Source organism: Streptomyces sp. NPDC001663 (assembly GCF_042893105.1).
Lineage (GTDB): Bacteria > Actinomycetota > Actinomycetes > Streptomycetales > Streptomycetaceae > Streptomyces.
Genome location: NZ_JBIAUR010000010.1, coordinates 283,227 through 340,897 on the forward strand (window position 1 = coordinate 283,227; position 57,671 = coordinate 340,897).

Sequence of the window (57,671 nt, forward strand, 5' to 3'; positions counted from 1 at the left end):
GAGTCAGCGGGATCCCACCGACTCGCGCAGGACACGGGCCAGTTCGCGCGGCTGCGAGAACATCGGCCAGTGGCCGGTGTTCAGCTCCACCAGCTGCCACAACCCGCCCTTGAGCAGCTCGGCCACGGCGGGCGGCGGCGCGTCCCCGTCCAGCAGGCACTTGACGTACGTCGCGGGCAGGTCAGCGGGCGAGCCCTTCAGCAGGGCCGGTTCGGTCAGCGTGGCCCCGGGGTGCGGGGTGCCGTCGGACACGATGCGGGCGATCTGCTCGTCGGTCAGGCCCTGCCCCGCGTAGTCGTCCGCCTCCAGCGGCGGCCAGAACCCGTCGTGGTCGTCGATCGATCTGCGCACGTGATCGCTGGGCCAGCCGGACAGGAAGGACTCCCCGTCGAAGGGCACGTTCGCGTCGACGTACACGACCCTTCCGAGCCGGTCGCCGAGCCGCTCCGCCGCCTGTCCGACCGGGATGCCGGAGTAGCTGTGCCCGACCAGCACGACCTCCCGCAGGCCGAGGCGCTCCACCTCGTCGACGATGTCCTGGACGTGCGTCTGCTGCACCGCGGGCAGTGCTCTCTTCTCGGCCAGTCCGGACAGCGTCAGGGCATGGGCGTCGTCCCCGGCGGTGCGCAGTTCCGCGGCCACCTCGTCCCACGCCCACGCACCCAGCCACGCACCGGCGACCAACACGAAATGAGTCATGCCCGCAACGTAGCGGACGGGTCCGACAACGCCCCCTCGTCAACTCCCGCGCCCGGTCCCGTGATCGGCGGCACCGGCACCTCGACGGTACGGGCAAGGCGCGCACCCTCGGGCCCGTAGACCGCCCGCGGCTCCGGGAACAGCCGCAGCAGCGTCAGGAACAGCACCGCTGCCACGACCAGCGACAGCGGCAGGCTGATGTCGACGCCGTTCGCGAGATCGCCCAGCGGGCCGACGAACTGGCCGGGGATGTTGGTGAACAGCACGCCGACGACCGCGGACACCCACCACGCCGTCATGCCCCGCCAGTTCCAGCCGTGCGCGAACCAGTAACGGCCGCCGCGCTGACGGCGGTTGAAGACCTGCAGCGCGTCCGGGTCGTACCAGCCGCGCCGGGTGAAGAAGCCCAGCATCATCACGACCATCCACGGCGTGGTGCACGTGATGATCATGGTGGCGAAGGTCGAGATCGACTGCACGAGGTCCAGGCCGAACCGGCCGATGAAGATGAACGCGATCGACAGCACACCGACCAGCACGGTCGCCTGCACCCGCGACAGCCGGGGGAACACGGACGAGAAGTCGAGCCCGGTGCCGTACAGCGAGGTCGTCCCCGTCGACATGCCGCCGATCAGCGCGAGCAGACACACCGGCAGGAAGTACCAGGTCGGCGAGATCGCGAGCAGCCCGCCCACGAAGTCGGGGGCCGCCGGGTCGACGTACTTGGGCGCCTTCGCGGCGATGATGCTCGCGGTCGCCAGGCCGAAGACGAACGGCAGCAGCGTCGCGAGCTGCGACAGGAAGGCCGCACCGACCACCCGGCGGCGCGGGGTGCTCGCCGGGATGTAGCGCGACCAGTCGCCCAGGAACGCCCCGAACGACACCGGGTTCGACAGCACGATCAGCGCCGCGCCGATGAACGACGGCCAGAACAGCGACTGCGTCGCCGCGTCCGCCGACTCCGTGAAGACACCGGCGTACGACGGGTCGAAGTCGCCGCCGAAGGCGATCGCACCGAGCAGGAACAGCACCGTCGCCGAGGTCACCGCGACCTTGTTGACGAACAGCATGAACCGGAAGCCGTACACGCACACCGCGAGGACCAGTCCGGCGAACAGCGCGTACGCGACGACGTAGGAGAGGTTCGAGCGTTCCAGGCCGAACAGGCGGTGCGCGCCACCGACCAGGGCGTCGCCGGAGCTCCACACCGAGATGGAGAAGAAGGCGATCGCGGTCAGCAGCGACAGGAACGAGCCGACCACACGGCCGTGCACGCCCAGGTGCGCGGACGAGGACACCGCGTTGTTGGTGCCGTTGACCGGGCCGAACACCGCCATCGGGCACAGGATCAGCGCACCCGCCACGACCCCGAGCAAAGTGGCCGCGAGGCCCTGCCAGAAGGAGAGCCCGAACAGGATCGGGAAGGCTCCCAGGACACAGGTGGAGAAGGTGTTCGCGCCGCCGAAGGCGAGCCGGAACAGGTCGAGCGGGGTCGCGGTGCGGTCGGCGTCGGGAATCCGCTCGACGCCGTGCGCCTCGACCTCGGTCAGGGCCGGGGGCGGCGTGGCGGGGGAGGGGGCAGGACGCTCGGACGGCGAGGACTGCGGGGACTGCGAGGACACGGGGGCTCCAGCGGGGACAGGGCGGTGGAGCGCGGGGTGGCGCGGTGGCGGTGTCGACGGCCGGTCGTCGTCGCGGGGGTGTGCGGGCGGACCGGATGCCGTCCTCTTGCGGGTTTGCCGACGGTACGGCGCGGTGCAAGACCCGCACCAGAGGACGGTTCATCCATCTTTCGTGACTTGGGTGTACGAATCCTCCATCACTCCTCGTCCGTCGGGGCGTCCTCCGGCTCGGTGTCCGGGCCCTGCGCCCGCACCCGCTGGACGTGTTCGAGCGACTCCCGCAGCTCGGTGAGCCAGTCGTCGGTGTGGCGCTGGACGAGGCGCACGCACCAGGCGAGGGCGTCGCTGCGGCTGCGGGCCACACCGCCGGCGATGAGGGTGTCGAGGACCTGGCGCTCGGGCTGGCGCAGCCGGGTCATCACGGGCGCGGCGACATGCGTGAACAGGGCGCGCTCGCCGCCGCACACCACGCCCCAGGAGACCTTCCGGCGGAACCGGTGCTCGGCCTCGCGGGCCACCTCGATCCGCGCCTCCCGGGTGCGCTCCCGGAACTCCTGGACCCGGCCCTGTATCGCGGCCTCCCGCTCGGCGTCCGAGGCGCCCTCGGCGAGCCGCGGTTCGGGGATGCGGCCGATCACGGTGATCTCCTCGCGGTCCACCGTGAGTTCGACCAGCTCCTCGAAGAGGTCGTCGGGCAGTCGGCCCGCGAACCAGCCGCGCAGCTTCTCTTGTTGCTCTGTCGTAATCATGTAATGACGATTACTCGCACGTCTCATGAACACAAGGGGGTGCGGCGGAGTCAGCCGACAGCTCAACCGGAATGTTTCAGGCCTATTAACGAAGCAGGGAAAACCAGCCACTTGGCTGCTTCGAGCGATCAAGTTCCGCTCAGTTCCGGGGTTCGAGCGTTCGAACTCCGTAACTTCACGCCACTGATTCAACACACAAGGTTACTGAAACGCATGGGGTCGAGGTGTGTTTCCGCGGCGGACTCGGCAGACTCGCGCTCGCCGGTCCGGCACCAACCCGAGACGGTCCGGCAACACCCTCGAATCCTTGCGGAAGGATGCACACAATGCGGAACACCGCGCGCTGGGCAACCACCCTCGCCCTCACGGCCACCGCCGTCTGCGGACCCCTGACCGGAGCCGCCCTCGCAGGCCCGGCCAACGCCCCGGCCTCCCTCTACGCCCCCTCGGCCCTGGTGCTCACCCTCGGTCGCGGCGACAGCGCCGCCGTCGCGACCCCGCAACGCGCGGTCACCCTCAGCTGCGCCCCGACGGCCTCCGGCACGCACCCGGCGGCCGCCCTGGCCTGCGCCGAACTGCGAGGCGCCGGCGGCAACCTGGAGGCGCTGACGGCGAGAGACGACGTCTTGTGCACCAAGGAGTACGACCCCGTCGTCGTCACGGTCGACGGCGTCTGGCAGGGCAAGCGCGTCTCCTACGAGCGGACCTTCGGCAACGAGTGCGTGAAGAACTCCTACGGGATGAACGTCTTCACGTTCTGAGGGACCGGGATCGCGCGGTCCCCCGTGCGCATCTGGGCAGGCCCGCAGATGGGGAGTGCGAGCCCCTGTCGCGGGGTACCCGGCGATCTCGCACCAGGGGTCGGCAGGGCGGAGTGGGGCCGCCCGCCGACCCTTGGCATCACTGCCGCCCCTCCCCGGGAAGCTCGGGGAGGGGCGGAAAGCGGTTCAGCAATCCCGCGCCGGTCAGTAACCGGCGGATGCGCGGCCCGTCGGAGACGATCCGAAGACGACCGCCGCGCTCCCTGGCCCGCGACTCGGCCCGGCACAGGACGCGCAGGCCGGAGCAGTCGAAGAACTCGACCGACCGCAGGTCGACCAGCACGTCCGGCTGTGGCCGCGCGGTCGCCGCGTACAGGTGCTCCACCAGGAACTCCACGGTCGCCAGGTCGATCTCGCCCGCGACCTCGACCACGGTGAACCCGCCGTCGGCCCGTGTTCGCGCGTGAGCGTTCGCCGCGGGTGGTTCCGAAGCGAGGTGCTCCGCATCCGGCGTCATGTCCGCTCCACCTCGGCAAGGGGCGCATTTGATCTCGGTAGCTACCCCGGCGCGCCGGGGAACATCCCTGACGCGCCGCGCGCAAGATCTGATTCACCCGACCTGGTGAATTACGGCAGGAAGTCTTGACTTTCGTTCAGGTGGGACTTCAGGCGCGGTCGCGGTGACTCGTGTCGCACCAGGGAAAGCGGCGGCTGCGCCGGCACGTGCACAGGGCGACGCGGAAGCGGTCGGAGGCGACCGTGGTGCCGTCCTCCAGTTCCACCTCCACCGGGCCCTCCACGATCAGCGGGCCCCGGCGCTGCACCTTGATCCGGCGGGGAGTGTCAGACGGGGACTTCGGCACGGACGATCACCAGCTCTTCCCTTTCGTCGGTGGAGCCCAGCAGGCCCCGCTCGCGCAGCCAGCCCGCCCGCTCCCGCAGCACCGGACCGAACGCGATCCGGCGCCGCCGTGTCACAGCCGCCTTCAGCCCGCCGGCACGCAGGTGGCCGAGCGTCCGGTCGGGACCGCTGAGCGCGGAGTGGACCATCAGCAGGACACCGCCGGGGCGCAGCAGGTCGGGGGCCTCGCGGCAGATCCGGTCGAGGACGAGCCGGCCGTCGCCGCCCGCGTCCCAGGCCCGGGCCGCCCCGGACGGCCGGGCGCCGTCGAGCGGCGTCGGCACATAGGGCGGGTTGGAGAGGATCAGGTCGAAGGACTGGCCCCGCACCGGCGCGAACAGGTTCCCGTGCCGGATCCGCAGCGGCAGTCCGGCCATCCGGGCGTTCATGCGTGCCGCGTACACTGCGCGCCACGACACGTCCACCGCCGTCACACGGCTGCCGCGCCGTGCCGCCTGGAGCGCCAGCGTGCCGGATCCGGTGCCCACGTCGAGGACGTCCGAGCCCGGGGCGAGCGCCTCCTCGCCGAGGGCGCCGGCCAGCAGGTCGGTGTCCTCCTGCGGGGTGTACACGCCAGGCGGAGCCAGAGGATTCACCCGGCTCAGGTACCCGGGCGTTCAGGAAATATGGGAGATTTCAGAAAATTCGGGCGTTCTCAGTGATGACCTGCCCGCTCGCCAGGCGCTCAGCAGAAAGGCGGCGAAGCGGTCCTCGAGGTGGCCGGTGGCGTCGATGCCGAACACGACGTCGGGTGCCAGGTGCGGCTGCTCGGCCAGCAGACCGCCGATGACATCGTGGCGTACGACCTGTTCGTGTACGGCGTCGGCCTCGACGTGCTCGTCGTAGAAGTGCTCGGCGGCCGGCCCCGCGCCTGTGCGGCGCATGGCCTCGGCGAGCCGCCGGGAGCCGGGCGAGGAGGTGATCTCGACCGCGGCGAAGTGGCCCACCAGGGCGCCCCGCAGGGCGCGGTGCAGGCCGAACAGGGACATGAGGTTGACGGTGGCGAGGACCTCGGCGGTCGCCGCGTCCAGGTAGCGGCCGTACGTCGCGTCCAGACCGAGGTCGGTCATCAGGTCCGCGAACAGGCGCGCGTGCAGCCGGTCGGGTCGGCCGCCGCCGTACTCGTCGAACTCCACCGCCGCCATGGCCGCCTTGGCCCGGCCGGCGAGCCGGGGCAGCACCCAGGCGTGCGGGTCGGCCTCCTTGAGGTGGTAGAGGGAGCGTTGGGCGGCGTACTCGCGCAGCTGCCACAACTCGCCCTCGGCGCACAGGAAATGGGTCACGCCGGTGCCGCCGACGGGCTCGACCAGCAGCTCGGCCAGCGCGTCCTCGACGGTGTCGTGGACCGGGGTGTCCGCACGCAGCGCGACCAGGAAGCGGTGCTCCAGCGCCGCCCGGGTGCGCAGCAGGTCCGGGTCCCACTCGTGGTCCGCGGCCACGCCCGCGAAGCCGCGGTAGTGCAGCTCGTAGCAGAGGTACAGGGCGAGCTGGAGATCATCGCCGTAGGCGTCCGCGCCCGCGACGTCCTCGGGGCGCGGCAGCGGGCCGGCGCCGAGGAGGCGATCCTTCACGGCGGCCGAGATCCGGCCTCGCGGGGAGGGGAGCCGCGGGCCCTCGCGGTCGTGCGTCATGGGTGCCGGGTACCCGGGCGGCGGTGGGTCACCCGCCGTGTGACCAGCGAAATCTCGTGTGCGCTCGCCGACACCGGCTGCACGGGCCCATGCCCTGGCCGACAGTTGCGGGCGCCTCCGGACCAGGGCGTGGCCCATTCAGTTCGTCGCGGTCGCGATGTGCAGCGGCACCGGATCCGGGACCGGGTGCGACTCGTTGAGGCGGTTGACCTCCGCCCACCAGGATGCGCCGTCCTCGATGTGGCGCAGCAGGACGCCTTCGCGGATCGCCCATGGGCAGATCGTGACCGTCTTGAGGCCGATCAGCTTCATCGCCGTGTGGGCGACCACCGCGCCGGCCAGGCTCTGCTCGGCGCGCGGCGCGGAGATGCCGGGCAGCCGGGCGCGGTCGGCGGCGGGCAGGACCGACAGGCGGTCGATCGCCGCGCGCACGTCGCAGCGCGCCAACTGGCGCTCCACGAAAGGGCCGTGGCGCCCGGCCGCCGCCCCGCACAACCGCCCCAGCTGCTGGAACGTGCGCGAGGTGACCACCGCCGTGCGCGGTCCCTCCCAGCGGATCCGGGCGGCGACGTCCCGCAGTTGGTGCCGGACCTTCCGCCGCAGCGCCCGCACCTGGTCCGTCGCGGGCGGGTCCACTCCCTGGAGGAACTCATGGGTCAGCCGTGCCGCACCGAGCGGCAGCGAGGCGACGAAGTCCGGCAACCGGCCACGCCCGAAAGCCACTTCGAGGGAGCCGCCGCCGATGTCCAGCAGGGCGAGCGGACCCGACCGCCAGCCCATCCAGCGCCGCGCCCCGAGGAACGTGAGCTCGGCCTCGACCTCACCGGGCAGCGTGCACAGGCTCACCGCGGTTCGCGTCCGCACCGCGCGCAGCACCTCGAGTCGGTTCGGAGCGGCGCGCACCACGGCGGTTGCGAAGGCCAGCGGACCGGCCGCACCCCACCGGGTCGCGGTCCGGCTCGCCTCGGCGACCGCGTCGACGAGCCGCTCGATGTCCTCCTCCGGGATGCAGCTGCCCGGCTTCACGTGTTCGGACAGTCTCAGGCGCCACTTGGCGGTGTGAACCGGCAACGGCACCCCGCCCTCGGCATCCGCCACAACCAGCCGGACCGTGTTCGACCCCACATCCAGCACGCTGATTCGCATGGGCCCGTGAGTACCCAATTACGGGCAGTACAACGCCCGTCAGTCGCCGCGCCACGGGGTCAGCCGCGGCCACCAGCCCGGCACCGCCCGCCGGTAGCGGGTGTAGTCGGCACCGAACCGGCGGGTCAGTGCGGGCTCCTCGTACCCCTTCGCGAAGGCCCACATCGCGGCGCCGGCGCAGGCGCCGTAGCCGAACAGCACCGGCCGGGCGAGCAGCAGGCCCTGACCGGCGATCGCCGCGACCACGGCGATGTACATCGGATTGCGCACGTAGCGGTAGAGCCCGCCCACCACCAGGTGTTCGGGCGGCGCGACCGGCGCCGGCGTGCCCAGTCCCTCGACCACGAACCGCACATAGGCCGACAGCAGGACGACGGCCCCCGCGGCCAGCGGAACCAGACCGAGCGCACGCAACGGTGGCCACCAGTCCCCGGCCCGCCATCCGGTCAGCCACCACGGCAGCAGGACGACCACGCTGCCGGGCGCGACAAGCAGGAAGACCGTGGTCCCGAGTGCCGCCGCCTCTTTGCGCATACGGCCACCATGGCAGCGCAGAGGGGCCGCCGTCTCCCTGCGGACGGCGGCCCCTCGGACCAGTTGCGGCTCAGGCCGGAATGATCACATGCGTACGACTCGCAGCGATCACATGTGGACGACCGGTGCGGCCTCCGGGTCCTGCTCCGGCACCCCGCGGCGGAAGAGCAGGAAGGCGATCACCGCGCCGGCGGCGAACAGGCCCGCCGACCACCAGAAGGCGGTGGTGTAGCTCTCGATCGTCGCCTGCGCCTGGACCAGCTTGTTGGTGGCGTCCTTGCCGGCCAGGTAGTCGGTTGCGGCGCTCGCGGCGAGGGTGTTCAGCAGCGCCGTACCGATCGAACCACCCACCTGCTGCATGGCGTTGACCGTGGCGGAGGCGACGCCCGCGTCCTCGGCCGCCACCCCGCCGGTGGCCAGCTGCATGGCCGCCGGCATCACGAGGCCGAGGCCGACACCGGTCACGATCAGCTGCGGCAGCACCGCGCTCATGTAGCTCGAGCCGACGCCGATCCCGGTCAGCCAGGCCATGCCGGCCGCGGAGATCGCGAACCCCAGCGGGACGACGACCTTCGGCCCGATCTTCGGCACCAGGATCGTGGTGCCGACCTGCGCCGCCACCATCAGCGCGCCGACCATCGGCAGGAACGCCACACCCGTCTTCGTCGGGCTGAAGCCGAGGTTGAGCTGCAGGTAGTAGGTGAGGAACAGGAACACGCCGAACATGCCGCCGCCGGAGATCAGCACGGCCAGGAACGAGGCCGCCCGGTTGCGGTCCAGCAGGATGCGCAGCGGCAGCAGCGGGTGCGAGGCCCTGGTCTGCCACCAGGCGAAGGCCGCCAGGAGCACGCCGCCCACGGTCAGGAAGCCCCAGGTCAGGGCCGAACCCCAGTCGTGCGTCTCGGCGTTGGAGAAGCCGTAGACGAGGGAGAACAGGCCGGCGGCGACGAGCACCGTGCCCGGCACGTCCAGCTTGGAGTTCTCGGCGTCGCGGTGGTTGGTCAGCAGGAACCAGCCGCCCGCGAAGGCGACGAAGGCGATGGCGACGTTGACGTACAGCGTCCAGCGCCAGTCGAACGCGTCGGTCAGCACGCCGCCGAGCAGCAGGCCCACCGCACCACCGGCACCGGCGATGGCGCCGTAGACGCTGAACGCCTTCGCGCGTTCCTTGGCATCGGTGAACGTCGTGTTCAGCAGCGACAGCGCGGCCGGCGCGAGCAGTGCGCCGAAGGCACCCTGCAGGGCACGCGCGGTGACCAGCATGCCGAAGCCGTTCGCGGCGCCGCCGAGTGCGGAGACGGCGGCGAAGCCGACCACGCCGACGAGGAAGGCCGTCTTGCGGCCGAACAGGTCGGCTATCCGGCCGCCGAGCAGCAGCAGGGACGCGAAGGACAGCGCGTAGGCCGTGACGATCCACTGCCGGTTGCCGTCGGAGAAGCCGAGGTCGGCCTGGGCCGAGGGCAGGGCGATGTTCACGATAGTGGCGTCGAGGACCACCATCAGCTGCGCCAGGGCGACGACCGCGAGGATCCACCATCGCTTCGACGAGGCGGCGGGCGCGGCCTCGACGGCACCCGTGGAGGTGCTGTCGGTGAGGGTCTTCTGTGACATGCGAGAACCACTCCAGGGAAGTCGTTCGGGACTGTGGAACGACGAAACCTAAAACGAAACGGTTTCGTACACTAGGCAGCCTAGACCCTCCGCGAGCGAAACGGCAACGTTTCGCTTGGTGTGGTGTCCGTCTCTTATTCCTTGACTGGAATATAACCGGCGAGGCATATTGAACCCATGTCCGACGCCCCGCTCTGGACCGCTCTCGCCGATCCGCACCGGCGGGCCATCGTCGCGCTGCTCCTGGAGCGGCCGCGGCCCGTGGGGGAGATCGTGGAGGCGTGCGGTCTGAGTCAGCCGAGCACCTCCAAGCACCTGAAGGTGCTGCGGGAGGCGGGTCTGGTCCGGGTCCGGCAGGATGCGCAGCGCCGCGTCTACGCCCTCGACCCTGCCCCGATCGCCGAGCTCGACGCTTGGCTCGCCCCGTACCGCAGGCTGTGGAACCGCAGCCTGGACGCACTGGGCCGCCGCCTCGACGAGACGGCGCCGGACGATCCCGAGGAACCCACCCCGAAGGACTGATCCACCATGGCCGCTGATCTCACCGGCACATATCTGACCCTGGACGACGGCCGCCCCGCCGTCCGCTTCAGCCGCACCTACGACCATCCCGTCGAGCGCGTCTGGCAGTTCGTGACCGACGCCGACGAACTCGCCCAGTGGTTCCCGTCCCGCGCCGAGATCGACCTGCGCCCCGGCGGTGCGATCGCCTTCAGCGGCGATCCGAACATGCCGGAGTCGGCGGGCCGGGTGATCGCCGTCGACGAGCCGCGACATCTGTCCTTCAGCTGGGGCGGCGACGAGCTGCACTTCGATCTCGAGGCGCTCGACGAGAAGCGGACCCGCTTCACTCTCACCAATGTCCTCGAGGAGCAGAACACCGCCGCGCGCAACGGCGCCGGCTGGGAGGTCTGTCTGGCCGCCCTCGACGCGAAGGCCCGAGGGGAGCGCTTCGAGGGGCCGCACGCCGGTGCCGAGGCGCCCTGGAAGGAGATCTACCAGGCGTACATCGACGCCGGGATCCCCTCCGGGGCACCGGTACCGGGCATGGACTGAGTCACGCCATCTGCCGCCGCACCAGCTCGTGCAGCCGCCCGTTCGTGTCCGCGAGCAGCTGCGCGGGCGGGCCCTGCTGGGCGACCTTGCCGTCCTCCATGACGATCACGCGGTCCGCGTCCAGGACCGTCGAGAGGCGGTGGGCGATGACGATACGGGTGGCGTTGAGGGCCTTGGTGGACTCGATCACCGTGCGCTGTGTCTCGTTGTCGAGGGCGCTGGTCGCCTCGTCGAAGAAGAGGATGCGCGGCCGGCGGATCAACGCCTGGGCGATCATGAGGCGTTGACGCTGGCCGCCGGAGACGGCGCCGCTGCCCTGGACGATCGTGTGCAGGCCCATCGGCATCCGCTTGATGTCCTCGGCGAGCCCCGCCATCTCCGCGGCCGCCATCGCCTCCTCCGGCGTGTACGGCTCGGTGCCGCAGATGACGTCCAGGATGGAGCCGGTGAACGGCTGCGCGTGCTGCAGCACGACACCGCACTGGCGACGTACGGCCGACTGGTCCAGGGCGGCCAGGTCCTGGCCGTCGTACAGGACGCTGCCTGACACCGCTTTGTCGAAGCCGATCAGTAGCCTCAGCAGCGTCGACTTGCCGCAACCGCTCGGGCCGACGATCGCCACGAACTCACCCGGGCGGATGTCGAACGACACGTCGTCGAGGACCAGGGGACCGTCGTCCGAGTAGCGGAAGGACAGCCGCCGGGCCTCGATCGAGCCGGACAGCGGGCCCGGCCGGGTGCTCGCCATGCGGACCTCCGGAGTCGCCTCCAGCACCGGCTTGATCTCCTCGAACAGCGGCAGCGCGGCCACCGCCGACACGAACGCGCCGGTGAGCGAGGTGACCGAGGTCAGCAGCATCGTCACCGAGGTGTTGAAGGTGAGGAACGCGGCCGCCGACATCACCCCGCGCGCCGGGCCCGCAAGGAGCATGAACATCAGCAGGGTGCACAGCGGCAGGTAGACAGCGCCCATCACCGTGGTGAGGTTCTTGATGCGCCCCACCTTCTGCTGCAGTTCCCGGCTGCGCGCGAACTTCGAGGCCCAGGCCGCGTACGCGTAGTTCTCGGCGGCCGCCACCCGGAGCTTCGGCAGGCCGCGCAGGGTTTGGAACGCCTGGTTGTTCAGCTTGTTGCTGAGCACGACCAGTTTGCGCTGCCAGCGCACCTGCCACAGACCGAGCCCGAGGAAGGCGCCCGCGATGACGACGAGCATGCCGATCGCCGCCAGTGCCATCGAGGGGCTGTACCAGAACAGCAGCCCCAGGTTCATCGCGCCGACCGTCACCGACTGGGCGACGACGGGACCGAGTCCGGCCATCAGACGGCGAATCGAGCTGATGCCCATGGCCGCGCTGGCCAGCTCGCCGGTCGAGCGCTCGGTGAAGAACTTCGTCGGAAGCCTCAGCAGCCGGTCCCAGACGGCCGGTTGGAGCGTGGCCTCGATCCTGCCCTCCAGGCGCAGGATGGTGAGATTCTCCAGCAGCATGAAAGCCGCCGCCACGATGCTGGTCAGCATCACGGCCAGACAGACCTGAGCTATCAGCCCCGTCTGCGCCTTCGGGACGAACTCGCCCAGCACCTTGCCTGTCGCGATGGGCACGAGTGCGCCGATCGCCACCGTCACCAGGCCGCTGATCAGGAGGTTGCCGAGATCACCACCGGTTCCCTGCATGCTGAACCGCAGCAGCCGCAGCGGGCTCAACGTCCGTTCGGGCAGCGGTCGGTAGAACATCACCGCGCGGGGCTCGAACTCCTCCGCGTTCGCCTTCTCGATCGGCGTCTCGCGGCCGGTTGCCGGATGCACGGCCACGTATCCGCCGCGTCGCCACAGCAGAGCGACCGGAGCACCCGACAGGGCCCGGTGGCCGACCAGCGGGCCGATGTTGTCCCGCCACCAGCGGCCGTCCAGGCGTACGGCCCGGGTGCGGACGCGGGAGGCGATGGCCACGAGCTCCACCGGGTCGAGACGTTCGCTCTCCGTCCCGCTCTGCGCGGGCTCGGCCAGCGTGATTCCGGCCGCCTCGGCGACCAGCTTGCACGCGGCGTACGAGGCGTCCGCGTCGGCGGCCGTGGTGCTCTTCGACGAGGACTTGCCGATGGAGGCCAGCAGCGTGCGGTCGGCCTGGGCACGAACCGCCTCACCCGCCTTGATACCAGCGGCCGTTCGCGTCTCGTGGGTGCGCTCCAGCTGCTCGATCCAGCGGTCCAGCGTGGTCAGCAGCCGGTACTGCTGGTCGACCATGCTCTGCCAGACCGCCGGGTCCATCAGCAGGTCGGCGGCTGCCTCCGCGCCGTACAGGGAGCCGTACTGCACGCTGCCCGGCGGCACCTGCATCCAGAAGACGTCGTCGTCGTTCACCTCGGCGGCACGGTCGTTCGCCATCGGTGCCTGGAAGAGGACGGTCAGACTGCGGCCGACCCCGAGCGCGAGGGCGTACTCCAGCGGGCTCGTCGTCGGCGGTACGTACTGGGGGTTGCCGTACTCGTCGTAGGACCAGGTCTGGGTGTCGGCCGTCTGATACAGCTCGCGCAGGCCGATGCGGTGCACGACGCAGTCCCGCAACGGGCGGGCGACCAGGGTGTGTTGGGGACCAGGGACCGGGCCGAGGATCAGCGAGCCCGCCTCCAGCCGGCCGAGGTGGTGCCAGTGGCCCTGCTGTACGGCGTCCACCGCGAAGAGGTCGAGGCTGCCGGCCGCGACCAGCCACAGCACCTGAGGGCCCTCCAGGTCGAGCCGGGTCAGGCCCGAGCAGTCGACGTAGGTGCCCATGGAGCCGAGGGCGCCGAGAACGAGGTCGCCTTCGTGTGAGGTCGTCATCTCATCGCTCCCTGACCAGCGCCGCGTACGCGCCGCCGCGCGTCACCAGGTCCTCGTGCCGCCCGCGTTCCACGATCGTGCCGTGTTGCAGTACGACGATCTCGTCGCTGTCGCGCACGGTGCTGAGCCGGTGCGCGATCACCACGCAGGCACAGCCGCGCTTGCGCAGGTTGTCCATCACGACCTGCTCGGTCTCCGCGTCCAGCGCACTGGTCACCTCGTCCAGGACCAGGATGCTGGGCTGGCGCACCAACGCCCTTGCGATCTCCAGGCGTTGGCGCTGCCCGCCGGAGAAGTTCCGGCCGTCCTGCTCGACCTTGCTCTGGATGCCACCGGGGCGGCGCATCACGACGTCGTAGAGCGCCGCGTCCCGCAGGGCGTCGACCACCGCGTCGTCCGGGATCGACGGGTCCCACAGCGCCACGTTGTCGCGGACCGAGCCCTCGAAGAGGAAGACCTCCTGGTCCACGAAGGAGACCGAGGCGGCGAGGGCGCCGCGCGGGATGTCGTCCAGGCGCTGGCCGTCTATGCGGATCACGCCCTCCCAGGGGGAGTACAGACCCGAGATCAGGCGGCTCACGGTCGACTTGCCGCTGCCGGAGCCGCCGACCAACGCCACCTGCTGGCCCGGGCCGACGGTCAGGTCGAAGCCGGTGAGCAGCGGCTTGTCGAGCGGGTTGTAGCCGAAGGTGATGTTCTGCAGTTCGACGTGGCCGTGCAGGCGGCGCGTGGAGTCGCCGGCGCCCGGGCGGCCGTAGAGCGGGTCGGCCTGGAAGTTCTCGACGTCCTTCAGGCGGGCCACGTCGGCGGCGAAGTCCTGGATGCGGCCCGCGACGCCGTTGAGACGGGTGATCGGCGCGGTGAAGCGGGTGACCAGGGACTGGAAGGCGACCAGCAGGCCCACCGAGATACCGCCCTCGACCGCCCGCATGCCGCCGATCCAAAGGATCACCGCGCTGTTCAGCGAGGCCAGTGTCGGCGCGACCACGCCCAGCCAGGCGCTCGGCACACCGAGGCGTTGCTGCTCCTCCAGCGTGGTGGCGTGCTGTCCGGCCCACTTGCGGAAGTAGCCGTCCTCGCCGCCGGTCGCCTTCATCGTCTCGATCAACTGCAGGCCGGTGTAAGCCGTGTTGGTGAGCCGGGCGCTGTCGGCGCGCAGCTTCGCCGTCCGGGTGGCGCGCAGGCGGATGACGACGCGCATGGCGACGATGTTCAGCAGCGCGACGCCGATGCCGACGAAGGTGAGCTGCGGGTCGTAGGTGTAGAGCAGGACGGCGTAGAGCACGACGACCACGGCGTCCACGCCCGCCGCCGCCAGGTCGCGGGCCAGGGTCTCGGCCACGGCGTCGTTCGACTGGAGGCGCTGCACCAGGTCGGCCGGGCTGCGCTGGGCGAAGAACGTCACCGGCAGCCGCAGCAGATGCCGCAGGAAGCGGGCGCTGGAGAGCGTGGAGGAGATGATGCGACCGCGCAGCAGGTTCGCCTGCTGCAGCCAGGTCAGCAGGACGGTGAGCAGCACGCACGCGCCCATCGACGCGAACAGCACGGCGAGCAGCGAGGTCTGCCCGCCGATGAGGAACTCGTCGATGTACGTCCGGCTGAGCGCGGGCACCGCCGCGCCGACCGCGACCAGCAGCAGGCTCGCGAGCACCGCCGCGGGCATCGTGCCCGCGGTGCCGCGCAGCCGGGCCGGCATCGCGCCCAGGATCCCGGGCCTGCGACCGCCCTTGGTGAAGCCGTCGCCGGGCTCCATCACCAGCACGACGCCGGTGAAGCTTCCGTCGAAGTCCTCCATCGGCACGAAACGGCGGCCCTTGCCGGGGTCGTTGATGTACACCCCGCGGCGGCCGAAGCGGCGCCCCATCCCGTCGTAGACGACGTAGTGGTTGAACTCCCAGAACAGGACGGCCGGCGTCTTCACCTCGGCGAGGGCGGCCGTGTCCATCTGCATGCCCTTGGCCGTCAGGCCGTAACTGCGCGCCGCCTTGAGCAGGTTGCTCGCGCGCGAGCCGTCGCGGGAGACACCGCAGGCTATGCGCAGCTCCTCCAGCGGGACGTGCTTGCCGTAGTGGCCGAGGACCATCGCGAGGGAGGCGGCGCCGCACTCGACGGCCTCCATCTGGAGGACGGTCGGGGTGCGGACGGTCTTCGCCCTGCCCTTGGGGACCGGGCGCTTGGGCGGAGCGGCGCGGCGCCTGCTCCGCGTCTCCTGTGCGGTGCTCACGGCAGCAGCCAATCGACGGGACGCTGATCGGCCAGCCGGATCGAACCCGAGGCCAGGGTCATGGAGGTGAGATCGAACGGCGGCCCGTCCTTGGACGACCACTGGTAACCGCTCTTCGTGCCCGACGACTTGTCCAGCTTCACCAGTACGGCCACCGGGCGGCCCTTCTTGGAGAACTGCTCGCCCAGCTGGCTGTCCCCGAGGAACGCGGCGATCTCCTGGGCCGACTGCGCCGAGCGGTCCACCGACTTCACATGGCCGCGCAGCACGCCGTACGTCTGGGTCGGCACCGACGAGACGCTCAGGTCCACGGCGGCGTCGGCGGGGATGGAGGCAGCGTTCTCGGCGGGGACGTACACCGTGGCGTACAGCGGGTCCGAGGCCTTGGCGACCTTCTCCACGGCCGCGACGTTCGCGCCGGTCTGGATGATCTGCCCGATGGTGGCCGCGAGTCCGGTGATCCGGCCCGCGGCGACCGTGCGGACCACGGTGTCGCCCTGGGCCGTACGGACCTTCAGGACCGGGGAGTTGGCCGGCAGCCGCTGGCCCTGCTCGGCCAGCACCGCGGTGACCTGGCCCGCGACGGGGCTCTGCAGGATGTAACTGCCCTCGCCGTGCGTGAGGATGGCGGGCGCGGAGACAGTGGAGGTCACCGAGCCGGTCACCGCCCACACGGATGCGGCCGCCATGGCGACCACCGTCACGGACAGCACGAGCCAGCCCTGGGGGCGGGCGAAGCGCACCGGAAGATCGAGCTCCTCCGGCGACTGGAGCTTGGCGAGGGCCTGTTGGCGGAACTGCACGGAACTTTCCCTCACCTGAAAACGAGAGAGGACCGGCTCGCGCGAGCCGGCTGGTTCAAGAGCCGGTGTGAGGCTCTTACGGCAACCGAAGGCCCCGGAGCCAGGAAGCGGCTCCGGGACTCAACGATCACAAAAGGTGCGATCAGAGACCGGCGACCAGGTTCGTGACCGGGGCGGTGTTCAGGCCGGTGACACCCTCGACCAGGCTGACGCCGGTGTCGACGAGGCCGGAAACGGGAGCAATGCCGTCCAGCGCACCGGTGACGGTGTTGACAGCGTTGACCGACAGGCCGCCGGAGACGTTGTCGAGCTCAGCGTCCGAGATCTCAACGGTCTCAACACGGGGGGTGGAGTTCATGATGGAACTTCCCTTCGTATGGGTATTTCACAAGGGGGAGCGGCTTCCCCTCTGGGGACAGAGCGACGGCCGCGACCGCAGGCGCCGGGCGCCCGTTTCCAGGAACCCTTCGCGGCCCCTGCGGTGCGATGGATCAAAGCACGCTGCAGGTACGCGCTTCCAATCAACCAACCGTCTCACCAGGCAACTTGAGGCCCAGGAGCACCGATCCGTGCAGGCTTGCGCACGGCTCGACGGCGAGTTCTTCACATGCGTCACGGCATCGGCTCGTCCGATGGCTTGCTGATCGCATGGCGAATCCGACACTCCCGCATCAATGTCGTGATGGCGGCAGCGCGCCTGTGCAGAACCTCCGCGCGCGGTGACTTCGTTGCGTATTCAATGTGCAGATTCTCTGGAGCCGTGATTCGGACCGGAGTTCTGAACGGGCTGTTGCTGACCGATTGCAGACCGTGTCAGCCCAGAAGTGCATAGACCGTGCTCGCGCGTGCGGCGATTTCGCCCGAATCGGCGTCGGTCATCGTGATGTCCGCAAATGCCATACGGCGGCCCAGCTTCCCGAGCACCGCTTCGATCAGGACATCCGAACCGGTCACCGCGCGCTGGAACGACGTGGACTGCTGAACCGTCGTCATGGGCCCGTACCCCCCGCGCGCCGCCGACACCGCGATCACGGTGGCCGTGTCGGCGGCGGCCATCAGTGCCTGCCCGGACAGGGCGCCGCCCTCCCGGGAGAGCCGGTCCGACCAGGGAAGACGCAGCGTCGCGCGGTCGTCGCCCACCGCCTCGACGCGCAGGCCCAGTTCGAGGACCCAAGGGGCGAAGTTGGCGGAGAGGATCTTGTCGGCTTCGGCGGTGGTCATCGTCATATGGGCGATTGTTCCCCGCCGCCGTTCGTCAGACGCGGGTCATGGCCGATTCGGCATCTGGCAAAGCGAGTTGGGAAACGGAATTGAACGCACCGCGCGGCCCCTGCGTACCAACAGCCATCCAGGCGCCCAGAACAGAACAGCTGCCGAACGGCGGCACAGACTCCGGTCCCCCAGGAGGTCGAGAAGTTTGAGTCACAAGCGAATTCCGAAGCGCAAGGCCGCGATCGCGGCAGGCAGCGTCGTGGCGCTCGGCGCAGCCGCAATCCTGCTGCCGAACGCCAACGCGTCGCAGGACGGCTCGTCGACCGATGCCGCCCCCAAGACCCTGAAGGCGACCGACGCCTCGGATCTCGCCTCGCAGCTGCAGGACCTGCTCGGTGAGGCCTTCGCCGGTTCCTACTACGACTCCGACAGCCAGCAGCTGGTGGTCAACGTCATATCCGGCGACAACAACAACGTGATCGTGCAGGCGAAGAAGGCGGGCGCGAAGGTCCGCGAGGTCGCCAACAGCCTGGCCAGCCTGAAGGCGGGCGCGAAGACCCTGGCCGCCAAGGCGACCATCCCGGGCACGGCCTGGGCGATCGACCCCAAGACGAACAAGATCCAGGTGACGGCCGACTCCACGGTCACCGGCTCCAGCTGGGACAGACTGACGTCGACGGTCGACAGCCTCGGCTCGAACGTGGCGAGCGTCAAGAAGTCCTCCGGCACCTTCAAGACCTTCGTGTCGGGCGGCGACGCGATCTTCGCCCAGGCGGAGGGCGGCACGGTCCGCTGCTCCCTCGGCTTCAACGTCACCGCCAGCGACGGCTCCCCGGCCTTCCTGACCGCCGGTCACTGCGGTGTGGCCGCCAAGCAGTGGTCCGACTCCGAGACCGGGCAGCCCATCGCCACCGTCGACCAGGCCACCTTCCCCGGCGACGGCGACTTCTCGCTGGTGAAGTACGACGACCCCGCCACGCAGGCGCCGAGCGAGGTGAACACCGGCGACGGCCAGACCGTCCAGATCACCCAGGCCGCGGACGCCACCGTCGGCGAGCAGGTCTTCCGGATGGGCAGCACCACCGGTCTGCACGACGGCCAGGTCACCGGCCTCGACGCCACGGTCAACTTCCAGAGCGAGACCGACCCCAACGGCGTGGACACCGTCACCGGGCTCATCCAGACCAACGTCTGCGCGGAGGCCGGCGACAGCGGCGGCTCGCTGTTCACGCAGGACGGCGGCGCGGTCGGCCTCACCTCCGGCGGCAGCGGCGACTGCACCAGCGGTGGCGAGACCTTCTTCCAGCCGGTGACCACGGCCCTGCAGGCCACGGGCGCGACGCTCGGTGACGCGGGTGCGGGTGCGGGCGACGCGGGTGCGGGCGCGGGTGACGAGGGCGGTGCGGTCGACCCGTCCGCCTCGGCGACCGACGGTGCCGGCGCCGGCGACCAGGCCGGCGGTGACGCGGTGGGCGGCGGCGACGAGGCCGGCACCGCCGACCCGTCCGCGACGGCCGGCGACCAGAACGGTGCCGGTGACCAGTCCGGTGCCGGCGTTGGCGACGACCAGTCCGGAGCGGGCGCGGGCGACCAGGCGGGCAACGGCGCGGACGACGGTTCGCTCACCGAGACCCACTGATCGGCCCAACCAGCGGTTCCGGTCGACAGTGGACGGTCCGGCCCTCCGGCGGGAGGGCCGGACCGTGTCGTGTCCGGAGCCGTACGCGCCTGACGCTCACCCGTCCGCATGCGCCCTGAGCAGCAGCAACGCCACGTCGTCCAGCCGTTCCCGGGCGGCCGGGCTGTGCTGCAGGAGATGATCGGCGAGCTCGTCCAGGGGCAGCTCCCCGGCCTCGGTGAGCCGTTGCCCGAGGTCGGCGAGTGCGTCCTCGATGTCGACGCCGGGGGACTCGATCAACCCGTCGGTGTAGAGGGCGAGTACGGAGCCCGGCGCGAGGTCGACCTCCGTCGTCGGGTAGACGGCCGAGCCGTCGATGCCGAGCAGTGGACCGCCGGCGAGGTCGAGCACCCGCACCTTTCCGTCGGGGCGGCGCAGCAGCGGCGGCGGATGCCCCGCCCGGGCCATCACGGCCCGCCCCCGCGCCGGATCCAGCCGTAGATACAGACAACTGGCGAACAGGTCGGCGCCGAGGTCGATCAACAGCCGGTTGGTGCTGCGCATGACCTCCTCGGGCGGCTGCCCGACGGTCGTGTACGCGCGCACGGCCGTGCGGAGCTGTCCCATCAGCCCGGCCGCGGTCACGTTGTGGCCCTGCACGTCCCCGATCACCGCCGCCGCCACGCCCTGCAACGGCACCAGGTCGTAGAAGTCGCCGCCGATGTCCATGCCCTGCGTGGCGGGCAGATAGCGGGAGGCCGCGTCGATGCCGGGCAGCCGCGGCAGTGAGTGCGGCAGCAGGGCCTCCTGCAGACCGTGCGCCAGCCGGTGCTTGGCGTCGTAGAGCAGGGCCCGCTCCAGGGCCTGCGCGATCAGCCCGCCGAGGCTCGTCAGCACCGCCCGCTCGTCCGCCGGGAACGGATGCGGCTCGGCATAGGCGAGCACACACGTGCCCACCGGCCGCCCCGAGGCGATCAGCGGCAGATAGGCCCAGGCCGCGAAGCCGTCCGGGGTGGCGCGCCGCGACGGATACAGACGCTCCAGCTCCTGCCGGGAGTCGAAGAACGCCGGCACTCCGGTGTTCAGCGCGTGCGTGCCCGGCGTCGGCTCGGCCATCGGCATCCCGTCGAACCGCTCCACCACGTGCGCGTCCGGGTAACCGCGGTGCCCCAGCACGTGCAGCCGCCCCGCCCGCGAACCGAGCACCATCAGTGCCTGGCTGCCCACCGCCGGGACGATCTCGTCGGCGACCAGCTGCACGACGTCCTGCACCCCCGCCGCCTCGGTCAGCGCACCGGCCAGGGTCAGCACCTGCGAGATGGTGACCAGACGGGACGGGGCGTCGTCGGACTGCGGTGCGGCCCGGTGCATCTCCGCCACCGCCCGCGCCCTGGTCACCCGGACGCTGAGCCCGGTCGTGCTCGGATACAGCCGGAACGACAGCCAGTCCCCGGGCGGGCGCAGCGCCACGAACGAAGTCGTCTGCTGACTGAGCAGCGCGGCACGGTAACGGTCCTCGTACACGGGGTCGTTGAGCCACGGCACCGATGCCCACAGCTGGGTGCCGAGCAGCTTGTTGACCGGGGTGCCGATGAGCTCGGCCGCGGCCGCGTTGGCGAAGCTGACCCGGCCGTGCAGATCCAGCGAGCACAGCCCGTACGGCAGCCGCGCCACCATCCGTGCCGCCTCCACCGTGCCGAGCGTGCCCGCGACCCCGCCAACCGTCGGCGCGGCGAGCAGATCGGGCTCGGGCAGCAGCGGACGGCTCTCCTCCATCGCGCGCTCCAGCCGCAGCGCGAGCCGGTCGCAGGCCGCGGTGAGATGCTCCCGCTCCCGGTCGGACAGCTCCGGCGGATGGGAGCCGGGCCAGGTCACGAAGACCGCGCCGTACGCCGTCGAGGCGGTCGCCACCGGCACCGCGGCCAGTGCGAAGGGATACGGCAGCACCACGGCGATCCGCGGATAGCGGGCCGCCATGTCCTCCTCGCCGCCCACCCACACCAGCCGCCGCTCCCGCACCGCCTCGGCGACCGGGATCGGCGCGCTCAGCCCCACCCGCTCCCAGGGCGCGGCGAAGGCCCGGGGCAGCCCGGCCATGACGGCCATCTCCAGTACGCGTTCGCCGGGCGCCAGCAGATACACCGCGCCGGAGTGCGCCTGGACCTCGTCCATCATCGAGGCCAGGGCGAGGGACAGCAGAGGCCGTCCCACCCGCGTCCTCGCGGCCGCAGGCGCCTGAGCGGACGTGTGCCCGTCGGACACGCCTACCACCTCCTCGCACGGCCGGGCGAGGTGTCCTAAGGACCAAATCTGCCCCTTGGCGGTCGCTCCCGCACGGCGAGCGGTGACGGGGGCGGTGCCGACCGCCCCCGTATGGGCGCAGGAACGCCCGCGGCACGGTGAAGAGCCCTTGCGTACCCTCTCGGCGCCGACCCATGCCACCTCAATCGATGCGCGCGGTGGTGTACGGGCGCCGCGCGTGCGCCCCCGCGCACCCTCGTGGCCGATTCTTCGCGCCCATGAACGGTCAGGGCCGCCAACAATGGGGCACGCGCTCAAGACCACACGGAACCGGCGTATGCGAGCTGAGGGGGAGGCGGCAGTGATCCGGGTGCTACTGGTGCACGACGAGTGTCTGGTGCGATCTGTGCTGGCGGAGTGGCTGCGACGAGAACCCGACCTGGGCGTGGACGACACCCCATGGCGCAACGCGCACGGCCGAGTACGGTCCTTACGGCCCGACGTCTGCGCGGCGGACATGGAGTGCGCGGACGCCTACGCCATCCCGCCGCTCGGCGAGCTGTGTCCGAGGATCCCCGATCCGGCCCCGCCCAGACTTCTCGTCCTTGCCAGTGCGAACAGGCCCGGCCTGCTGAAACGGGCGATCGAGGCGGGCGCACTCGGCTACGTCGACAAGGAGGGCGCGCCCGACCATCTGGTGCGCGGGATCCGGCGCGTCGCCCAGGGGGAACGTTTCGTCGACGACTCGCTGGGCTTCGGCTTCCTCAAGGCCGCCGAAATGCCGCTGACCCGGCGGGAGTTGAGCGTGTTATCCCTCGCCGCCGAGGGCGCGTCCGTCGCGGAGATCGCCGGGAACCTGCACCTGTCCCACGGGACGGTGCGCAACTACATGGCGGCCATCACCCGCAAGACCGGGGCCCGCAACCGCATCGACGCGATCCGCATCTCGCAGGGGGAGGGCTGGCTCTGACGGCCCGGGCGACCAGCTGCCGACCAGATCCCGGTACAGGGGCGAGTCCTTCAGGAGCGCGTCGTGCGTTCCGTACGCCGTGCCGCGCCCGTCCATCACGAGCACCCGGTCCGCGCGCCGGGCCGAGCTGATGCGGTGGGCGACGACCAGGAGCGTGCCGCCCGGCCGTCGCGCGAAGGCATGCTCGGCGCGTGCCTCGGCCTGCGGGTCCAGATGGCAGGTCGCCTCGTCGAGCAGGGCGAGCGGGGCGTACGACAGGTAGGCGCGGGCCAGCGCGATCAGCTGCCGTTCGCCCGCGGAGAGCGCCGTGGGATCGACCCGGGCGCCGGGCCCGCCGAGCGCCTCGACCAGGGGGCCGAGCCCGACCGCCTCGATTGCCGCGAGCAGTTCCGCCTCGGCTACCGGGTCCGCCCGGAGATGGCCCAGGTTCTCGGCGACGGTGCCGGTGAAGACGTACGCCTCCTGCGGGATGAGCACGCGCCGCGCCGCGGCCGCCGCCGAGGGCACGGGCTCCCCGCAGACCCGGATCGTGCCGCTATGGGGTTCCAGCAGCCCCGCGACCAGAGCGGTGAGCGTGGACTTGCCGATGCCGCTCGGGCCGACGACGGCCAGGTGGGAGCCGGGCGGGAGATCGAGGTCGAGGTCTTCGAGAACGGGGGCGGCGTAGGGGCCGTAGGCGAAGGTGACGGAGGAGAGGGCGAGGGCGGGGGTGGGGACGGGGCGGCCTTGGTGGGCGGAGAGCGACGGGAGTACATGGAGGCGTTGGGGTCCTCGGGGCCGGGACTCGGCTGCACGACCGCTGTGCCGCACGGCTGTGAGCCGCCGTAGCACCACCGTGAGTCGTGAGCCGCTGGTGCCCAGGCCGTGGACCAGGTTGCGCAGGGCCGGCAGCAGGGACTGGGTGACGTAGGCGAGGGCGCCGACGAGGGCGCCGGTGGTGACGCCGTGGGCCAGGAGCCAGGGGGCGGCGGCGAGCAGCAGCACGATCGGGAGCTGGCCGCCGATCGCGAGGGCCGCCACGCGCAACACGGCCCAGCGGGCGAGGGAACGGGCGGCCCGCAGCTCGGCGTCGACGCATTCTGAGGTGTCGGCGGCGATCCGTTGCTCGGCGCCGGTCGCGGTGATGTCCCGCAGCCCCGGACAGACGGAAGCGAGTTGGTCGGCCAGTGCCTCGTCGGCGACCAGGAACGCCTCCTGTCGGCGGGCGAGCGGTCGCAGCGTGGCGGCGAACAGCACCACGCCGGCCACGAGCGGCGGCCCGACGACGAGCAGTAGCAGCGGGGCGAGCGAGAACAGCCCGACGAGCGCCCCCACCGCGGTGAACACGAACGACCGGGAGACCATGACCAGCCCGGCGAAGGTGTCCCGGGCGATCTCCACCTGCTGGGTGAGGCCCGACAGCGCCCCGCCGCCCGCCTGCCGCACCCCGCGCTCGACGACCCGCCCGACGAGGCGGTCCCGTAGGGGTTCGACCAGCGCTGCTACGGCGTCGTAGACGCGGGCGGTCCCGTAGGCACCCAGCAGGACCCCGAGCCCGGCCACCCCGAGCCAGCCGAGCCCTACGCCCACCCGCCCGTGCAGAAACCCGGCGTCGAGGGCTCGCGCCGGGGCGTACCCGGTGAGAAAGGTCTGTCCCGTCTCCAACACGGACCAGCCCCCGAGCCGCACCACGACCCGCCACCGCTCCCGGAGGAACCGGAGGCCGCGCAGACGGATCCCGCCGCCCACGCCGGCACCCCGCCCCGGCCCCTCACCGCTGAGCCACCGACCCTGCCCGGCCCCGCCCCGCTCGGTCGTGCCCACGCGCTGCTTCGGACGAGTCCCGCGACTCATGCGCACGCTCCGTCCCTCGACTCCGCTCGGAGGTTGGGCACCCTTCGGTTGCCGGTGACCGGCCACAGATCCGCGTGCGGCTGCGCAGCCCGTCCCCGGCCCTGTCGACTGCCAGGGCCGCGACGGTGGACCCTGCCGGTCCACGGGCCCCGCGTCCCATCCCCGTGCGACGCCGAGCGGCTTCCAACGCGCCCCGGTCCGGCCCGAAATCCCACCCCGGGTACCTTGCCGCACCGCGAGCGGAGCCGGCCTCGGTACACCCCGTCACGCATGCCCGCTCCCGCCCCCGAACACCGCCCGATACTCGGCGATCCGCCACAACTCCCCATGCGTGCCCACCGCCCGCACCCTCCCGCCGTCCAGCCACGCCACCGCGTCGGCCCGTGCCGCGGTGATCGCGCGGTGGGCGATGAGCAGCCGCGTGCTGTGTGAACCGTGCGTCAGGACGGCGTTCGTGATCTGGGCCTCCGTCACGGTGTCGAGGCTGGAGAGGGCGTCGTCCAGGATGAGCAGGCGGCCGTCGTGGGCGAACGCCCTTGCCAGGCCCAGGCGTTGGGACTCTCCGCCGGAGCGGGGTGCGTCGGCGGTGCGGGTGGCGTAGCCGGACGGGAGGCGTCGGACGAAGTCGTCGGCGCACGCGGTGCGGGCCGCCTCGCGGATGCGGGCGGGGGAGGGGGACGGGAGGCCGAGGGCGATCGCGTCCTCGACGGTCGTGCCGAGGAGGGCCGGGCGTTCGAAGGCGTAGCCGACGGCTCGGCGCAGCTCGTCGTGGGGCAGGTCGCGCAGGGGGACGCCGTCCAGCAGGATCTCGCCCGCGTGCGGGTCCGTCAGGCGGCCGGCCAGCGCGGCGAGGAGGGACTTGCCCGTGCCGGAGCGGCCGACCACGGCGAGCGTCGTGCCGCCGGGGACGACCAGGTCGACGCCGGCGAGCACGGTGCGGTCGCCGCGCCGCGCCGTCATGCCGCGCAGCTCCAGACGTCCGGGACCGTCGACGGGCAGTCGCCGTGAGCCGTAGGCGGGCGCCGGTTCCGTGAGGACCTCGCTCAGCCGCCCGGCGGCCGCCCGCGCCCGGGCCAGGCCCGCGAACTGCCCGACCAGCACGCCCACTCCGGTCGCGAGCACCGCGTACCGGGAAGCCGCGAGCACCTCGCCGACGGACAGCCGGTGGCGGGTGAGCAGCACCCCGGCCACCGCCACGACGCCGAGCTGCAGCAGCGGCGCCACGGCGGTCGCCTGCCCGGCCGCCCGCCCCTGCACCCGCCACATGCGGTAGCCCGCGCGGGACAGTTCGGGCAGCGGCCGTAGGATCCGCGCGGTCTCCTGGTCCGCCGTGCCCGCCGCTTCGATCGTGCGGTGGCCCTCGACGGCCTCCGCGAGTGCGCCGGCGATCCGGCCCTGCACCTGCTGGTAGTCCGCCACGCAGCGGGTCGTGTCACGGGTGAAGGCGCGCAGCAGCAGGGTGAGTACGGGTGCTCCGGCGAGGAACACGGCCGCGAGCCACGGGTCGATGAGGCCGAGCGCCACCATGCCCCCGACGGGACCCGCGAGCGCGGCGAGCAGCGCGGCGCGTGCGGTCGGCGCCGTCCCGGCCTGGGCCGCGTTGCCGACGAGGCGGGCGACGAGGTCGCCGGGCCCGAAGCGGGCGGCGGCCCGCGGGCCCACCGCGAGCACATGCCCGGTCAGCCGGCGCCGCAGCCACGCCGTCGTCCGGGCGTCGACGGTCCCGCCGAGCACGGTCTCGCAGGCGTCGAGCAGAGCCAGCAGCAGCACGATTCCGGCGCAGCACAGCACCCAGCGGGTCGCCGGGGCGTGCGCCAGGAGGAGGTCGAGGGTGCGGCCGAGCGCGGCCGGCAGCAGCAGACCGAGCCCCGTGGCCGCCGTGCTCACCAGGCACAGCACCACACAGCGCGACCCGCTGTGCCGCGTGGCGGAGTTCAGCAGCATGGAGGGCTGTGCGGCGTCGGCACGGGTCGTCATACGGCTGCGGCCTCGCATCCGGGGTCGGGGTGACGTTGCGCAGGACCCCGGGCGGCCCCTCCCTCGCGGGAGTGGACCGCCCGGAGCCGTGGGCGCACGGTGCTCGTCAGAGACAGAGCAGAACGCTGGCCGCGCTGATGCAGGAGAGCAGGCTGACGGTGCTCGCGCCGCCGCCGTCGGTGTGCTCTTCGGACTCCATCGTCTGCAGGTCGAGCAGTGCCATCTCGTTTCCTTTCATCGATGTCCACCCGTGGGGACGGGGTTGTGTCACGACTCCGTCAGATCGCGGAGCCGCGTCATGAGGGCCGCCTCAGCGGCGGCAGGAACGGCAGTTGAGCGGTGGATCCGGCATCCAGGGCCGCGCCGAGCGCGAGCAGGCACCCTGCCGTTCCGGTGCCGAGGTCCATGGACAGCCGCATCATCTGGTGCCCGGGGAAGGCCAGTTGGCCCTGGTAGGCCATCGCGAACCAGCCCAGCCCGTCGAGCTGTTCGGGCAGCCGGTCGGTGGCGCCGGTGCGGGCGAGGTGCAGGATCATGCCGGCGCGACCCTGGAAAAGTCCGGGCTGCGCGTAGAAACGGGAGGTCGCGGCGGTCAGTATTCCCTGCCGGACCAGCTCGAACTCCCCGGTCCCGGGGGCGGCTTCGGCGAGGTAGTCGTCGAGGACCATCCCCACGCCCGCGCTGCCGTCGCCGAGATACGGCAGCGTCCGCCACCCCTCGTCGACCTCCAGCGACCCGCCCTCGCGGACCACACAGCACTCCAGGTCCCGGCGCAGTGCCACGGCGGCCGCCTCCAACAGCCTTGTGTCACCGGTCCATTCGTACTGCCGCAGCAGGAACAGTGCGGGCCCGCTCGCACCCCGCAGCAGTCCGGCCCGCCGCCGCGTGTTCGGCTCGGGCAGCGGCTCCGCCAGACGTCGTACGAGAATGTCGGCCGCCTCGGCGGCCCGCTCGCGCAGCTCCGACTCGCCTGTCGTGCGCGCCAGTTGGCCGAGCACCAGGCCCAGGCCGGCCAGGCCGCCGTGCAGGTCGGAGGAGAGGTTCTGCCACCTCTCGGCGAGGATGCCCTCGACCAGGTCCAGGGCCCGCTGCCGGTGGCCGAGCCGGTCCAGGACGTGGGCGACGCCCGCGAGCCCGTCGTACAGGCCGAGCGGTGTGCCGGCCGGCGCCGGGTCCGTGCGGGCGAGGAGCCAGTGCTCGCCCTCCTCGTACCGCTCGGCGCCGGTCTCCGCCAGCGCGTACAGCACCCCGGCCGCGCCATGGGCGAGCCCGAGCCCGCCGCCGTCGGAGAACTGGGCGATGTCGCCGGGGAAGAGCCGGTCGTCGCGTTCCGGGGTGGCCGAGGCGAGGATCGCCTTGACCATGGAGTCACGGCTGTGCGGCCAGTCGCCGGGACGCACGAACGCCGGGGCACCGACACCTGCGCCCCGTGTGATCTCCGTGACCGCCTCGTCCAGGAACTCCCTTGGCACGTCGGGGAATTGCTCCGCGATCACCTCGGCCAGATGCGCCGCCTTCCCCCGGTCGACCACGAACAGCGTGGTGACGGGCAGGAACAGCGCGAGCCGTAAGCAGGCCAGCGCATAGCGGTCCACGTCGACGCCGGTCCGGTCGGGCGGGGCGAAGAAGCCGGGATGCGCGACGACTTGGCGGCCGTTCTCCGTCACCGGCGCCGCCGCCTCGAAGTCGAGCAGAGACACCGACTCCTCGTCGGGCGCGACCATGATGTTGAAGACGTGCAGGTCGTTGAAGACGATCCCGCGCGCGTGCACCGCCTCGACCGCACGCTCGACGGCGCCATGGATCCGTACCGCCCACTCCGTGTAGGCCCGTACGGCATCCGGGTCGGGGTCCGGCGTCAGCAGCGGATGGCGTTCCGCGAAGAAGGAGTTGAGCGGGCGCCCCTCGAGGAAGTCCATGACCAGGAACCGGTGGTCGCCCAGCGTGAACCAGTCCCGTACCTCGGGCACCACACCGGTCCCCGCCGCCTGCTCCAGCGCGCTCTTCTCCCGCTCCAGCCGCGCGATCGCGTCCGCACCGTCGGACGCCAGCCCCGCATGCGGCCGCCCCTCCTTCAGCACCACCTTGCGCCCGTCCCGGGTGTCGGTGCCCGCGTACACCCCGCCGCCGTTGGAGAAGTGCAGCGCCTTCTCGATGCGGTACGGCAGCTCGCCCACCGTCGTGGTGTTGCGCGCCGCCAGATGCGGCTCGAGGAACGCCGGCAGCGTCACCCACTCGGGCACCTGGAACGACGGCGCCCGCCGGTCCGGCACCGGCGTCCCCGCCCCGTCCCGCACCGCCGGCACGAGCGAGCCCCGCTCGTCGACGACGAAAGTGCGCGCGAAGGCGCCGTAGCGGACATAGAGCGGACCGTCGTACCAGCGCAGATCGGTGAGGATGTACGGCCCCTCGAAGCCCTCCAGCAGCCGGCCCAGCTCGCGCAGCACCTGGTGGAGCTGCTCCTCGTCGGCCGGGTAGACGGTGACGAACTTGCCGCTGGTGTCGCGGCCCGCGTACTTGGTGTTGCGCAGGTGCAGCAGATGCGGGCCCGGCACGAACTTGAACGGGATGCGGCGCGGCACGCAGTAGTCCCACACGGTCGCGGCGATCCGCTCCGCGTTCGCCCGGGTGGCCGAGGCGTGGATCTTCCAGCCCTGGGACGGGCCCTGCACCGGGTTCCGGTCCGCCGCGAGCGGCGTCAGCGTCAGCCAGTCGCCGATCCGAGCCGCCTGCCACCCCTCGGGCACCTCGCGACGGGCGGTCTCGAACTCGGGCGCGGCCTGCTGTCCGGCCGCGGCGAGCCGGTCCGGCGTCTCGTAGAAGTGTCTGTCCGCGAGCGCGTACACCTCGTACCGCTTGTCCATGGATCCCCCTCCGTGGCCCGGCATCGAGACTTCCAGCCGGTCCGCGGCGCCGGACAGTCACGCCTGTCACGAGATCACCGTGCGGTACGCATGCGTAAAGACATGTTCGGCGCCTTTCGATCGGACACGCCTGCTGACCTCCACGGAACGCTCACAGGGGCTGCGCAGACGGCTCATACGCGCTGTAATTACGGACGTGGTCGGTGAGGGCGCTGAGGGACGCAGAACGAGAACTCTGCGTGCCGAAGGTGCCCTGAAAGCGCTCACATCCGCTCCGGGCTCGCCCGAACGGCTGCGCCGCGTCCTGGAACAGGCCCTTGTTTTCTCTGGTGCCTCGTTCGCCGCCGTGTACGCGCCGGGGGAGGACGGCGACGTGCTGTGCCTGGCCGAGTCGGTGGGCGTGCCGAGGACGCTGTTCGGGCTGCGCGACAGCTATCCCGGCTCCGGACGCTCCCCGGTGGCCGAGGGCCACCGCTCCGGCAGCCCGCTGTGGCTCGGGCCCAAGGAGCTCGGCGAGGCGGCGGAGTCGCGGCGTACGCCGTCGCGGGAGTTCTTCGTTGCGGTGCTGCCCGCGCGCGGGGACGGCGGCGGTTGCCTGCTGGCCGTCAGCGAGCGGCCCGACGGCTTCGACACCGAGGACCGCAAGTGCCTGGAGCTGATCGCCGACGCCGTGGGCTGGCCCGCCCCGGCCCGCGCCGCCGAGGCCGACGAGCTGCGGTCCAACGCCTTCAGCCTTGCCATGGACAGCGGCCGGGTCGAGGTCGGCGACGACATCCTGGAACTGTTCGCCCTCACCCGCGCCGAGTTCGACGGCAAGGTCGAGACCCTGCTGGGCCTGACGGTGCCGGAGGACCTGCCCTCGCTGATGTCGGTGACCGAGGCCGACCACATGTCCATCGGCGAGCGCGAGTTGGAGTTCCGGGTGCTGCAGCCCTCGGGCCCGCCGAAGTGGCTCAGGCTGCGCGGGCGCCTGCTGCCCGGCGGCGAGGGCCGGCCTGCGCAGCTGGTGGGCACGGTCGCCGACGCCTCCACGCTGCGTTCCGACGTCACCGACGTGGCCCGCGTCCAGCGGCTCGCCGCCGCCCTGGCCACCGCGGGCACCGTCCGTGACGTCAGCCAGGCCGTGGTCTCCGCCCTGCGCAAGCCGCTGCAGGCGGACCGCATCGCGCTCGCGGAACTCGAGGGCGACCGGCTCGTCGTCACGGTCCTGGACCCGCCGGAACCGGAGTCCTGGCCCGAGCTGTGGCGCCTGGAGTGGCGCACCGAGTGGCCCGATGCACCCGTGCGCGCCATGCCCACGCTCGCCGCCGCCCTGCGCGAGGGCCGCGCCCACATCTGGCCCGCCGGCACCCCGCTGGAACCCGCCCTCGCCGAGGTCGGCCCCGGCGGTCTCGCCGTGCTGCCGCTGCCCGCCGGGACCCGTATGGCCGGCGCCTGTCTGATCGGCTGGGACACCCCGCACGACTTCGGTCCCGACGAACGCGCCTTGCTCACCGCCTCGGCCGGCCTCGCGGGTCAGGCCCTGATGCGCGCCCACGCCTTCGACGCCGAGCACGAACTCGTCGGCATGCTCCAGCGCCAGCTGCTGCCGCGCCGCCTGCCCAAGCTGCCCGGCGCGGTCGCCGTCGCCCGCTACCTGCCCGCCACCGCAGGGCTCGAGGTCGGCGGCGACTGGTACGACGTGATCCCGCTGCCCGACAACCACGTCGCCCTCGTCATCGGCGACGTCCAGGGCCACAGCACCGCCGCCGCCACCCTCATGGGCCAGATGCGCACCGCCCTGCGCGCCTACGCGGTCGAGGGACACCCGCCGGACGTGGTCGTCTCCCACGCCAACCGCCTGCTGCTGGACATCGAGACCGACCTCTTCGCCACCTGCTGCTACGTCGACGTCGACATGGAGGAGGGCTCCGCCTGGTACGTCCGCGCCGGACATCTGCCGCCGGTGCTGCGCCATCCCGACGGCAGCACCGAGATCCCCGAGTCGGACGGCGGGCCGCCGCTCGGCGTGGTCACGCAGGCCGACTTCCCGATGAGCGTGCTCCGGCTGCAGCCCGGCACGGTGATCGCGCTGACCACGGACGGCCTCGTCGAGTCCGCCGAGGCCGACATCGACGTGGGCATGGACCGGCTCGCCCACGAACTGTCCGTCTCCGACCCCGCCCACCTCGGCCTCGTCGCCGACGCCCTGCTCGGCAGCGCCCAGCGCAGCGACGACGTCGCCCTGCTCCTGCTGCGCTACGACGGCATGGCGCTGCGCCCGCTGCGCGAGAGCTGGACGGTGTGGCGGGTTCCCGAGGCCGTCGGCCATACCCGCCGCTTCACCCGGCGCACCCTGCGCGCCTGGAGCGTGTCCCGGGACGACGCGGACGCCGTCCTTCTCGTCGTCTCCGAGCTCGTCACCAACGCCCTGGTGCACACCGACGGTCAGGTCCGCCTGGACCTCACCCTGCTCGACAACCGGCTGCGCGTCTCGGTCGCCGACTCCTCGCCCCGCACCCCCGTCAAGCCCACCAGCATCGGCTGGGAGGCCACCGGCGGCCGCGGCATCCTGCTCGTCGAGGCCATGTCGGAGACGTGGGGGACCGTGCCGGTCAGCGGCGGCAAGCAGGTGTGGGCGGAGATCGCGGTCAGCCGTCCGTGACGTTGGCGGTGATCAGCCGCAGGAGCTGCTTGGCGGCGGCGTCCTGCTCGGGGGTCAGACCCATGGCGTCGCCGATGGCGAGCGGGACGTCGCCCGCCCGGTCGCGGAGCCGGGCCCCGGCGTCGGTCAGCCGGATGGCGACCGACCGCTCGTCCTCCGCCCGCCGTTCCCGGCGCAGCAGTCCGCCCGCCTCCAGTCGCTTGAGCAGCGGCGACAGCGTGCTGGACTCCAGCTGGAGCGAGGCGCCCAGGTCCCGGACGGAGATCGAGTCCTGCTCCCAGAGCACGAGCATGACGAGGTACTGCGGGTACGTCAGGCCGAGCTCGTCCAGCAGCGGGCGGTAGCGCGCGGTGACGGCGCGGGAGGCGGCGTACAGGGCGAAGCAGAGCTGGTCGTCCAGGAGGAGCGACCCCTCACTCGGCTCGGCTGCGGCTGGACTCACGGCACGACTCCCGGTTGCTGTCCTGTTCACGACGATCACCACTCTATCGTTCGGGTCCGTCCGATTCTATCGAGCTCAAATAAATCTCGAGCAATTAAGTTGTGCGCGACTTAATCGCGCGCTACTGTCCATGCTGTACCGCAGCAGCGGCCCGGCATCCCGCCGGAGCCCGCCCGCGGCACCCCGATCCGAGGAGGCCGTTCATGACCGGCACCACCGCACCCCGCCCCGTCCTCGAACCCGCCGCCCAGGCCTTCGTCGAGGCCACCGCCAACCCGCCCTACCTGTTCGACCTCGGCCCGGCCGAGGGCCGCAAGACCGTCGACGAGGTCCAGTCCGGCGACATCGCCAAGCCCGCCGTCGACGAGGAGTGGATCACCGTCCCCGGCGGCCCCACCGGCCAGGTCCGCGCCCGCATCGTCCGCCCGGCCGGCGTCTCCGGCACCCTCCCCGTGATCGTCTACATCCACGGCGCGGGCTGGGTGTTCGGCAACGCCCACACCCACGACCGCCTGGTGCGCGAACTGGCCGTCGGCACCGGCGCGGCGGTCGTCTTCCCCGAGTACGACCTCTCCCCCGAGGCCCGCTACCCGGTCGCGATCGAGCAGAACTACGCGGTCGCGAAGTGGGTCGTCGAGCAGGGCGCCGCCAAGAACCTGGACGGCTCGAGGGTGGCCGTGGCCGGCGATTCCGTCGGCGGCAACATGTCCGCCGCCCTGACCCTGATGGCCAAGCAGCGCGGCGACGTCCCGCTGGTCCAGCAGGTGCTCTTCTACCCGGTCACCGACGCGAGCTTCGACACCGGCTCCTACCACCAGTTCGCCGAGGGCTACTTCCTGCGCCGCGACGCCATGCAGTGGTTCTGGGATCAGTACACGACCGACGAGGCCGAGCGCACCCAGATCACCGCCTCCCCGCTGCGGGCCTCCGCCGAGCAGCTCACCGGCCTCCCGCCGGCCCTGGTCATCACCGCCGAGGCCGACGTCCTGCGCGACGAGGGCGAGGCGTACGCCAACAAGCTGCGCGAGGCCGGCGTCCCGGTCACCGCGGTCCGCTACCAGGGCATCATCCACGACTTCGTGATGCTCGACGCCCTGCGCGAGACCCACGCCGCCGAGGCCGCCATCAGCCAGGCGATCGCCACCCTGCGCACCGCGCTCGGCACCGCCTGACCGCCGCCCCGGCGGGGTACCCGGCGTCCGGACGGCGACGATCCGCGCCGCCGTCCGCACCAAGGAGCGGCACATCATGCCCCAGCGCGTCAGCGACGTCATGACTGCGCCCCGGGGCAGGCCAGTTGGGCTCGGCAGCGGCAGCCGTGGCATCGGGGCATGCCGGCGGCCAGTCGCGGCGTTTGACCCGGTCGCCGCCGGGGACCCGGTCCGAAGCGCTGATGCAGAAGGAAGATGGTCCGCCGTGACGACGCACACCGATGACAAGCTCATGATCCGTCGCCCCGAGAGCGGCTGGTCGAAGGCCCGCCGCCGGTGGGGCAAGGGCGTCGTGCGGACCTGCATTCCGGCCGTCGTCGACGAGGGCACCACCCGAACGGACCAGCCGGGCCCCGACGGCAACATCGTGCGGGGCGAGGACTGACCGGCCCCGCCGCCGGGCCGCCGGCGCAGCACGGTCGTAACGCGCCAGTCATCCCGGCAACGGTCGCCATACAACGATCGACGCTAGGGTGAACCAGATGAAGGCTCTCGTGCTGTCCGGTGGCGCCGGTACACGACTGAGGCCGATCACGCACACGTCGGCCAAGCAGCTCGTGCCCGTTGCCAACAAGGCCGTGCTCTTCTACGGACTGGAATCCATCGCCGCCGCAGGTATCACCGAGGTCGGCGTCATCGTCGGAGACACCGCCGAGGAGATCCAGGAAGCGGTCGGGGACGGATCCAAGTTCGGTCTGGAGATCACCTACATTCCTCAGGAGCGGCCCCTCGGGCTGGCCCACGCGGTGCTGATCGCGCGGGACTGGCTCGGTGACGACGACTTCGTCATGTACCTGGGCGACAACTTCATCGTCGGCGGCATCACCGCCCTCGTCGACGAGTTCCAAAGGCATCGCCCCGACGCCCAGATCCTGCTCACCAAGGTGGCGGACCCCCGTTCCTTCGGCGTCGCCGAACTCGACGCCTCCGGCCAGGTCGTCGGCCTGGAGGAGAAACCCGAGCACCCCAAGAGCGACTTCGCCCTGGTGGGCGTCTACCTGTTCACACCCCTCATCCACGACGCGGTGCGCGCCATACGCCCGTCCTGGCGCGGTGAACTGGAGATCACCCACGCCATCCAGCACCTGATCGACAGCCGGGCCGACGTGCGTTGCACCGTCATCAAGGGCTACTGGAAGGACACCGGGAACGTCGTCGACATGCTCGAGGTCAACCGTTCCGTCCTGGAAGGCCTCGACCGCCGGATCGACGGTGAAGTGGACGAGGCCTCGGAGACCATCGGGCGGGTGGTCGTGGAGGAGGGCGCGCGGGTCGTGAACTCGCGCATCGTCGGCCCGGTCGTGATCGGCGCCGGCACCGTCGTCCAGGACTCCTACGTCGGCCCGTTCACCTCCGTTGCGGAGAACTGCCGGATCACCGACAGCGAGGTGGAGTTCTCCATCGTGCTGCGCGACTCCTCGATCCTCGGGGTGGGCCGGATCGAGAACTCCCTCATCGGCCGGCATGTCGAGGTGACCCCGGCCCCCAGTGTCCCCAGCGCCCATCGCCTAGTCCTCGGAGACCACAGCAAGGTGCAGATCCATACATGAATCTCCTCGTCACCGGCGCCGCCGGATTCATCGGCTCCAGTTACGTCCGTACCCTGCTGGCCTCCGAGGCGCCCGAGGCGCCCCGGATCACCGTGCTGGACAAGCTCACCTACGCCGGCAACCTCGACAACCTCGATCTCGACCATCCAGGGCTGGAGTTCGTCCAGGGCGACATCCGTGACGCCGAACTGGTGGACAAGCTGATGGCGGAGGCGGACCAGGTGGTGCACTTCGCCGCCGAGTCCCATGTGGACCGCTCGATCGCCGGCGCCACCGACTTCGTCCTGACCAACGTGGTGGGCACCCAGACCCTGCTGGACGCGGCCCTGCGCTACCGCGTCGGCCCCTTCGTGCACGTCTCCACCGACGAGGTCTACGGCTCCATCGAGTCGGGCTCCTGGCCCGAGGACCACCCGCTGCAGCCCAACTCCCCCTACTCCGCCTCCAAAGCCTCCTCCGACCTCCTCGCCCTCGCCTACCACCGCACCCACGGCCTGGACGTTCGCGTCACCCGCTGCTCCAACAACTACGGCCCGCACCAGTACCCCGAGAAGGTCATCCCGCTCTTCGTGACCAACCTCCTCGACGGGAAGAAGGTCCCTCTCTACGGCGAGGGGCTCAACGTCCGCGACTGGCTGCATGTCGAAGACCACTGTCAGGGCGTGGAGTTGGTACGCACCCAGGGCCGGCCGGGGGAGGTCTACAACATCGGCGGCGGCACCGAACTGAGCAACCGGGAACTCACCGGCCTGCTGCTGGAGGCCTGCGGGGCCGGCTGGGACCGGGTCGAGTACGTCGAGGACCGCAAGGGACACGACCTGCGCTACTCCGTCGACTGGAGCAAGGCCCAGGGCGAGCTCGGCTACCGTCCGCGCCACGACTTCACCACCGGTCTCGCCGAGACCGTCGCCTGGTACCGCGACAACCGCGCCTGGTGGGAACCCCTGAAGCGGCGGACGCCATGAGGTGGCTGGTCACCGGCGCCGGCGGCATGCTCGGCCGCGACACGGTCGACGAGCTGGCCCGGCGCGGCGAGGACGTGACGGGCCTGGACCACACGGCCCTGGACATCACCCGGCACGAGGCCATCGAGCGGGCGTTCACGGAGTGCCGCCCCGAACTGGTCGTCAACTGCGCGGCGTACACCGCCGTCGACGACGCCGAGACCGACGAGGACCGCGCCCTGCGCATCAACGGCGACGGACCCCGCCTCCTCGCCCGCGCCTGCGCGGCCACCGGCGCCCGTCTGGTCCATGTCTCCACCGACTACGTCTTCGCAGGCGACGCTCGCACCCCGTACCCGGAGGACCACCCTCCCGCCCCGCGCACCGCCTACGGCCGCACCAAGCTCGCCGGCGAGCGCGCGGTGCTCGAGGAACTGCCCGAAGCGAGCGCGATCGTGCGAACGGCTTGGCTCTACGGCGTCCACGGGCGTAGCTTCGTCCGCACGATGATCGACCTGGAGTCCCGCCGGGACACCCTGGACGTCGTCGACGACCAGCGCGGACAGCCGACCTGGAGCGCCGACGTCGCCGCACGCCTCGCCGACCTCGGCCCCCACCTCGGCCGGGGCGCCTGTGGTGTCTTCCATGCCACCAGCTCCGGCGAGACCACCTGGTACGAGCTGGCCCGCGAGGTCTTCCGCGACCTCGGCGCCGACCCGGACCGGGTGCGCCCCGTCGGCAGCGCGGCCTTCCCGAGGCCCGCGCCCCGCCCCGCGTACAGCGCCCTCGCCCACGACCGCTGGCAGGAGCTCGGCCTGCCGCCGCTGCGCGACTGGCGCACCGCCCTGCACGAAGCACTTCCCCGAATCCGCAAGGAGTCCCCTTCGTGAAACGCCATGAGTTCCTGCGGGACCTGCACAAGGTCACCGCCAACCGCAACTACCTGGAGATCGGGGTCAACGACGGCCGCAGCCTCAAGCTGTCGCGCGTCCCGAGCATCGCGGTCGACCCCGCCTTCAAGGTGGTCACGGAGATCCGGTGCGACGTCCACCTGGTGAAGGCCACCAGCGACGACTTCTTCGCCCGCGACAACCCCCTCGCCCACCTCAAGGGCGGCCGCCACCCCGTGCGCAACCTGCGCCGTGGCCGCGCACCGTTCGGGTACTGGCGGCGCACCACCCTCGACCTGGCGTTCATCGACGGGATGCACCTCTTCGAGTACGCGCTGCGGGACTTCATCAACATTGAGAAGCACTCCGACTGGTCGAGCGTGATCGTCTTCGACGACATGCTGCCGCGCAGCATCGACGAGGCGGCCCGCGACCGGCACACCACGGCCTGGACCGGCGACGTCTACAAGATCATCGAGATTCTGAACCGCTACCGCCCCGACCTGGTGACCGTCCTGGTCGACACCCAGCCCACCGGCCAGCTGCTCGTCTTCGGCGCCGACGCCAAGAACACCGTGCTGAAGGACAAGTACGACGAGATCATCGCCGAGTTCGAGGTGCCCGACCCGCAGAAGGTGCCCGAGGCCGTCCTGGAGCGGGTCAAGGCGGTCAAGCCCGAGACCCTGCTGGCGGCGGACTTCTGGCGCCCGCTGGTGAGGGCCCGCAACCGCGGCCTGAAGCGCTCCCGCGGCTGGGAGGCGCTGCGCACCTCCCTGGAGGGCGTCGCGGTCAGCCGCTGAACGGCCGGCGCAGCTCCTCGTAGCGGGCTGCGCAGGCCTCGTACGTCGGCAGCAGGCCGGACTCCACGGCCTCTGCCAGCGACGGCGACTCGGCGTCCTTCGGCGACAGGACCGGCGGGATGCCCTCGGGCCAGGTGATCCCCAGGTCCGGGTCGAGCGGGTGCACGCCGTGCTCCCGCTCGGGCGCGTAGCCGGTCGAGGTCATGTACACCATCGTGGCGTCGTCGGTGAGCGCCATGAAGGCGTGCCCGAGACCCTCCGCGAGGAACAGGGCGTGCCGGCTGTCGTCGTCGAGACGTACGGCCTCCCACTGCGCGAAGGTGGGCGAGCCGACGCGCAGGTCGACCACCACGTCGAGGACGGCGCCGCGCACACAGGTCACGTACTTGGCCTGCCCGGGCGGCACGTCCGCGAAGTGCACGCCGCGCAGCACGCCCCAGCGGGAGAGCGAGCAGTTGGCCTGCGCGAGCGACAGGTCGTAGCCGGTCGCCTCGCGGAACTCCTCGCCGCGGTACCACTCGTGGAAGGTGCCCCGCTCGTCCGGGAAGACCTTCGGTTCGAGCGTCCAGGCGCCCTCTATCCCCAGTGATCGCACGCTGTCACGCCTTTCGAGCCTTGGCCCGGGCTGCCGTCCGCCGGCCCACGACCGCAGCGAGCGCACGGCGCGCCCTGCGGGCCAGCCGCCGTACGTTGCCGGGCTTGGGAGTCCGTACCACCTTGACCGAGTTCGCGTCCCCGCGCAGCGCGAGCGGCAGCGGGAGGAAGCGCCGCTCGTCCGCGTCGGGCGCCGGACACAGCGCCGCCCGCCAGGTCGCCCGAGCGAGGTCGGCGACCGGCAGGACGGCCTCCAGCACCGCCCCGTCCCCGGCCGGGGTGAGCGTCCCGGGCGCCTCCACCGTCCGGTCCGACGAGGTGAGCCGCAGCAGCACGCCCGTCTCGGCGGGGACGTGCAGCGGCAGAGCCGTGCGCAGCCGGTCCCCGGAGACATCGACATCCTGGAGACGGCCGAGGCCCAGCCGCTTGGTCGCACGGTCGACGTCCAGGGACAGATTGCCGTGCTGGTCGGTCCAGTACGGCAGCACGACGCGCCCGCCGACGACGGCCGCGGGCGCGGCGGAGCGGGCCTTGCGCGGGCCCGGGCCGATGCGGGACTGCTTGCTCCAACCACCCAGCCTGACCCGGGCGTACGTGTCCCACAGCCCGTCCCGCAGTGCGGTGCCGTCCATGGCGCCGGTCGGGTCGACGGTGGCCGTCGCCTTCAGCACCAGCCGGACCGAGCCGCTGTCCTCGACCGGCACGATCTCCCGGGTGAGCTCGACGGGCTGGAAGTACTGGGCGGCGCTTGCGCGTTCGCGCACCAGCAGGTCCAGGGTGGCCGTGCCGAACCGGGCGACGGTGTCGGCGCCCACCCACGCCACCGCTTCGGCGACGTTCGGCGGCGGTCCGTCGAGCGGGGCGCGCACCCCGCCGCCGGGGAACGTGAGCGGCGTACCGCCCGCGGTGAACTCCGCGGCGAACTCGATGCGCAGCTTGCCGTCCCGCCACTCGACGGTCCCCGGCCGGGCCGACAGGCCGAGCCCTGCCTCCCACTCGGCGAAGGCCACGATGTCGTCGTACCGGTCGGCGGCGATCAGCGCGGCCACGACCTGCTGGGTCGGCGGCAGACCGGCCGCGACACCCGGGCCGAAACGCTCGGCGGCGACCTGGTGGATCTCCTCGAACTGCTTGCGCCGGTAGTCGTCCGGCTTGGTGAGGAGCCGCTTGCCGCGCATCCGCTCCACCATCTCCACGCGCAGCCAGCGCCGGTGCAGCGAGTCGCGCACCTTGCCCGGCTCGGTGTACTGGTCGACGACGTCCAGGGCCTCGCGCAGGTTCTTGAAGTACCCGACCGGGTCGAAGGGTTGGAAGCCGGCGTTGGAGGCGTCGTCCCGGCGGATGTGGTAGTAGCAGACGTAATCGCCGATCACGGAGACGTTGGCCGCGCGCAGATACGCCTCCGTCACGAAGACGTGGTCCTCCAGCCGGCGTCTGCCCTCCGGGAAGCGCAGACCGATCTCGTCGAGGAACGCCTTGCGGAACATCTTGTGCGGGGTGAGGCTGTCGATGAGCGGGGCGTTCTCGACGGAGGCGCGCGGGCGGTTGCGGCGGAACAACTCCACCGGCACCGACCGGCCCTGACCGGCCATCTTGCCGACGACGACGTCCGCGCCGTTTTCGACGCCGTAGCCGTACATCCGCTCCAGGGCCTCGTCGCCCAGGTGGTCGTCGTTGTCGACGAACATGACGTACTCGCCCTGCGCGGCGGCGATTCCCACGTTGCGGGGCTTGCCCGACCAGCCGGAGTTCTCCTGGTGGATCACCCGGACCCGGGGCTCCTCGGCGTCGAGCGCATCGAGCCGGGCAGGGGTCTGGTCGGTGGAGCCGTCGTCGACGAAGATCACCTCGTACTCGTCGGGCGGTAGGGACTGCTTGAGCAGCGAGGCGATGCAGTCCTCGATGTAGGGCCCCGGGTTGTAGACGGGGACGATGACGCTGACCTTGACCGGCATCGGGCTCCGAGCCCCCTCGGGTCGCTCGCCGTGTTGTGTTGGGTGCGGTGGCCAGATGCTATCCCGGCGGGGGGCTTTGTCCCACTCGCGGCCCCCCTTTTTGATCACTTTCGGGGATCGGCTCATCCGTGTGTCTTGGCCAGCAGCTCCAGAATCTCGGCCGTGGTGCCGGTCTCGCCCAGACGCGGGAAGATCCGCTCGACACTGTTGCGGTGGGCCTCGGGGGCCAGGTCGCTCATGGCGTCGGTGGCGAGCGTGACGTGGTAGCCGTGCTCGTGGGCGGCGCGGGCGGTGGACTCCACGCCGATGCTGGTGGCGATGCCCGTCAGCACGATCTGGGTGACGGAGCGGCGGCGCAGTTGAACGTCGAGATCGGTCCCGTGGAAGGCACCCCAGTTGCGCTTGGTGACGGTGATGTCGCCGGGGTGACCGGCCAGTTCACCGACGAGGGCGTCCCAGCCCTCGGGGCGGGCACCGCCCGGGCGGGGCGCCTCGGTGCGGCCGGGCACCAGGTCCGCACCGTCGGCGGCGAAGGAGACCCGGACCAGGACCACGGGCAGGCCGTGGGCGCGGAAGGCGTCGGCGAGTTCGGCGGAACGGGTGACGACCTCGGCGCCCGTGTACGGCTGCGTGGGCGCGGCGACGACGCCGGCCTGGAGGTCGATCACGACGAGGGCGGTGCGCGGGTCGAGGGCGGTGACGGTCACGGTTCAGGCCTTTCGGGAGGGGTGGGGGTGCTCAGCGAGCGATCGGGCAGGGTGGTCGCCAGGAGCAGCGCGGACCCGGCGAGCATGAACAGGGCCAGGTCGTGCAGCCCGGCCGTGTCGGCGCGATGGGCGAAGAAGGCCGCGGTCGCGGCGGAGGCGCCCAGCGCGCCGAGGTAGGAGAAGGTGCGCAGCAGACCGGCGGCCGAGGCGATGCGGGCGGGCTCGGCCTGCCGGTACAGCGCGTTCTGGCCGGCGAGCCCGATGAGCCCCTGCGGTACGCCCATCACCGCTGCCACGGTCACGAGCGCCCAGACAGGGGTTCCGGAACCGGCCAGAAGCAGCGCGGCGCAGCCGGTCACCTGCACGAGGCCGCCGACGAGAAGCTTGCCGCGCACGGCCTCACGGCGACCGGTGAGCGCGGAGACGACCAGCGCGGACCCCGACAGCGGCAGCAGCACCAGCCCGGCCGTCGAGGGGGACAGCCCCCGGCCCTCCTCCAGCCACTGGGTGAAGCCGTACAGGAAGGCGTACGCCGTTGTGTAACCGAGCAGTTGACGCAGATACGTGACGATCAGCGGGACGTTCCCGCCGAGCACCCGCAGGTCGACGAACGGCACCGCCACCCGCAGCTCCCGCACCGCGAAGCCGGCCGCGGCCACGGCGGAGAGCACTGGCAGGTACCAGTGACCGGACCGGGGACTCGTCAGGAACAGCATCGCCGAGACCAGCGCGACGGCGAACAGGCCCATGCCGGGCAGGTCGACACCCCGATCGCGGCCTTCCGTGGGCCGGGCCGCCTTCGGCAGCCGCAGCGTGCCGAGGACCAGACAGGCCGCGGACAGCGGGACGTTGACGGTGAAGACGGCCCGCCAGCCGCCGACGCCGATCAGCAGCCCGCCGAGGGCGGGACCGACCACGGCCACCGTCTGGTTCGCCACGGCCAGCGCGGTCAGCACCCCTGCCGGGCTGTCCCGGCCGGTGCGCTCGGCCTCGCTCCGCGTCAGCTGCATGGCGGCCGGATACGCAGCCGAGGTCCCGAACCCGAGCAGCACCCGCGCCCCGACCAGCACGCTGAGCGACGGCGCCAGCGCGCCGAGGAGCCCGGCGACTCCGACGAGGGCCGTGCCCACCAGATACAGCCACCGGGGCCCGTACATGTCCACGAGCCGCCCGACGACCGGTTGCCCCACCGCGGTGGCCAGGTACAGGGCCGACACCAGCCACACCGTCTGCGACGGCGGCGCGCCGAAGGCGACGCCGATCGGCACCAACGCCACCGCAATCATCGAGGAGTTGACCGGGTTGAGGACCGACCCGAGCAGCATCGGCGCGATCAGCCGCCGGTCGAATCCGGTGGGGGAGGGGCGGGTCGTGCGCCCGATGCCGGAGAGCCTCGGTATCACAGCTGGGTGAGCCGTTCCAGCAGGGTCAGCCCCTCGAGCACCGTCCGCCGTTCGTCCTCGGTGAACCGGTCCTGCAGGGCCCGGGCCAGCCACTCCTCGCGCGCCTGCCGGTCGCCCTCGACACGCCGGCGGCCGGCGTCGGTCAGGGTGACGAGCTGGCGGCGGCCGTCGTCCGGGTCGGGGCTGCGCCGGATCAGCCCGTGCCGGTCGAGCGCGGCGAGCGTGGTGGCCATCGACTGCGGCCGCACGCCCTCGGCCGTGGCCAGCGCGCTCGCCGTGGCCGCCCCGTGCTTGGCGATCAGCGTGAGCGCGGAGATCTGCGGCGGCGTGAGCTCCTCGTCCTCCGCGACCTCCCTGAGCCGGCGCCGCAGCCGAGTGACCACGACCCGCAGATCACGCGCGGCCCGGGCGGCGGAGTCGGAGATGCCCTCGGGGATGTGGTCGGTGGCCTGTGCGTCCATGCCTGCCACCGTAAAACCGTCAGGTGAAACTGTCCAGTCTAGACTGAACAGTTTCACCTGTAGATCTCGGCCACCGACGGTAGACGATCGGCAACTCGGCCTGACGGCAAGCCTGTTGGGCTACCGTGTGCGTCACAGGGGCACGGCGACGAGGGGAGCGGACCGTATGAACGAGCACCCGACGGGCGGGATCGCGCCGGTCGACTCCTCCGTGGCGCACCCCGCCCGCGTCTACAACGCCTGGCTGGGCGGCCGGGACAACTACCTCGCCGACCAGGAGGCTGCCGAGCTCGCCGCCGCGGCCAATCCCCAGATCGTCCCCGCCGTCCGGGCCAACCGGGCCTTCCTCGGACGCGCCGTCCGCGAACTGACCGCGCGGGCCGGGATCCGCCAGTTCCTCGACATCGGCACCGGGATCCCGACGGCGGACAACACCCACGAGGTGGCACAGCGGCTCGACGCCCGCGCCCGGGTGGTCTACGTCGACAACGACCCGATCGTCCTGGCCCACGCCCGGGCGTTGCTGGTCAGCACCCCGGAAGGCGCGACGGACTACCTGGAGGCAGACCTGCGCGAGGTGGACCGCATCCTCGCAGCGGCCCAGGAGACGCTCGACCTGTCGCAGCCCGTGGGCCTCATGCTGGTCGCGATCCTGCAGTACGTCCCCGACGCCGACGACCCCCACGCCCTCACCCGCAGGTTCCTCGACGCCCTCGCACCGGGCAGCCACCTCGTCCTGTCCCACCCCGCCGCGGACATCGGGGCGGAGGAGGTCGCCGAGTCGATGCGCGTGTACAACGAACGCGCCGCCGACCACGCCGGAGCGACTCCCCGCACCCACGCCGAGATCAGCCGCTTCTTCGCCGGTACGGAACTTCTCGCACCGGGCGTCGTCGAACTCCCCGACTGGCACCCGGACTCCCAGGACACCCCGGCGCCCGGCCGGCTGCCGATGTGGTGCGGGGTCGGCCGCAAGCCCTGACCGACGCACCGGGCGGCTCGCTCGCCCGGCGGCACGATCGTCCTCTCTAGGCTGCTCCCGTGCGCCTTCTCCTGACGACCGACACCCACCTCCCCAAGCGCGCCAAGGAGCTGCCCGCGCAGCTCCTCGCCGAACTGCCGCGCGCCGACGTCGTGTTCCACGCCGGGGACTGGGTCGACACGGCCACCCTCGACCTGCTGGAGAGCCGCTCCCGCAGGCTTGTCGGCGTGTACGGCAACAACGACGGACCGGCGCTGCGGGCCAGGCTGCCCGAGGTCGCGTACGCCGAGCTCGGCGGTCTGCGTTTTGGTGTCGTGCACGAGACGGGTCCCGCGCAGGGACGCGAGGCACGCTGTGCCGCACGCTTCCCGGACCTCGACGTGCTGGTGTTCGGGCACAGCCACATCCCGTGGGACACCACCGCCCCCGGTGGCCTGCGCCTGCTCAACCCCGGTTCCCCGACCGACCGCCGACGTCAGCCCCACTGCACCTTCATGACCGCCACCGCCGACCACGGGCAGCTCACGGACGTACAGCTGCACCGCCTGCCTCCGAGGTAGCCGCCGGTTGCGGAGCAGTGGGGCGGGGCACCCGGGACGGCCGCGACCACGGTGCGGCGGCGTTGTCAGACCCGACTGTTACCAATGAATCATGACTGGATCACCGGCAACGCTTCTGCGGCGTGCGGTGAGCCCCGCACGGCACGCGGGCTCGCCGCGCACCGTCCTGTTCGTGATGTGCACCGGGTACTTCCTGGTGCTCCTCGACGTCACCATCGTCAACGTCGCCCTGCCGAGCATCGGCTCAGGGCTCGGCACCGACGTCGGCGGCCTCCAGTGGGTCGTCGACGGCTACGCCCTGGCCCTTGCCGCCCTCATGCTGACCAGCGGCACGGCCGGAGACCTGTACGGGCACCGGCGCGTCGTGCTCGCCGGGCTCGTCGTCTTCGGCGTCGGCTCACTCGCCTGCGGGCTCGCCCCGGACGTGCCCACACTGGTCGCCGCCCGGGTGGCTCAGGGGGTCGGCGCGGCGCTGTTGCTGCCGGGCACGCTGGCCATCATCAGCCGTGCGTTCCCCGACCACGCGGCACGGGCGCGGGCGATAGGCGTCTGGGCCGGCATCGGCAGCCTGGCGCTGCCCGCGGGCCCGCTGCTCGGCGGCGCGCTCACCGACTCGCTCGGCTGGCGGGCGATCTTCCTGCTGAACGTGCCGATCGTGCTGGTCGCCCTGGTCTGGTCCGCAGCGACCGTGCAGGAGAGCAGGGAGGAGCGGGCCCGGCGCCCGGACGTGCCCGGACTGCTGCTCGGCAGCCTGCTGTTGCTGGCGACGACCTACGCCTTCATCGAAGGCGGACGGGCCGGCGCCGGATCCCCGGAGGTGCTGGCGTCCGTGGTGCTCGCCGTCCTCGCCCTACCGGCGCTCGCCGTGGCCGAAATACGACGTGGCGACGACGCGATGCTGCCCGTTTCGCTGCTGCGCCGCCCTGCATTCGACGCGGCGAACGTGGCGGCCGGGATCATGAACCTGGGCACCCTCGGCACGCTGTTCGTGCTGATGCTGTTCCTGCAGTCGGTCCAGCACCGCTCGGCGCTGCTCGCGGGCGCCGCCGTCATCCCCTTGTTCGCACCGCTCGCGATCCTCGCGCCCCTCGGCGGGCGCATCACCAGCCGCACAGGGGCGCGCCTTCCGGCTGCTGCGGGCCTGCTGGTGGCCACTGCCGGGCTCGCGCTTCTGGCCCTCGCCGTGCCGCACGCGTCGTACCTGGTGCTGCTGCCGGCGTTCCTGCTGTGGGGCATCGGGATGGGGTTCCTCACCCCGGCGGTCGTTGCCGCGGCCATTGCCGCCGTTCCTGCCGAGCGCTCCGGGCTGGCCTCCGCGATGAACAACACCGCACGTCAGACGGGCGGTGCGATCGGTATCGCGGTGGCGGGCGCGGTCGCCGGACAGCCTGCCGACGAGACGCGTTTCGTACGGGGGTTCCATGCCGTCGCGCTCGGAGCCGCGGGCCTCTACACGGCCGCCGCGTTGCTCGTGCTGATGCTGCTGCCGGGCGCGCTGATACCGGGCGGCGAGCGGTGATCTGCGGGCGGTGAGAGGTGACCCGGGCGGCGCTGTTCAACAGCATCCGGACCGCTCAACAAGATCCGGGCCGCTCCATGCATCTGCGAGCGGCCCGGGCGCTGCGAGTGTGCGCTGTCACGGACCTCCTTCCCGCAAGAGGTGCTGTGTCAGGGGGCGTACTCGCCTCCGTTGTGCGGCGCCTACCCCTCCGGGAACCGCCTCACACACCGAATTTCGGTCGGCTCCCAGGGGGCGAGGTAGGAACAGCCGCTGAGCGAGATCAACGGCGCCGCGATCGCCGCAGTCGCAACACCACCACCGCCACCACGACCACTGCGGCAACACCGACGGCGGCCCGCTTGGCCACCGGCACCCCGGCCGCGCGGAACAGGTCCAGGGGCTCGGTCTCCTCCGGCGGCTCGGCGACCGCCGCGGCGGGTTCGACGATCCGCTCCGACAGGCACTGCGCGAACTGGCCGACGAGCCGGTCGCCCACCTCCGCCATCACCCCGCGCCCGAACTGCGCCGGCCGCCCAGTGATCGTCAGATCGGTGCGCACCGACACCGCCGTGCTGCCGTCCTGTTCGGTGAGCGTGCCGGTCACCGTGGCGCGCGCGGTGCCCTGGCCGCGGGTCTCCCGGCCGGTCGCGATCAGCACCATGCGGTGCGCCGACTCGTCCTGTTCCTCGAAGACGGCGGTGCCCTTGTACGTCACGGTGATCGGGCCGACCTTGACCTTCACCGAGCCGGTGACGGTCTTGCCGTCGTACTCCTCGACGGCCGCCCCGGGCATGCATGGCGCGATCCGTTCGATGTCCAGGAGCGTCTGCCAGGCGTCGTCGACCGGCACGGGCACGGTGAATTCGTGGTTCAGTTCCATGGCTTCCTCCTGTGCACGGTTACGTCGACGGGTGGATCGCTCCTCCGGTGGCCGTCAGCGGGGTGCCGGTGCCGCCCCAGCGCAGGGCGACGACCTCGGCCGCGACGGACACGGCGACCTCCTCGGGCGTTCGGGCCCCGAGGTCGAGCCCGACCGGGGAGCGCAGCCGGGACAGTTCGGTTTCGGTGAGCCCGGCATCGAGCAGGCGTTTCATGCGGTCGTCGTGGGTGCGGCGGCTGCCCATCGCCCCGATGTAGGCGGCCGGCCGGCGCAGTGCCTCCTCCAGCAGCGGTACGTCGAACTTGGGGTCGTGGGTGAGGACGCAGATGACGGTGCGCTCGTCGGTGTCGGTGCCCTGCAGATAGCGGTGCGGCCAGTCGACGATCACCTCCACTGCGTCCGGGAAGCGCTTCGGGGTGGCGAAGACCGGGCGGGCGTCGCACACGGTGACCCGGTAGCCGAGGAAACTGCCGATGCGGGCGACCGCCGCCGCGTAGTCGATGGCGCCGAAGACCAGCAGGCGCGGTGGCGGGGCGAAGGAGTGCAGGAAGACGGTGACCGCGTCCTCGCGGCGCTCACCGTGCGGGCCGTAGTGGCGCAACCCCGTGGCGCCCTGGGCGAGTTCACCGCGCGCGTCGGCGGTGACGGCCACGTCCAGGCCGGTGGAGCCCAGCGTGCCGGACACCTCGTCCGGCCAGACGGCAAGGGTGGCCCCGATCCTCGCCGGCCCGTCCGTCACGGTCGCCACGGTCACCGGACGGCCCGCGGCGACGGACTCCGCCACCGCGGCGAAACCCGGATCGGTCTCCTGCGTGACCGGCCGGACCAACAGGGTGATCTCGCCGCCGCAGGTGAGCCCGACCGCGAAGGCGTCCTCGTCGCTGTAACCGAAGGTCTCCAGGCGTGCCTCGCCGGTCTCGACGACCTCCTGGGCGAGCTCGAACACCGCACCCTCGACACAGCCGCCGGACACACTGCCCACGGCCTCGTCGCCGGGGCCCACCGCCATTGCCGCTCCGGGATCGCGCGGCGCGCTGCGGCTCACGGCGACGACGGTCGCCAGGCCGAACGGGACCCGGGCCGTGTACCACTCGCTCAGCGTCGGAAGAATCTCACGCACGATCCGCTCCTTCCACGGGAGCCGCGTCGGCCCCTCGCACCACCGCCGCCAACTGCTCCAGCGCCGCCAGGCTGTGTCCCTCGACGAAAGCGTCCACGCTCGGCAGCGCCGCTGCCATCCCGGCGGCCAGGGGAGCGTAACCGGGGCGTGCTTTGCGGGGGTTGGCCCAGATCACCCGGTGCGCCAACCGGTGCAGTCGGCGCATCTGGGCGCCGAGCAGCTCCGGATCGCCGCGCTCCCAGCCGTCCGACAGCAGTACGACCACTGCGCCGCGTGCCATGCCCCGCTGCCCCCAGCGGTTCAGGAACTCGCGCAGCAGTTCCCCGAGCCGGGTGCCGCCGCGCCAGTCGGGCACGGCTGCCGCGAGCGCGGTCATCGCCAAGTCGGGGTCGCGGTGCGAGAGTTCGCGGGTCACCCGGGTCAGCCGGGTGCCGATGGTGAAGACCTCGGTACGGGCCCCGCGGGCCGCTGCGTGCGCGAACCGCAGCAGCGCGTCCGCGTACGGCGCCATCGAACCGCTGACGTCCACCAGCAGCACGACCCGCCGCGGCCGCTCGGCCCGCGCGTGCCGCCGCAGCCTTGCGGGCTCCCCGCCGCGCCGCAGCAGCTCCCGCACCGTCCGGTGCGGATCGACCTCCCCGCGCCGGGCCGGCCGCCGCCGCGCGCTGCGCCGGGCCTCGCCCCGCAGCGCGAACGCGGCCAGCAGACGCCGCAGTTGCTCGCGCTCGACGGCGTCCAGTTCGGCGACGTCGCGATGGCGCAGGACCTCGGTGGAGCTCGCGAGGGCGGCGGTGGGCGGGGCCTCGTGGTGCTCGTCGCGGCCGTTCGCGCGGGGCACGCGACCGTCCCGCAGGACCAGCCGCAGCCGGGGCGGAGGAGCGGGGGTCAGAACACGCCCGGCGGACGACACGTTCCCGAAGTAGGCGGCGAACACCCGCTCGTAGCGCTCCAGGTCGTCGCGCCCGCCGCACAACGTCAGCCGCCCCGCCCAGTACACGTCCGCCCGCATCCCGGCCCGCAGCTCGTCCACCGCCCGCAGAAAGGCGTGCACCCGCTCGGCACTCGCATCGACACCGGCGGCCCGCAGGGCACGGGCGAACCCGAGAAGGACGGCGTCGGCACGGGGCGGTGCGGGCGGATCGCCGTTGCCGGACAGGGGGAGGTCCACGCCGCTCACGCCCCCCGCGCCGCGAGCACCGCCGCCAGATCCAGCCCCCGCGCCCGCTCCGCGTCCTCCCGGTACTTCAGCACCGAACCCAGCGTCGCCACCGCCAGCTCCGCGTCCACCTCGCTCGCGCCGAGCGCGTCCAGGGCCTCGGCCCAGTCGATGGTCTCCGCCACGCCCGGCGGCTTCAGCAGGTCCTGGGAGCGCAGTGCCTGCGCCAGCGCGGTCACCTGCTCCGCCAGCCGCGCCGAGACGCCCGGCAACCGCCGCCGTACGATGGCCAGTTCGCGGGCGAAGCCCGGGTGGTCGAACCAGTGGTACAGGCACCGCCGCTTCAGCGCGTCGTGCACCTCGCGCGTGCGGTTGGAGGTCAGGACCACCACCGGCGGCACCTCGGCACGCAGCGTGCCCAGCTCCGGGATCGTCACCGAGAACTCCGACAGCAGCTCCAGCAGGAACGCCTCGAACTCGTCGTCCGCCCGGTCGATCTCGTCGACCAGCAGCACCGACGGCTGCGTCTCCAGGGCCTGCAGCAGCGGCCGGGACACCAGGAAACGGCGGTCGTACAGCTCGCCCTCCAGCCGTTCCGCGTCCTTCACCCCGGCCGCCTCCGCGGCGCGCAGATGCAGCAGCTGACGGGGGAAGTCCCAGTCGTACAGCGCCTGCGAGGCGTCGATGCCCTCGTGGCACTGCAAGCGGATCAGCGGCGCGCCGAGCGCCTCGGCGAGGGCCGACGCGAGCGCGGTCTTGCCGACGCCCGCGTCGCCCTCGCAGAAGATCGGCCGGTGCAGCCTCAGGGCCAGGAAGCAGGCGATGGCCAGCCCGTCGTCGACGAGGTACCCCGTCTCCTCCAGGCGGGCCCGCACCTGGTCCGGGCCGTCCAGCTCAGCGCTCGGGCCTTGCTCGTGCGTGATCGGTCCTCACCCCATTCCGGCGGCGATCAGGACCGCACGCCTGGTGAGTACCCGCGCCAGGTGCTCGCGGTACTCGGCCGAGGCCGACACGTCCTGCGACGGCCTGGTGCCTTCCGCCGCCGACTCCGCGGCCCGCGCCACGGCCTCGGCGTCCCCGGCGCCGGACAGAGCCTCCTCCATCGCCGAGGCCCGCAGCGGCGTCGACCCCATGTTGGTGAGACCGACCCGCGCCTCGGCGATGTGCCCGTCGTCGCGCCGCACCAGCGCGGCCACGCCGACGATCGCATAGGCCTGGGCGACTTGGTGGAACTTCTCGTAGTGGAAGCCCCAGCCGTCGGCCTTGGGCACCCGCACCTCCACCAGCAGCTCGTCGGGCTCCAGCGCGGACTGCAGGTAGTCGACGAAGAAGTCCCGCGCGGGCAGAGTGCGCCGCCCGCGAGGTCCCTGCACCACCAGCTCGCCGTTCAGCGCCAGCACCACGGCGGGCAGGTCGGCGGCCGGATCGGCGTGCGCGAGGGAGCCGCCCAGGGTGCCCCGGTGGCGTACGGCGGGATCGGCGACCGTCGCCGTCGCGGCCGCGAGCAGACCCGCGTGCCTGCGCACCAGCGGATCGTGGATGACGTCGTGATGTGTGGTCATCGCGCCGATGGCGAGCGTGTCGCCGTCCTCGCGCACCCCGCGCAGCTCGGGGATGCGGCCGACGTCGACGACCAGCTCGGGGAAGGCCAGCCGCAGCCTCATCAGCGGCAGCAGGCTCTGCCCGCCAGCGAGCACCTTCGCCTCCTCGCCGGCGTCGGCGAGCGTGCGCACCGCCTCGGCGACGCTGCTCGGACGGGCGTAGTCGAATGCCGGAGGAATCATGACCGGACCTCCTTGCCGGACTGAACCGCTCGCCAGATCCGCTCCGGTGTACAGGGCATCCGGACGTCCTGCACCCCCAGCGGCCGCAGTGCGTCCACGACCGCGTTGACCACGGCCGGCGTGGACGCGATCGTGCCCGCCTCGCCGACTCCCTTGACTCCCAAGGGGTTCGAGGTGGCCGGCGTCTCCGTCCGCTCCGTCACGAAGTCCGGCAGGTCCGCCGCCGACGGGACGAGATAGTCGGCCATCGTGCCGGTGACCAGGTTGCCCTCGTCGTCGTACACGGCCTCCTCGTACAGGGCCTGCGCGATGCCCTGCGCCAGCCCGCCGTGCACCTGCCCCTCGACGATCGTCGGGTTGATGACCTTGCCGACGTCGTCGGCGCAGACGTACGACCTGATCCGTGTCTGCCCGGTCTCGGTGTCGACCTCCACCGCGCACAGGTGGGTGCCGTGCGGGTAGGAGAAGTTGTCCGGGTCGACCAGGTGCTCGGCGTTGATGCTGGGCTCCAGGCCGTCCGGCAGGTCGTGCGAGGTGAACGTCTCGAAGCAGACCTCCTGGATGGTCTTGCGGGCGTCCGGGGAGCCCTTGACGGAGAACACGCCGTTCGTGAACTCCAGGTCGTTCTCGCTGGCCTCGAGCAGGTGCGCGGCGATCTTCCGCGCCTTCTCGACCACCTTCAGCGCCGCATGGTGCACGGCCGTCCCGCCCACGACGAGCGAACGCGACCCGTAGGTGTCCATGCCCTGCGGGGCCGCCTTGGTGTCGCCGTGCACCACTTCGACGTCCTCGAACGGCACGCCCAGCACATCGGCGGCGATCTGGCTCCAGCAGGTCACATGCCCCTGCCCGTGCGGGCTGGTGCCCGTGACCACCTCGACCTTGCCGGTCGGCAGCATCCGGATGGTCGCCGCCTCCCAGCCGCCGGCCGCGTACCGCAGATCGCGCAGCACCCGGCTCGGCGCGAGCCCGCACATCTCGGTGTACGTCGACACGCCGATGCCGAGCCGTACCGTGTCACCCCGGTGATTGCGGTCCGCCTGCTCGGCACGCAGCTTGTCGTAGTCGAACAGCGCGAGCGCCTTCTCGGTCGCGGCCTCGTAGTTGCCGCTGTCGTACGTCAACCCCGCGATCGACGTGTACGGGAACTCCTCGTGCCCGATCCAGTTCCGGCGCCGCAACTCCACCGGATCCAGGCCGAGTTCGACGGCCAGCTCGTCCATGATGCGTTCGATGGCGAACGTCGCCTCCGGGCGCCCGGCACCCCGGTACGCGTCGGTCGGCGTCCTGGTCGTGAACACGCCGGTGCACGTGAAGTCGTAGGAGTCCATCTTGTAGATCGCCGGATACATGAAGGCGCCCAGGATCGGGATGCCCGGGGTGACGAGCATGAGGTACGCGCCCATGTCGGTCAGCAGGTCGACCTTGAGGCCGAGCAGCTTCCCGTCGCGGTTCGCGGCGATCTCGATGTCCTGGATCATGCCGCGGCCGTGGTGGGTGGCCAGGTAGCCCTCGGAGCGGGACTCGGTCCACTTCACCGGCCGGCCGATCCGGCGCGCGACCGCGAGGGCGATCGCCTCCTCGCCGTACACCTGCAGCTTCGAGCCGAAGCCGCCGCCCACGTCGGGGGCGATCACCCGGAGCTTGTGCTCGGGGATGCCGGTGACCACGGCCATCATGATCCGCAGGATGTGCGGGATCTGCGTGGCCGAGTACAGCGTGTACTCGCCGGACGCGGCGAGCGGGGTGACGACGACCGCGCGGGGTTCCATCGCGTTGGGGATGAGCCGCTGCTGGTGGAAGCGGCGCTTGACCGTGACCTCGGCGCGCTGCCGTACGGAGTCGAAGTCCTCGCCCGTCTTCAGCGGCCAGACGTAGCAGCGGTTGGTTCCCTTGTCCGAGTGGACCAGCGGGGAGTCGTCCGCGAGGGCGGCCTCCAGGTCCAGGACCGGGGGCAGCGGCTCGTAGTCGACCTCGACCGCCTCCAGGGCGTCGGCGGCCGCGTACCGGTCGCGGGCCACGACGACGGCCACCGGGTCACCGGCGTGGCGGACCTCCTCGACGGCGATCGGCGGGTGGTCGGGCAGCACGATGTCCTCGGTCACCGGCCAGGCGCACGGGAGGGAGCCCAGTCCCTCGGCGAGGTCGGCGCCGCTGAACGCGGCGATGACGCCGGGGCGTTGGAGGGCCGGCGACACGTCGACGCGGGTGATGCGGGCGTGGGCCATCGGGCTGCGCAGGATCGCCATGTGCAACAGTCCGTTGACGCTGATGTTGTCGGTCCAGTTGGTCTGCCCGGTGATCAGCCGGGCGTCCTCCTTGCGGGGCCGGGCACGGCCGACCTCGGGTTGCACGGCCTGGTCGGTCATGCCGGGACCTCCTGTTCGGAGGCGGCCTGTACGGCCCGCACGATGTTCTGGTAGCCGGTGCAGCGGCACAGGTTCCCCTCGAGGGCGTGCCGGATCTCCTCCGTGGTGGGGTGCGGGTGCTCGCGCAGCAGATCCCGCGCGGCCATCAGCATCCCCGGGGTGCAGTAGCCGCACTGCAGGGCGTGCTTCTCGTGGAAGGCACGCTGCAGGGCGCTCAGCTCCCCGTCCTGGGCCAGCCCCTCGACCGTCGTCACCTCACCTCCGTCCGCCTGGACGGCGAGCACGGAGCAGCTCTTGACGCTGACACCGTCCAGCTCGACCGTGCAGGCCCCGCAGTTGGAGGTGTCGCAGCCGATGGGGGTGCCGGTCAGACCGAGACGGTCGCGCAGGTAGTGGACCAGGAGGAGACGGGGTTCCACGTCGTCCTCGTACGTCGTGCCGTCCACCTTCACCGAGATGTGGGTCATGTGCCCTCCAGAGACCGAGCGGGCGGAAGTGAGGGGAACAGGGGAAAGCAACGCCCGGGCGTGATGTACGTCACTCTATGACCGCGCACGGGAGGCGGCGAGTGCTGCGGCCGGGTTCGTTGAGCGTTAATGCATTGCCGCCGTCGACCCCGTTCTGCTGCACTGCTCGGGAAGCGACGTAGAGGATTCAAGGAGCAGCGATGCGCACTGCGTGCATGTCCACCCAGGAAGGAACGACCCCCTCTTCTAAGGACATGACGCTTCGTGCACTTGCTCAACCTCGGCATTCTCGCCCACGTAGACGCAGGTAAGACCAGCCTCACCGAGAGGCTGCTGCACACGACCGGAGTCATCGACGAGATCGGCAGTGTCGACGACGGCAGCACCCGGACCGACACCCTCGCGCTGGAGCGCCGGCGCGGCATCACCATCAAGTCCGCGGTCGTCTCGTTCCCGATCGACGACGTCACGGTCAACCTCATCGACACCCCGGGCCACCCCGACTTCATCGCCGAGGTGGAGCGGGTGCTCGGCGTGCTCGACGGCGCCGTACTGGTCGTCTCGGCCGTCGAGGGCGTCCAGGCGCAGACCCGCGTCCTGATGCGGACACTGCAGCGGCTGCGCATCCCGACGCTGATCTTCGTCAACAAGATCGACCGCCGGGGGGCGTGCTACGACGGCGTACTGCGCGCGGTCTCCCGGCGGCTCACGCCGGCGATCGTGCCGATGGGGACGGCCGACGGGCTGGCTACACCGGACGCCCGCTTCACTCCCGGACTCGTGCCGACGGCACTCGACGTGCTGGCCGATCACGACGACGACCTGCTCGCCGCTTATGTGGAGGGCAGTGGTATGTCACATGACACAGTCAGTGCGGCCCTGGCCGCCCAGACCCGCCAGGCCGTCGCCCACCCCGTCTACTTCGGCTCCGCCATCACCGGCGCCGGCATGGACGCCCTGGTCACCGGTATCAAGGAGCTCCTGCCGCCCGCCGGCGGCGATCCCGACGGGCCGGTCTCGGGCACCGTCTTCAAGGTCGAGCGAGGCCCGGCGGGGGAGAAGGTGGCGTACGCCCGGATGTTCTCCGGCACCCTGCGTACCCGCGACCGCATCCCCTTCGGCGAGGCCCGCCGAGAGGGCAGGGTCACCGCGATCAGCGTCTTCGGCCACGGCACCGACCTGCGTGAGGACGCCGTGCCCGCCGGGCGCATCGCCAGGCTGTGGGGTCTGGCCGACATCAGGATCGGCGACCCGATCGGCGAACCGCACAAGGCGTACGAGCGCTTCTTCGCGCCGCCGACCCTGGAGACGGTCGTCGTCCCGGGCCCCGGCGCGGACGCCAGGGAGCTCCATCTCGCCCTGGCCCGGCTCGCCGAGCAGGACCCGCTGATCGACCTGCGGCACGACGAGGTGCGCCGGGAGACCTCCGTGTCCCTCTACGGCGAGGTGCAGAAGGAGGTCGTCCAGGCCACGCTCGCCGAGGAGTTCGGACTCGACGTCACCTTCCGCGAGACCACGACCATCTGCATCGAGCGGCCCGTCGGCTCCGGAGCGGCGGTCGAGTTCAACAAGAAGGACCCGAACCCCTTCCTGGCCACCGTCGGCCTGCGCGTCGACCCCGCGCCCACCGGATCGGGCGTGGACTTCCGGCTGGAGGTGGAGCTCGGCTCCATGCCGTACGCCTTCTTCAAGGCCGTCGAGGACACCGTCCGCGAAACCCTCGGCCAGGGCCTGCACGGCTGGCAGGTCACCGACTGCACGGTCACCATGACCCACTGCGGCTACTCGCCCCGGCAGAGTCACGCCCACCAGGGCTTCGACAAGAGCATGTCGAGCACCGGCGCCGACTTCCGCGGTGTGACGCCGCTGGTGCTGATCGAGGCGCTGCGCCGGGCGGGCACGCAGGTGTACGAGCCCATGCACCGCTTCCGCGTCGAGGCCCCGGCCGACACCCTCGGCGCCCTGCTGCCGCTGCTCGCCGCGCTGCGGGCAGTGCCGCACACGACCGAGACGCGGGGTGCCGTCTGCATTCTGGAGGGCGCCGTCCCGGCCGGCTGCGTGCACGAGCTGGAGCAGCGGCTGCCCGGACTCACGCGCGGCGAGGGCGAGTTGGAGAGCTCCTTCGACCACTACGCACCGATCACGTACGGAACGGTTCCCGAACGTCCGCGCACTGACCACAACCCCCTCAACCGCAAGGGGTACCTGTTGAACGTGACGCGCCGAGTGGGGAGTTGAGGAGGCCGGGAAAGAACGTCATCGGAAATCCTGATACTTACTCAAGAGTCAGAAGTATTGACGGTGTCCGGAAATCACCGGACTGTAGTGGACATGCCGAATATCCGGACACGTCTGCTCCTTGTGCTGGTTGTCCTCTTCGGATCTCTGACGGTGGCGGGCGCGCCGTCCGCCACCGCCGCCACCCTCTCCGACTCCCTCTGGTTCGACGAGTCACCGCTGACCGTGCAGAACGGCAGATTCGTCGACGCCAACGGCCGCGAGGTCGTGCTGCGCGGCTACAACGTCTCCGGCGAGACGAAGCTGGAGGAGAACACCGGACTGCCCTTCGCCTCCGTCGCCGACGCGAAGAAGTCCGCGACCGCGCTGCGCGCCCTCGGCGGCGGAAACTCGGTGCGCTTCCTGCTCTCCTGGGCCCACGCCGAACCCACCCGCGGCACCGTCGACACCACTTACCTGGCTGCCGTGACCGACCAGATGCGCGCCTTCCTCGACGCCGGCATCCGCGTCTACCCCGACTTCCACCAGGACCTCTACTCCCGCTACCTGTTCAACTCCGGTAGCTGGTACACGGGCGACGGGGCCCCCAAGTGGGCCGTGGCGCTGGGGGGTTACCCGCAGGAGTCCTGCGGAATCTGCCTCTTCTGGGGCCAGAACATCACCCAGAACCAGGCGGTGACGAAGGCGCAGTACGACTTCTGGCACAACAACTACGGACTGCAGGACAGCTTCCTCGGCACCGCCCAGAAGACCATGGCGTACGTCGAACAGCATCTGGGTGACGCGGAGTTCGCGGGTGTCGTCGGCTTCGACCCTTACAACGAGCCGTACGCGGGCAGCTACGACTCGGGCCAGACCAGCCGCACTTGGGAAAAGAACCTGCTGTGGCCCTTCTACCAGAAGTTCCGGGCCCGGATGGACGCGGCCGGCTGGCAGGACAAGCCCGCCTTCGTCGAACCGAACCTCTTCTGGAACGCCAACATCGACTCCCAGAAGCAGGAGGGCGGCCTGCTCGACGCGGGCACCCTCGGCCCCCGCTATGTCTTCAACACCCACTTCTACGACCAGAAGGCCATCTCCGGGATCCTGATGTGGGGCAACGCGTCCGACGGGCAGTACTCGACGGACTTCGGGACGATCCGCGACCGGGCGTCGGCTGCGGGGACGGCCGCCGTGGTCAGCGAGTTCGGCCATCCGCTGTCCGGAACGGTGTCCGGCAAGGCGCCGACGGTCGACAAGGCGATGTACCAGGCCCTCGACTCCCGTCTGCCGGGCTCCGGTTGGTGGTCCAACCCGGCTTCCTCCGGGCCGGTGCTCTCCGGCAACCAGTGGCAGTGGGACATCTACAACGGCCGCCACCACGAGCTGATGAACGACAACCCCGACAAGGTGCAGACCTCCGGTGACGCCTGGAACGACGAGGACCTCTCCGCCGTGAAGCTCGACGACTCGGGCGTGGTGACGCTCCGTCAGGATGCTCGGCTCCTCGACCGCGTGTATCCGAGCGCCACCGCCGGCACGACGCTCGCCTTCACCTACGAGGACCGGTCCCGCGACGGTTCCACGACCCTGACCTGGAACCCGGTGCCGAGTTCGCTGCCGAACGTGTCCCAGCTGGTCGGCTCCGGCCAGTACGGGCTGCTGGTGTGGAAGTCGGGCAGCGGCTCGGCGCCCACCGAACTGCATCTGCCCGCGTCCTTCCCGACGGCCACCACCACGGTCGTCTCCGACGTCGGCACGGTC

49 protein-coding genes and 1 pseudogene (1 of these 50 only partly in view) are annotated in these 57,671 nt (G+C 71.6%); 17 read left to right on the forward strand and 33 right to left on the reverse strand.

The genetic code is table 11. The annotated features are described in order from the left end of the window. Positions 1-3: 3 nt before the first annotated feature. The 3 genes from ACFY1L_RS31450 to ACFY1L_RS31460 all read right to left on the reverse strand — a co-directional run bounded on the left by ACFY1L_RS31450 (position 4) and on the right by ACFY1L_RS31460 (position 3,070). Complete coding sequence (locus tag ACFY1L_RS31450) at positions 4-699, reverse strand: alpha/beta fold hydrolase (protein WP_388831578.1); 696 nt, start codon at positions 697-699, stop codon at positions 4-6. Then, positions 696-2,249 (reverse strand): purine-cytosine permease family protein, encoded by a 1,554-nt coding sequence (locus ACFY1L_RS31455; protein ID WP_388831886.1) that lies wholly within the window; start codon positions 2,247-2,249, stop codon positions 696-698. The genes ACFY1L_RS31450 and ACFY1L_RS31455 overlap by 4 nt, the downstream gene beginning before the upstream one ends. A 269-nt stretch (positions 2,250-2,518) precedes the next feature. After that, a complete protein-coding gene (locus ACFY1L_RS31460) occupies positions 2,519-3,070 on the reverse strand; it encodes a hypothetical protein (RefSeq protein WP_388831580.1) in 552 nt (183 codons plus the stop codon). A 326-nt stretch (positions 3,071-3,396) separates the two neighbouring features. On the opposite strand from ACFY1L_RS31460, the gene ACFY1L_RS31465 reads away from it, so the two are divergent. Beyond that, positions 3,397-3,831 (forward strand): protease inhibitor, encoded by a 435-nt coding sequence (locus ACFY1L_RS31465; RefSeq protein ID WP_388831582.1) that lies wholly within the window; start codon positions 3,397-3,399, stop codon positions 3,829-3,831. Between the two features lie 139 nt (positions 3,832-3,970). Here the strand turns inward: ACFY1L_RS31465 and ACFY1L_RS31470 are convergent, their stop codons facing one another. From ACFY1L_RS31470 to ACFY1L_RS31500, 7 genes are all read right to left on the reverse strand, one after another. After that, positions 3,971-4,348, reverse strand: coding sequence for an STAS domain-containing protein (locus tag ACFY1L_RS31470; RefSeq protein WP_388831584.1), 378 nt, complete (start codon positions 4,346-4,348; stop codon positions 3,971-3,973). 148 nt (positions 4,349-4,496) lie between these two features. Beyond that, entirely contained in the window at positions 4,497-4,694 is a 198-nt protein-coding gene (locus ACFY1L_RS31475) for a CDGSH iron-sulfur domain-containing protein (RefSeq protein ID WP_388831586.1), read from the reverse strand. Then, positions 4,675-5,328 carry a HemK2/MTQ2 family protein methyltransferase gene (locus ACFY1L_RS31480; protein ID WP_388831588.1) on the reverse strand — a complete coding sequence of 218 codons (654 nt, stop codon included), beginning with the start codon at positions 5,326-5,328 and terminating at the stop codon, positions 4,675-4,677. The genes ACFY1L_RS31475 and ACFY1L_RS31480 overlap by 20 nt, the downstream gene beginning before the upstream one ends. A 21-nt stretch (positions 5,329-5,349) precedes the next feature. Next, on the reverse strand, positions 5,350-6,363 hold the full coding sequence (locus ACFY1L_RS31485; protein ID WP_388831590.1) for an iron-containing redox enzyme family protein: 1,014 nt from the start codon (positions 6,361-6,363) through the stop codon (positions 5,350-5,352). A 138-nt stretch (positions 6,364-6,501) separates the two neighbouring features. After that, positions 6,502-7,509 (reverse strand): Ppx/GppA family phosphatase, encoded by a 1,008-nt coding sequence (locus ACFY1L_RS31490; protein ID WP_388831592.1) that lies wholly within the window; start codon positions 7,507-7,509, stop codon positions 6,502-6,504. A 39-nt stretch (positions 7,510-7,548) separates the two neighbouring features. Continuing rightward, a complete protein-coding gene (locus ACFY1L_RS31495) occupies positions 7,549-8,043 on the reverse strand; it encodes a methyltransferase family protein (RefSeq protein ID WP_388831594.1) in 495 nt (164 codons plus the stop codon). 108 nt (positions 8,044-8,151) lie between these two features. Further along, on the reverse strand, positions 8,152-9,654 hold the full coding sequence (locus tag ACFY1L_RS31500; RefSeq protein WP_388831596.1) for an MFS transporter: 1,503 nt from the start codon (positions 9,652-9,654) through the stop codon (positions 8,152-8,154). Between the two features lie 177 nt (positions 9,655-9,831). Between ACFY1L_RS31500 and ACFY1L_RS31505 the strand changes: the two genes are divergently transcribed. Continuing rightward, entirely contained in the window at positions 9,832-10,176 is a 345-nt protein-coding gene (locus ACFY1L_RS31505; RefSeq protein ID WP_388831598.1) for an ArsR/SmtB family transcription factor, read from the forward strand. Positions 10,177-10,182: 6 nt separating this feature from the next. After that, complete coding sequence (locus ACFY1L_RS31510) at positions 10,183-10,710, forward strand: SRPBCC family protein (protein WP_388831600.1); 528 nt, start codon at positions 10,183-10,185, stop codon at positions 10,708-10,710. A 1-nt stretch (position 10,711) separates the two neighbouring features. On the opposite strand, the gene ACFY1L_RS31515 is transcribed toward ACFY1L_RS31510, so the two are convergent. From ACFY1L_RS31515 to ACFY1L_RS31535, 5 genes are all read right to left on the reverse strand, one after another. Continuing rightward, positions 10,712-13,528, reverse strand: a complete 2,817-nt coding sequence (locus tag ACFY1L_RS31515; RefSeq protein ID WP_388831602.1) for an NHLP bacteriocin export ABC transporter permease/ATPase subunit — start codon at positions 13,526-13,528, stop codon at positions 10,712-10,714. A 1-nt stretch (position 13,529) separates the two neighbouring features. Next, a complete protein-coding gene (locus ACFY1L_RS31520; RefSeq protein ID WP_388831604.1) occupies positions 13,530-15,752 on the reverse strand; it encodes an NHLP family bacteriocin export ABC transporter peptidase/permease/ATPase subunit in 2,223 nt (740 codons plus the stop codon). Beyond that, complete coding sequence (locus tag ACFY1L_RS31525) at positions 15,749-16,555, reverse strand: HlyD family efflux transporter periplasmic adaptor subunit (RefSeq protein WP_388831606.1); 807 nt, start codon at positions 16,553-16,555, stop codon at positions 15,749-15,751. The genes ACFY1L_RS31520 and ACFY1L_RS31525 overlap by 4 nt, the downstream gene beginning before the upstream one ends. Positions 16,556-16,697: 142 nt before the next feature. Beyond that, positions 16,698-16,913, reverse strand: coding sequence for a type A2 lantipeptide (locus ACFY1L_RS31530; RefSeq protein WP_388831608.1), 216 nt, complete (start codon positions 16,911-16,913; stop codon positions 16,698-16,700). A 455-nt stretch (positions 16,914-17,368) separates the two neighbouring features. Then, positions 17,369-17,782 carry a PaaI family thioesterase gene (locus tag ACFY1L_RS31535; protein WP_388831610.1) on the reverse strand — a complete coding sequence of 138 codons (414 nt, stop codon included), beginning with the start codon at positions 17,780-17,782 and terminating at the stop codon, positions 17,369-17,371. A gap of 190 nt (positions 17,783-17,972) precedes the next feature. Here ACFY1L_RS31535 and ACFY1L_RS31540 point away from each other — a divergent pair, with 190 nt between their 5' ends. Continuing rightward, positions 17,973-19,406, forward strand: a complete 1,434-nt coding sequence (locus ACFY1L_RS31540; protein ID WP_388831612.1) for a S1 family peptidase — start codon at positions 17,973-17,975, stop codon at positions 19,404-19,406. 96 nt (positions 19,407-19,502) lie between these two features. On the opposite strand, the gene ACFY1L_RS31545 is transcribed toward ACFY1L_RS31540, so the two are convergent. Beyond that, positions 19,503-21,656, reverse strand: coding sequence for a SpoIIE family protein phosphatase (locus tag ACFY1L_RS31545; protein WP_388831614.1), 2,154 nt, complete (start codon positions 21,654-21,656; stop codon positions 19,503-19,505). A 487-nt stretch (positions 21,657-22,143) separates the two neighbouring features. On the opposite strand from ACFY1L_RS31545, the pseudogene ACFY1L_RS31550 reads away from it, so the two are divergent. Further along, positions 22,144-22,512, forward strand: a pseudogene (locus ACFY1L_RS31550) (LuxR C-terminal-related transcriptional regulator); the annotation flags it as partial. On the opposite strand, the gene ACFY1L_RS31555 reads toward ACFY1L_RS31550, so the two are convergent. The 4 genes from ACFY1L_RS31555 to lanKC form a co-directional block, all read right to left on the reverse strand. Beyond that, entirely contained in the window at positions 22,435-24,429 is a 1,995-nt protein-coding gene (locus ACFY1L_RS31555) for an ATP-binding cassette domain-containing protein (RefSeq protein ID WP_388831616.1), read from the reverse strand. The pseudogene ACFY1L_RS31550 and the gene ACFY1L_RS31555 sit on opposite strands and share 78 nt — an antisense overlap. Before the next feature lie 264 nt (positions 24,430-24,693). Then, on the reverse strand, positions 24,694-26,406 hold the full coding sequence (locus tag ACFY1L_RS31560) for an ABC transporter ATP-binding protein (protein WP_388831617.1): 1,713 nt from the start codon (positions 26,404-26,406) through the stop codon (positions 24,694-24,696). A 106-nt stretch (positions 26,407-26,512) separates the two neighbouring features. Beyond that, entirely contained in the window at positions 26,513-26,629 is a 117-nt protein-coding gene (locus ACFY1L_RS31565) for a SapB/AmfS family lanthipeptide (protein ID WP_361272755.1), read from the reverse strand. Positions 26,630-26,702: 73 nt separating this feature from the next. After that, on the reverse strand, positions 26,703-29,270 hold the full coding sequence (gene lanKC / locus ACFY1L_RS31570) for a class III lanthionine synthetase LanKC (RefSeq protein ID WP_388831620.1): 2,568 nt from the start codon (positions 29,268-29,270) through the stop codon (positions 26,703-26,705). A gap of 196 nt (positions 29,271-29,466) precedes the next feature. Here lanKC and ACFY1L_RS31575 point away from each other — a divergent pair, with 196 nt between their 5' ends. Further along, positions 29,467-31,914 carry a SpoIIE family protein phosphatase gene (locus tag ACFY1L_RS31575; protein WP_388831621.1) on the forward strand — a complete coding sequence of 816 codons (2,448 nt, stop codon included), beginning with the start codon at positions 29,467-29,469 and terminating at the stop codon, positions 31,912-31,914. Here the strand turns inward: ACFY1L_RS31575 and ACFY1L_RS31580 are convergent. After that, a complete protein-coding gene (locus tag ACFY1L_RS31580; protein ID WP_388831623.1) occupies positions 31,901-32,356 on the reverse strand; it encodes a MarR family winged helix-turn-helix transcriptional regulator in 456 nt (151 codons plus the stop codon). The genes ACFY1L_RS31575 and ACFY1L_RS31580 overlap by 14 nt on opposite strands. A 203-nt stretch (positions 32,357-32,559) precedes the next feature. Here ACFY1L_RS31580 and ACFY1L_RS31585 point away from each other — a divergent pair, with 203 nt between their 5' ends. From ACFY1L_RS31585 to ACFY1L_RS31610, 6 genes are all read left to right on the forward strand, one after another. After that, the gene (locus ACFY1L_RS31585) at positions 32,560-33,528 is read left to right on the forward strand and encodes an alpha/beta hydrolase (RefSeq protein WP_388831625.1); all 969 of its coding nucleotides are present in this window, start codon (positions 32,560-32,562) and stop codon (positions 33,526-33,528) included. 244 nt (positions 33,529-33,772) lie between these two features. Next, a complete protein-coding gene (locus ACFY1L_RS31590) occupies positions 33,773-33,952 on the forward strand; it encodes a hypothetical protein (RefSeq protein ID WP_388831627.1) in 180 nt (59 codons plus the stop codon). A gap of 97 nt (positions 33,953-34,049) precedes the next feature. Further along, entirely contained in the window at positions 34,050-35,117 is a 1,068-nt protein-coding gene (locus ACFY1L_RS31595) for a glucose-1-phosphate thymidylyltransferase (protein ID WP_388831628.1), read from the forward strand. Further along, on the forward strand, positions 35,114-36,082 hold the full coding sequence (rfbB, locus tag ACFY1L_RS31600; RefSeq protein ID WP_388831630.1) for a dTDP-glucose 4,6-dehydratase: 969 nt from the start codon (positions 35,114-35,116) through the stop codon (positions 36,080-36,082). The genes ACFY1L_RS31595 and rfbB overlap by 4 nt, the downstream gene beginning before the upstream one ends. Further along, positions 36,079-36,951 carry a dTDP-4-dehydrorhamnose reductase gene (gene rfbD, locus ACFY1L_RS31605; protein ID WP_388831632.1) on the forward strand — a complete coding sequence of 291 codons (873 nt, stop codon included), beginning with the start codon at positions 36,079-36,081 and terminating at the stop codon, positions 36,949-36,951. Before rfbB ends, rfbD begins: the two co-directional genes overlap by 4 nt. Beyond that, positions 36,948-37,751 carry a class I SAM-dependent methyltransferase gene (locus ACFY1L_RS31610; protein WP_388831633.1) on the forward strand — a complete coding sequence of 268 codons (804 nt, stop codon included), beginning with the start codon at positions 36,948-36,950 and terminating at the stop codon, positions 37,749-37,751. Before rfbD ends, ACFY1L_RS31610 begins: the two co-directional genes overlap by 4 nt. On the opposite strand, the gene rfbC is transcribed toward ACFY1L_RS31610, so the two are convergent. The 5 genes from rfbC to ACFY1L_RS31635 all read right to left on the reverse strand — a co-directional run bounded on the left by rfbC (position 37,741) and on the right by ACFY1L_RS31635 (position 42,871). Further along, positions 37,741-38,346 (reverse strand): dTDP-4-dehydrorhamnose 3,5-epimerase, encoded by a 606-nt coding sequence (rfbC, locus tag ACFY1L_RS31615; RefSeq protein ID WP_388831635.1) that lies wholly within the window; start codon positions 38,344-38,346, stop codon positions 37,741-37,743. The two genes, ACFY1L_RS31610 and rfbC, sit on opposite strands and share 11 nt — an antisense overlap. Positions 38,347-38,350: 4 nt before the next feature. Further along, positions 38,351-40,300, reverse strand: coding sequence for a glycosyltransferase family 2 protein (locus ACFY1L_RS31620; RefSeq protein ID WP_388831637.1), 1,950 nt, complete (start codon positions 40,298-40,300; stop codon positions 38,351-38,353). Between the two features lie 122 nt (positions 40,301-40,422). Continuing rightward, complete coding sequence (locus ACFY1L_RS31625) at positions 40,423-41,007, reverse strand: hydrolase (protein ID WP_388831639.1); 585 nt, start codon at positions 41,005-41,007, stop codon at positions 40,423-40,425. Next, positions 41,004-42,410 carry an MFS transporter gene (locus ACFY1L_RS31630; RefSeq protein ID WP_388831641.1) on the reverse strand — a complete coding sequence of 469 codons (1,407 nt, stop codon included), beginning with the start codon at positions 42,408-42,410 and terminating at the stop codon, positions 41,004-41,006. The genes ACFY1L_RS31625 and ACFY1L_RS31630 overlap by 4 nt, the downstream gene beginning before the upstream one ends. After that, positions 42,407-42,871 carry a MarR family transcriptional regulator gene (locus ACFY1L_RS31635; protein WP_388831643.1) on the reverse strand — a complete coding sequence of 155 codons (465 nt, stop codon included), beginning with the start codon at positions 42,869-42,871 and terminating at the stop codon, positions 42,407-42,409. The genes ACFY1L_RS31630 and ACFY1L_RS31635 overlap by 4 nt, the downstream gene beginning before the upstream one ends. A gap of 166 nt (positions 42,872-43,037) precedes the next feature. Here ACFY1L_RS31635 and ACFY1L_RS31640 point away from each other — a divergent pair, with 166 nt between their 5' ends. From ACFY1L_RS31640 to ACFY1L_RS31650, 3 genes are all read left to right on the forward strand, one after another. Beyond that, on the forward strand, positions 43,038-43,853 hold the full coding sequence (locus ACFY1L_RS31640; protein WP_388831645.1) for an SAM-dependent methyltransferase: 816 nt from the start codon (positions 43,038-43,040) through the stop codon (positions 43,851-43,853). A 59-nt stretch (positions 43,854-43,912) separates the two neighbouring features. After that, positions 43,913-44,413 (forward strand): metallophosphoesterase family protein, encoded by a 501-nt coding sequence (locus ACFY1L_RS31645; RefSeq protein ID WP_388831647.1) that lies wholly within the window; start codon positions 43,913-43,915, stop codon positions 44,411-44,413. Positions 44,414-44,504: 91 nt separating this feature from the next. Next, entirely contained in the window at positions 44,505-45,932 is a 1,428-nt protein-coding gene (locus ACFY1L_RS31650; RefSeq protein WP_388831649.1) for an MFS transporter, read from the forward strand. A gap of 262 nt (positions 45,933-46,194) precedes the next feature. Here ACFY1L_RS31650 and ACFY1L_RS31655 read toward each other — a convergent pair whose 3' ends face one another. From ACFY1L_RS31655 to ACFY1L_RS31685, 7 genes are read right to left on the reverse strand one after another with little or no spacing between them, the layout of a single operon-like run. Further along, a complete protein-coding gene (locus tag ACFY1L_RS31655; protein WP_388831651.1) occupies positions 46,195-46,794 on the reverse strand; it encodes an SRPBCC family protein in 600 nt (199 codons plus the stop codon). A gap of 19 nt (positions 46,795-46,813) precedes the next feature. Then, positions 46,814-47,914 (reverse strand): XdhC family protein, encoded by a 1,101-nt coding sequence (locus ACFY1L_RS31660; protein WP_388831653.1) that lies wholly within the window; start codon positions 47,912-47,914, stop codon positions 46,814-46,816. Beyond that, a complete protein-coding gene (locus ACFY1L_RS31665) occupies positions 47,907-49,082 on the reverse strand; it encodes a VWA domain-containing protein (protein ID WP_388831655.1) in 1,176 nt (391 codons plus the stop codon). Before ACFY1L_RS31665 ends, ACFY1L_RS31660 begins: the two co-directional genes overlap by 8 nt. Before the next feature lie 5 nt (positions 49,083-49,087). After that, positions 49,088-49,945 (reverse strand): AAA family ATPase, encoded by an 858-nt coding sequence (locus tag ACFY1L_RS31670; RefSeq protein WP_388831656.1) that lies wholly within the window; start codon positions 49,943-49,945, stop codon positions 49,088-49,090. A gap of 54 nt (positions 49,946-49,999) precedes the next feature. Further along, positions 50,000-50,854 carry an FAD binding domain-containing protein gene (locus ACFY1L_RS31675; protein ID WP_388831658.1) on the reverse strand — a complete coding sequence of 285 codons (855 nt, stop codon included), beginning with the start codon at positions 50,852-50,854 and terminating at the stop codon, positions 50,000-50,002. Beyond that, complete coding sequence (locus ACFY1L_RS31680; RefSeq protein ID WP_388831660.1) at positions 50,851-53,223, reverse strand: xanthine dehydrogenase family protein molybdopterin-binding subunit; 2,373 nt, start codon at positions 53,221-53,223, stop codon at positions 50,851-50,853. The genes ACFY1L_RS31675 and ACFY1L_RS31680 overlap by 4 nt, the downstream gene beginning before the upstream one ends. Beyond that, entirely contained in the window at positions 53,220-53,690 is a 471-nt protein-coding gene (locus tag ACFY1L_RS31685; protein ID WP_388831662.1) for a (2Fe-2S)-binding protein, read from the reverse strand. The genes ACFY1L_RS31680 and ACFY1L_RS31685 overlap by 4 nt, the downstream gene beginning before the upstream one ends. Before the next feature lie 264 nt (positions 53,691-53,954). Between ACFY1L_RS31685 and ACFY1L_RS31690 the strand changes: the two genes are divergently transcribed. After that, the gene (locus ACFY1L_RS31690; protein WP_388831663.1) at positions 53,955-55,928 is read left to right on the forward strand and encodes a GTP-binding protein; all 1,974 of its coding nucleotides are present in this window, start codon (positions 53,955-53,957) and stop codon (positions 55,926-55,928) included. Positions 55,929-56,021: 93 nt separating this feature from the next. Next, positions 56,022-57,671, forward strand: partial view of a cellulase family glycosylhydrolase gene (locus ACFY1L_RS31695; RefSeq protein ID WP_388831665.1) — the 5' portion only. Its footprint extends 207 nt past the window's final position; only the first 1,650 of its 1,857 coding nucleotides appear in the window; it begins with the start codon at positions 56,022-56,024; the stop codon falls past the right edge of the window.

Bases quoted from the DNA above. Each gene is read 5' to 3' on its own strand.
- ACFY1L_RS31450 (WP_388831578.1), bottom strand. From the start codon at position 699: ATGACTCATTTCGTGTTGGTCGCCGGTGCGTGGCTGGGTGCGTGGGCG.
- ACFY1L_RS31460 (WP_388831580.1), bottom strand. From the start codon at position 3,070: ATGATTACGACAGAGCAACAAGAGAAGCTGCGCGGCTGGTTCGCGGGC.
- ACFY1L_RS31465 (WP_388831582.1), top strand. From the start codon at position 3,397: ATGCGGAACACCGCGCGCTGGGCAACCACCCTCGCCCTCACGGCCACC.
- ACFY1L_RS31470 (WP_388831584.1), bottom strand. From the start codon at position 4,348: ATGACGCCGGATGCGGAGCACCTCGCTTCGGAACCACCCGCGGCGAAC.
- ACFY1L_RS31485 (WP_388831590.1), bottom strand. From the start codon at position 6,363: ATGACGCACGACCGCGAGGGCCCGCGGCTCCCCTCCCCGCGAGGCCGG.
- ACFY1L_RS31490 (WP_388831592.1), bottom strand. From the start codon at position 7,509: ATGCGAATCAGCGTGCTGGATGTGGGGTCGAACACGGTCCGGCTGGTT.
- ACFY1L_RS31495 (WP_388831594.1), bottom strand. From the start codon at position 8,043: ATGCGCAAAGAGGCGGCGGCACTCGGGACCACGGTCTTCCTGCTTGTC.
- ACFY1L_RS31500 (WP_388831596.1), bottom strand. From the start codon at position 9,654: ATGTCACAGAAGACCCTCACCGACAGCACCTCCACGGGTGCCGTCGAG.
- ACFY1L_RS31505 (WP_388831598.1), top strand. From the start codon at position 9,832: ATGTCCGACGCCCCGCTCTGGACCGCTCTCGCCGATCCGCACCGGCGG.
- ACFY1L_RS31510 (WP_388831600.1), top strand. From the start codon at position 10,183: ATGGCCGCTGATCTCACCGGCACATATCTGACCCTGGACGACGGCCGC.
- ACFY1L_RS31515 (WP_388831602.1), bottom strand. From the start codon at position 13,528: ATGACGACCTCACACGAAGGCGACCTCGTTCTCGGCGCCCTCGGCTCC.
- ACFY1L_RS31530 (WP_388831608.1), bottom strand. From the start codon at position 16,913: ATGAACTCCACCCCCCGTGTTGAGACCGTTGAGATCTCGGACGCTGAG.
- ACFY1L_RS31535 (WP_388831610.1), bottom strand. From the start codon at position 17,782: ATGACGATGACCACCGCCGAAGCCGACAAGATCCTCTCCGCCAACTTC.
- ACFY1L_RS31555 (WP_388831616.1), bottom strand. From the start codon at position 24,429: ATGAGTCGCGGGACTCGTCCGAAGCAGCGCGTGGGCACGACCGAGCGG.
- ACFY1L_RS31560 (WP_388831617.1), bottom strand. From the start codon at position 26,406: ATGACGACCCGTGCCGACGCCGCACAGCCCTCCATGCTGCTGAACTCC.
- ACFY1L_RS31565 (WP_361272755.1), bottom strand. From the start codon at position 26,629: ATGGCACTGCTCGACCTGCAGACGATGGAGTCCGAAGAGCACACCGAC.
- lanKC (WP_388831620.1), bottom strand. From the start codon at position 29,270: ATGGACAAGCGGTACGAGGTGTACGCGCTCGCGGACAGACACTTCTAC.
- ACFY1L_RS31585 (WP_388831625.1), top strand. From the start codon at position 32,560: ATGACCGGCACCACCGCACCCCGCCCCGTCCTCGAACCCGCCGCCCAG.
- ACFY1L_RS31595 (WP_388831628.1), top strand. From the start codon at position 34,050: ATGAAGGCTCTCGTGCTGTCCGGTGGCGCCGGTACACGACTGAGGCCG.
- rfbB (WP_388831630.1), top strand. From the start codon at position 35,114: ATGAATCTCCTCGTCACCGGCGCCGCCGGATTCATCGGCTCCAGTTAC.
- rfbD (WP_388831632.1), top strand. From the start codon at position 36,079: ATGAGGTGGCTGGTCACCGGCGCCGGCGGCATGCTCGGCCGCGACACG.
- ACFY1L_RS31620 (WP_388831637.1), bottom strand. From the start codon at position 40,300: ATGCCGGTCAAGGTCAGCGTCATCGTCCCCGTCTACAACCCGGGGCCC.
- ACFY1L_RS31635 (WP_388831643.1), bottom strand. From the start codon at position 42,871: ATGGACGCACAGGCCACCGACCACATCCCCGAGGGCATCTCCGACTCC.
- ACFY1L_RS31640 (WP_388831645.1), top strand. From the start codon at position 43,038: ATGAACGAGCACCCGACGGGCGGGATCGCGCCGGTCGACTCCTCCGTG.
- ACFY1L_RS31650 (WP_388831649.1), top strand. From the start codon at position 44,505: ATGACTGGATCACCGGCAACGCTTCTGCGGCGTGCGGTGAGCCCCGCA.
- ACFY1L_RS31655 (WP_388831651.1), bottom strand. From the start codon at position 46,794: ATGGAACTGAACCACGAATTCACCGTGCCCGTGCCGGTCGACGACGCC.
- ACFY1L_RS31675 (WP_388831658.1), bottom strand. From the start codon at position 50,854: ATGATTCCTCCGGCATTCGACTACGCCCGTCCGAGCAGCGTCGCCGAG.
- ACFY1L_RS31680 (WP_388831660.1), bottom strand. From the start codon at position 53,223: ATGACCGACCAGGCCGTGCAACCCGAGGTCGGCCGTGCCCGGCCCCGC.
- ACFY1L_RS31685 (WP_388831662.1), bottom strand. From the start codon at position 53,690: ATGACCCACATCTCGGTGAAGGTGGACGGCACGACGTACGAGGACGAC.